Origin of the sequence: Brachybacterium squillarum M-6-3, from assembly GCF_000225825.1 — a bacterium.
In the GTDB taxonomy this organism is placed as follows: Bacteria; Actinomycetota; Actinomycetes; order Actinomycetales; family Dermabacteraceae; genus Brachybacterium; species Brachybacterium squillarum.
On sequence record NZ_AGBX01000003.1, the window covers coordinates 1 to 57,671 of the forward strand.

The following is a 57,671-nucleotide window of genomic DNA, read 5'->3' on the forward strand; positions in this document are numbered from 1 at the left end:
GGTCGAGGGCTCCGCCGCGGTCGAGGGCTCCGCCGAGGTCGAGGGCTCCGCCGAGGTCGAGGGCTCCGCCGAGGTCGAGGGCTCCGCCGAGGGCTCCGAGCCTACTGAATCGTGCTCTGAATCTGCGTCCGCTCCGCCGAGCGTGATCTCGACCTGGGCATCTACACCGCGTGACTCTTGGATGTCCTGCGTAGTGCCCTGGGTCTGCTCTGGCTCCTCGGTCCCGGCGAGGGCTGGGAGGCCGACGGTGGGGAGGGAGATGGCGAGGGCGGCGGTGCAGGCACACACGCGGGCACGCAGGCGCATAGGCGGCCACCCCCTCTCCGTGTGATTCCCGCGCGCGGGCGCGGGGCTTGGCGGCAGCACTCTCGGTGATCCGGCCGAGAAGCTTACCCGACGGACTCTTTACCTTCCCATTCATGGTGCGGGGGGTCGGGGGTGCCCGCAAGGGGGTGTGGAAACCGCCACGTCCGTGACGGCGTGCGGAGACGAGCGCTATCCGACGTGTTCCCGCTGGTCAGGGGACTCCGTCTGCGATACTGTCCGCGGACAGCGAAGCGGCGGGCGACCATGGGGTCGCCCGCCGCTGCGGGATCGGGGCGCCGGGGGCGTCCGCTTCGTCCGGCCCGGCCTCTCCTGTTATCCAGGATGCGGAACGAAACGTCTCAGTCTGCGAGCACTCCGTCGACCAGTTCCTTGGCCGCCTGCTGCACCTCGGCGAGGTGGTCCTCGCCGCGGAAGGACTCGGCATAGATCTTGTAGACGTCCTCCGTGCCGGAGGGGCGCGCCGCGAACCAGGAGGACTCGGTGGAGACCTTCAGGCCGCCGATCGCACCACCTGCGGGTGCCTCGGTGATCGCCGCGGTGATCGGCTCGCCGGCCAGCTCGGTGGCCGTCACCTGGTCGGCGCTCAGCGCCGCCAGCTTCGCCTTCTGATGGCGGTCCGCCGGGGCGTCGATGCGCGCGTAGGCGCTCTCGCCGAAGCGCTCCACCAGCTCCCCGTGGAGCTTGCTCGGCGAACGCCCCGTCACGGCCAGCATCTCGGAGGCCAGCAGCGCCAGGATGATGCCGTCCTTGTCGGTGGTCCAGACGCCACCGCCCTGGCGCAGGAACGAGGCGCCGGCGCTCTCCTCGCCGCCGAAGCCGACGGAGGAGTCGATCAGGCCCGGCACGAACCACTTGAAGCCCACCGGCACCTCGAACAGCTCCCGGCCCAGGTCCTTCACCACGTGATCGATCAGTGAGGAGGACACCACCGTCTTGCCGACCTTGGTGGAGGCCGGCCAGCCCGGACGGTGCGCGAACAGGTAGGTGATCGCGGCCGCGAGGTAGTGGTTGGGATTCATCAGCCCGGCGTCCGGGGTGACGATGCCATGGCGGTCCGAATCGGTGTCGTTGCCGGTGGCGATGTCGTACTCGGAGCGGCGCTCCAGCAGCGAGGCCATCGCCCAGGGGCTCGAGCAGTCCATCCGGATCTTGCCGTCGCGGTCCAGGGTCATGAAGGAGAACTGAGGGTCGACCTCAGGGTTGACCACCGTGAGGTCGAGGTCGTGCAGCTCCCCGATCATCGCCCAGTAGTCCACCGCGGCACCGCCCAGCGGATCCGCGCCGATCTTCACGCCGGCCTTGCGGATGGCCTCGATGTCCACCACGTCCGGCAGGTCGCGCACGTAGGTGTGCAGGTAGTCGTAGCGGCCCGCGTCCTGCAGCGCCTTCTGGCGACCGGTGCGGCGCACCCCCTGCAGGCCAGCGGCCAGCAGCTGGTTGGCGCGCTCCGCGATCCAGCCGGTGGCGTCCGAGCCGGCGGGGCCGCCGTGGGGCGGGTTGTACTTGAAGCCGCCGTCGCGGGGCGGGTTGTGGCTGGGGGTGACGACGATGCCGTCGGCCCGGCCCGGATCCTGCTCGGAGCGGCCCCGGTTGTGCACCAGGATCGCGTGGGAGACGGCCGGCGTGGGGGTGTAGCGGTCCGCCGAGTCGATCAGCACCGCCACGTCGTTGCCGGCCAGCACCTCGAGCGCGGTGTCGAAGGCGGGGCGGGAGAGGGCGTGGGTGTCGCGGCCGATGAACAGCGGGCCGTGGATGCCCTGCCCGTCGCGGTACTCGACGATGGCCTGGGTGGTCGCGGCGATGTGGTCCTCGTTGAACTTGGCATCCAGCGAGGAGCCGCGATGCCCCGAGGTGCCGAAGACGACCTGCTGGTCCGGATCATGGGGATCCGGGTGGAGGTCGTAGTAGGCGTCCAGGAGGGCGTCGACGTCGACGAGGTCCTCCGGAAGAGCCAGTTGTCCTGCGCGCGGGTGCATGCTCACCACTCCGTCCTCGGAATCGGGATCTTCCCGCCACTGTAGGCGCACAACCCCGGCGGCGCGCCGACGGAGGTCCATCCCTGAGACGGCCGGCCGCCGCCGGCCCGAACCGCGGCAGCGGAGGCCGGACGACCGCCGCCCCGGACGCGGGCGGCGTCCGGGGCGGCGGGGGAGGGGAGCGGTGGCGCGTCAGCGGCGCGAGCGCACCAGCTTCACGATCCCGACGATGACCAGGATCAGGCCGATCAGGCCCAGCACGATGCCGATCACGGGGCCGATGATCAGCGGCGCCGCGATGCCGAACAGGCTGTACGGGCCCAGGTAGCCGGGCGCCTCGGTGTCCGTGCAGGAGATGGTGATGGTGCCGCCGGTGGTGGAGACGACGCCGAGGGACTGCTCGTAGCTGGTGCCGTCGGGGAACTGCACGCTGCCGGAGGTGGGCACGGTGCTGACGCCGTCGCCCTCGGCGGTGCAGGTGGCCGAGGTGTCCTCGCTGGGCACGTAGACGATGACCATCTCGTTGGCCTCGAGCTGGATCTCCGCGGTGCCGCCCTCCATCGCGATCGGGCCCTCCATGGTGTCGCCCACCAGGGAGCTCATCGACCACACGATGCCGCCGATGAAGACGACGACGGAGACGACCAGCAGCACGATGCCGATCACCAGCGGCCACACGCCGCGACGCTTGCCCGGGGCGGCCGGGCCGCCGCCGTATCCGCCGGTCGGGGCGCCGTAGCCGGGCTGCGGGGAGGCGTAGCCGCCGTGGCCGGGCTGGGCGGGCACGTCCTGCGGGGCGTCGTAGCCCTGGTGGGACTGCGGGGCGGGGGAGCCGTAGGCGCCCTGGGGTGCGGGCGAGCCGTAGCCCTGCGGGGCGGGCTGGCCGTAGGCGCCCTGCTGCGGGGCGGGGGACCAGGACTGCTGGCCCTGCCCGGCGGCGGGGTCACCGGCCTGCGGGTCCGGGAGGCCGTAGCTGGGGCGTCGACGGGAGGCGCCGTCGCTCGGGTCGGCGTCGGTCATCGGGGCTCCTTCCGGGAGGGACAGGGCCAGGATATCCGTGCGCCCGGGCCGGGAACCCCCTCCTTCCGTCGGGGATCCGCTCAGACCAGATCCCGCAGGATGATCACCGCCACCAGGGCCATCACGGCCGTCGCCAGCGGCGTCAGCAGCCAGGTCAGGATCATCTGTCCGGCCACCGTCCAGCGCACGTGGCGGCGGCCGATCGCGGCCCCCGCCCCGACCACGGAGGCGCCGAGGGTGTGGGAGGTGGAGATCGGCATGTCGAAGCCCACCACCGCGAGGCCCAGCATCGCCGCGGCCGTCGACTCGGCGACCATGCCCTGCGCGGAGGACAGCGAGGTCAGCCGACGACCCAGGGTGCGGATGATGCGGTGCCCGCCGACCAGGGTGCCGGCCGCGACGGCCAGGGCCACCGGCAGCAGCATCACGGTGGCCGAGGCGGCGGGGATCCCCGCGGTGGCGCAGGCGATCACGACCAGGGCCAGCGGCAGCCGCGCATCGGACATGCCGTGCGCCGTGGCGACCGCGCCCGCGGAGACGGTCTGCGCGAAGCGGATCGGACCGATGCGCACCCGCTCCGAGCGGCCCAGGGCCAGCACCACGCGCATCACCGCGAAGCTCAGCACCGAGCCCAGCAGCGGCCCCAGCAGCGTCGCCCCCAGCAGCATCCCGATCACCACCGGCCACGCCTCATGGGCGCCGACGGCCAGGGAGGTGCCCATCGCGGCGCCGAAGAAGGCGTGCCAGGTCGAGGACGGCATCCCCAGCCACCAGGTGAGGATCTCCCAGGCCAGGGTCGCCAGGGTCATCACCACCAGCGCCCAGCCCAGCAGGTCCGCATCGCCCGCGGTGGCCTCCGCGACGTGGGTGAGTCCCAGCAGCCGCAGCGCCCAGTCGGCCGTGACCGTCACCGCCAGCAGCCCCAGCAGGGCCCCCAGCAGGTTCAGCAGCGCCGCCAGGCCGAGGGCCGCCCGCTCGCTGAGCGCCCGGGTGGAGATGGTGGTGGAGACCGCGTTGGAAGCGTCGTGGAAGCCGTTGACGTAGGCCAGGACCAGCGCGAGCAGCGCCACCAGCGCCAGCAGCAGCGGGGACACTCAGGCGTCCTTGACGCGCAGCAGATCCACGCGGCGCGCCGCCCGCTCCTGCAGGTCCACGGTGCGGGCGATGGAGGTGGTGACCTCCCGCAGCGGCACCAGGTCGGTGGCCGCGCCGCCCTGCTTGACCATCTCCGCCTGGGCCTGCCGGATCAGCCGGTCGCCCTGGCGCTTGATCTTCCGGGTCTGCGCGTACATCTCGTCGAGCTCCCGTACCCGGTCCAGCTTCCAGGTGGCCGTCACCATCACCTCGGCGGCCCGCTCCAGGCCCTTGGCGACCTCCAGCAGGGAGGTGGGCAGGCGGCCGACGCGGAACAGCACCAGCAGCTCGGCGGTGTTCTCCATCGCGTCCACCGCATCAGCCAGGGTGAGCGCGAGGTCGTACATCAGCTCGGCCTCGTAGGGCGTGATCAGGGAGTCCGAGAGCCGGTTGGCGATGCGGCGGCACTGCTCCTCGGCGCGGGTGGCGAGGTCGTGCAGTCGCGGTGCGAGCCGGGCCCGCTCCCGGTAGCCGTGGCCGAGCATCTTCGAGTGGACGTCGGCGGCCTGCACCTGCAGCTCCGCGAGTTCGGTGAACAGGGTGTTCATGGGGCGCTCGACGCGCCGGGGGAAGAGCTGCACCACGTCCCGACGCCTCCTCGCGCCCGGGGGCGCTGCGTTCGCCCGCGGCGCCCGACGGAGGGGCGCCCTGGAAGATTGATGCGCCGGACCGGGATGCGCCTGTCGGCGCGAAGGCCGCTCGAAGCGGCAAATGTTGGAGCCCGGGGCAACCGCGGCCCGACGCGGGAACCATTCTAGGCCACCGGGGCGGGACGATGCATCCTCGCGGACCGGATCACGGATGTGATCAGGCGCATCATTCCAGGTGGCCGGCCTCCGCGTGGCGCCCGGCCGCGACCAGCTCCTCGCCGGTGCGCAGCAGCCGGCTCGCCTGGGCGGTGAGCGTCGGATCGGGGTCGTCGTCGGCCAGGTGGGCGGTGCCGTGGGCGATGATCGTCGCCACCGAGCCGGCCCGGATCAGCGCCAGACCGAGGTCGCCGGTGAAGGCGCCGCGCAGGATGTCGTCCATCGTGCGGCGCACCTGGTCCACGTCCGGCGGCTCCGCGAAGCCCGCCAGGTACCGCAGCCCCGGCACGGTGCGGGCGCCGTCGCGGTAGCGCCGCACCACCTCGTCGCCGGAGCGCTGCACCCAGGTGTGCAGCACGTACAGCCGCCACAGGGCGCCGGGCAGGGAGGTCGCCGGGGAGGTCGACCACAGGGCCGCGAGGTCTCCGAGCCCCTCGGTCGTCGCCAGCGTAACCACCCGCTGCACCACCTCCGGGTCCGCGCTGTGGAACACCCCGTCCAGCAGCGCCGAGGCCGAGTCGTGCGCGAGATCGGTCGCGGTGGAGGGGTCCGGGGCGCCGGGGATCGCCTCGGCGGTGGCCGGGAACAGGGAGGCGGGGCGACGGAAGCGGGGGGTCTCGGAGGAGCCGGTGGCGGACATGACCTGCACGATACGACCCGCGGGGTGGTGAGTTCACCCCATCGCCCCCGGGGCCGGCGCCTCCCTAGCCTGCCGCCATGACCATCCCCCGGCAGTCCGGCGACGAGAACGGATCCCCGCGGCGCGCCCTGCCGGACTTCCGCCGCAGCGAGGCGACGGTGCAGCGGATGATCCGGGCGCTGGACGACCCCGAGGGGGCCTCCACGATGCGGCCCCGCCCCGAGGCGAGCCGCACCGTACTGCCCGCCCGGCGGGGGACGGAGACGGCGCTGCGGTCCGCAGGGGCCGCGCTCGCCCTCGGGCCCGCCGGTCTCCTGCTGCTGTTCGCGGCGGTTCTCCTGTGGCGGCTGGAGGACGGCCACTCGCCCGGCCTGGACCTGCTGATGGTGCTGGCCGGCATCGGGGGCATCGCCGCGCTGCTCGGGGTGGTGGGCCTGCGCCTGCTGCTGCTCGCGCTGGCCGCCGTCCGCTCGCGCCTCGAGCTCGGACAACAGCACCTCCTCGTGCAGGGGGCGCTGCGACGTCGACGCGTGGCCTGGCATGATGTGGCCGCGGTGGAGTCCCGGGTGTGGCACCCGGTGCACGGCCTCACCGCGGCGCTGCGGCTGCGCGACGGATCCCGCGTGATCCTGCCGGTGTTCGACCGCCCCTTCTGGGCGTCCGGCCGGCCCTCCTCGGAGGAGCTGCGCTCCCTGCGGCGACGGGTGCGGCGCCGCGCCGGACCCCGGCCCTGACGCTCCCGCGGGGCCGCCACCGGGATCGAGGAGGATCGACGTGGAAGCCCTGATGATGACGCTCGGCTCCGGCTGGGTGAGCGGCGTGCGCCCCTACTTCATGATCTTCCTGCTGGGGCTGACCGGGCGGGTGCTGGGCATCGAGCAGGTGCCCGCCGTGCTGCAGCGCACCGACGTGCTGGTGATCGCCGCGATCCTCCTGCTGGTGGACTTCGCGGCCGACAAGATCGCCTTCCTCGACTCCTTCTGGGACCAGCTGCACACGGTGATCCGCCCCGTCGCGGGCGGCGCCATCGGCTATCTGCTGGGCGGGGAGACCGACACCGGCACCGCGATCGTGATGGCCGTGATCGGCGCCGGGACCGCGCTGGGGGCCCACGCCGTCAAGGCCACCACCCGGGCCGCCGTGAACGTCTCCCCGGAGCCCGTCTCCAACGCCGTCGTCTCCGCGGGAGAGGACGTGGCGGTGCTGGGCATGGGCCTGCTCACCGTGCTGCTGCCGGCGCTGGCCGCGCTGCTCGCGTTGGTGCTGCTCGGCATCGGGGCGTTCCTCGTGGTCCGGGTGCACCGCACCTACCGGGGGCTGCGCGGCCGCCTCCGCGAGGCCCGCGCGGAAGCCCGCGCCGACCGGGGTCGGACCCTGCTCTGACCGGTCCGGGTCCGGCGGCTCAGGCGGTGACGGAGCTGGTGCCCGCCTCCCAGAGCGCGGCGACGGCGGGGCCCACCCGGTCGGGGGTGATGGGGGAGACCGCGAGCACGCCCTCGGCGTCCAGCGGCAGGTGCCCCGCCTGCCAGGAGCCGTCGGCCTCGACGTGGAACATCAGCGGGGTCTGCTCCTCGGGGGAGGTGACGTCGGTGCGTCGCAGCGAGACCGTGCGCTCGTGGCCCTCTTCCAGGAAGGCGGTGACCACGTCGGCGATCGAGGCGGGCACCTGCGCGGGATCCGGCAGGGCGGAGACCACGAAGGAGTCCAGCTCGTCCTGGGTGAGCATGAGGACGGCCTGGCCGGCCTTGACCACGAAGGCCATGCGCATCGCCTCGCCCTCGGTGAGCGCGAGGCCCAGCCAGCGGTCCGCACCGGTCAGCGCCGTCGCGATGACCTGGCACTCCTCACCGAGCAGCCACTGCCCGTCGGCCGAACGCTCCACCTTGCCGCGGGCCCGCAGACCCGAGGTGACCGCGGCGGTGACGAACTCCCGCGCCTCCTCGGGGGCGCTGCGCAGGCCCACCTGCTCGCGGGTGATGGTGCCCGCCTCGCTGGGCCGCAGGCCGAGCATGAAGTCCAGCTCGTAGGCGGTGTAGATGGTCGGATCGTCCTCGGCGCTGGCCCCGACGGTGCTCTGCGACATGTCCCGATGGTCCTCTCGATGGGTCACTCCGTGCTCGCCCGCCAGGATGTCAGAGACGCCTGGACGCGGGGACGGCGGGCGCGCGGCGTGGACGGGGCCCGGGTGGGGAGGACCACCGCCCCGCCCCCGTGAACCGTCGCGCCTCCGGTCGCGACCTGCGGCATCATGGCCTCACGGCTCCCGACCGCGGGGCCCGGACCGGAGGGAGGACCCGATGCCGACGAGCAGTCCCGTCGCCGCGCCCTCCTCGCCGAGCGCCGCCGAGGTGTACCGCGACCTGCTGCACCACGGGCCGCGTGCCCGCACCGACCTCGCCGCCGGACTGGGGCTCTCCGGCCCCACGATCACGCGCCTCACCCGGGAGATGCTCGACGGCGGCCTGCTGCGTGAGCTGCCGCCCGTGCCGCAGGCCAAGGGCCGCCCCCAGCAGCCGCTCGAGGTCGCCGAGGACCACGCCCGCTTCCTCGGCGTGAAGATCACCGCCGACTCCGTGCACGCCGCCGTCGTGACCGTGCGCGGGGAGCCCCTGGAGGAGCGCAGCGTCCCGCTGTCCCGCCCCGCCCCCGAGCTGGTGGAGGCCACCACCGCGGAGCTGTGCCGGGAGCTGCTGGCCGCCCATCCGCGGGTGGCGGGCGTCGGCGTCGGCATCGGCGCGCAGGTCGACGGCGCAGGCACCGTCGTCTCCTCCTCGATGCTGGGCTGGTCCCAGCCGGTCGCGCTCGGGCCTCGCCTGGAGGCGGCCCTCGGGGTGCCCGTCACCCTCGGCAACGACTTCCACGCCCTGCTGGAGGGGCTGGCCTGGTCCGGCCCCTCCCGCGGCCTGCGCTCCTTCGCCGTCGTCACCATCGGCGCCGGGGTGGGCGTCGGCAGCGTGCAGGACGGTCAGGTGCACCGGGGCCGCCGCCACCTGGCCGGCGTCACCGGCAGCCTGCCCACCATCACCCGGGACGGCCGCGGCCTCCCGCTGCGCGACCTCGCCAGCACCGCCCACGTGCTCGAGGCCGCCCGCGCCCGCGGCCTGGACCTCGACCCCGCCGGCGGCCTCGCCCCGCTGCTCGCCGCGGGGGCGGCGGGCGATGAGCGGGCGCTCGCCGTCGCCGCCGACGTCGCCCACGGCGTCGCCGTCGCCGGGGCCGGGCTGGTCGGTGTGCTGGACCCCGAGGCCCTCGTGCTGGGCGGGGAGGGCGTCGGGCTGCTGCGCCTGGACCCCGGCTTCGAGGACACCCTGCGCTCGCGCCTCTCCCGGGTGATGCGCGACGTGGACCTGCGCCTGCTGCCCGACGACTTCGACGACTGGGCCCGCGGTGCGGGCGTCCTGGCCGTCCGCCGTTTCATCGACGCTGCGGACGGCTGAGGCCGCCCCGCGAGCTCGTCGCGGGACGGTCTCCGATCGTCGCGGTCACCTCACTCGAACAGGGCGTTGACCTGCTCGTTGTACTCCGTGAAGGCGGAGGCGTCGGTCTGGCGCATCCACAGCCGGTCGATCACCGGCTGCAGGACCGAGGCGATCTGCGCCGCGTTCTCCACCAGCGGGTACAGGCCCGTCTCGCCCTGGTCCACCCGGTCGGTGAAGGGGGAGACCTCCAGGCCCTGCTCCTCGTAGGCGGCGACCGCGGCCTCGGTGCCCACCGGCGTGGAGGGGAACACCACGGCCCGACCGCCGATGATCTCCTGCGCATCCGGGGAGGCGAGGAAGGCCGCCAGCCGGGCCGCCTCCTCCGGGTGCTCGCTCTGCGCGGAGAGGGAGTCGCCCAGGCCGTTGAACATCGACATCGGGGTGCCGATGGGTCCGCGGGGCAGCGGGGCGATCCCGAGATCCACGCCCTCCAGGCTCGCGTAGGTGCCGATCATCCAGGAGCCCGCCACCGCGATCGCCGAGCTCCCGCCCTGCAGCTGGGTCTGGGCGGGGCTGGAGTCGCCGAACAGGCCGAAGGGCGGGAAGAAGCCCTTGTCGACCAGCCCGAAGTACCAGTCCAGGGTCTGCTGGAAGCGCTCGTCGTCGTAGCGGAAGCGGGTGCCCCAGGTGTCCTCCTCGGTGAAGAACCAGCCGGTGGACAGGGCGAAGGGGGACCAGGAGGTCTGGCCGGTGTAGTCGATGCCGGCGTCGGCCGCCATCCCGTACACGGCCACGTGCTCCGGGTCGAAGCCCTCCTCGTCGCCGCGCACCCCGTTCTCGTCGACGCTCAGGCGCGCCAGCACCCGCTCGAAGCTGCCGCCGTCCTCGGGGTTCCAGTCCAGGTCGGCCAGGTCCTCCGGGGTCAGCCCGGCCTCCTCGATCACCGTGCGGTCGTACATCAGGGCGATGGTGTCGAAGTCCTTGGGGACGCCGTAGAGCAGGCCGTCCTGCCCGGTCCACAGCTCCCGCAGGCCCTCCTGGAAGGTGCCCTCCTCCAGGGCCGCGACCTCCGGGTACTCCCCGAGCGGCGCGATCACGCCGAGCCGCAGGAACTCGGGGTAGCGGCCCAGGTGATCGGTGAACAGGTCCGGGCCGGCCTCGGCGACGAAGCTCGCGGTGAGCTTTGTCCAGTAGTCGTCCCAGCCCATCTGGGTGATCCGCACCCTGATGTCGGGGTTCTGTGCCATGAACAGGTCGATGGCTTCGGCGTAGCCCGGCAGCTGGTTGGCGTCCCACAGCCAATAGTCCAGCTCCACGGTGCCCTCGGCGGCGGCGCTGCCGCAGGAGGTGAGGGTGCCGGCCCCGGCGGCGGCCGCGAGGGCCGCGGCGGTGCCGGTCAGGACCCGACGTCGCGGTGGCCGCGGTGATCCCAGGGTGGATCGGGTCGGGGTGTCGGGGGTGTGTCGTCGTGTCATCGTCGGTGCCTCACTTGATCCCGCTGAAGCCGATGGAGTTCACGATCCGCTTCGCGAAGACCGCGAAGAGGATCAGCATGGGGGCGGCCGCGACCAGGGTGGCGGCCATCAGCCCCGCCCAGTCGGTGCCGGACTGCGGCGACTGCGCCCGGAACACCGCGAGCGCCACGGTGAGCACCCGGGAGGAGTCCGTGTAGGAGACCATCAGCGCCCAGAAGTACTCGTTCCAGGCGGTCATGTAGGTCAGCAGCGCCAGGGTCGCCATCGGGGCGCCCGCCATCGGCAGGATCAGGGTGAAGAACACCCGCACCTTGCTGGCGCCGTCGATGAGCGCGGCCTCCTCCACCTCGCGGGAGATGTTGTTGAAGAACTGCCGCAGGAAGAAGATCGCGAAGGGCGAGATGAACAGCGTCGGCAACATGATGCCGACCAGGGTGTCCACCAGGTGCAGGTTCTTGATCAGGATGAAGTTGGGCAGCAGCGTGAAGATCTGGGGGATCATCATCGCGCCCAGGAAGATCAGGAACACGGTGTCGCGGCCCTTCCAGCGCAGCCGGGAGAAGGCGTAGGCCGCCATCGCGCAGGAGAAGGTCTGCACCACGGTGATCGTGGTCGCCACGATCACCGAGTTCAGCAGGTAGCGCCAGAAGTTGATGGAGGCGCCGGAGCCGCCCTGGGCGACGGCCTCCTCGACCGACTGCAGGCCGAAGACCCGCTCGAAGCCGCCGGCGGAGAAGCCGACGGGCAGCAGGCTGGTGGGGTCGGTCGCGAGCGCCGTGTTCGAGCTCAGCGCGGTGCGCAGCATCCAGTAGAAGGGGAACAGCGTCACCACCAGGATCACGATCATCACGATCCAGGCGATCACGCGGCCGGGCGTCAGGCGGCGCCGGCGACGGGGCTCCGGGGGAGCGGGGGCGGTGGCGGCCGGGTCGGCCGCGGCGGTGGTCGTCGTCATCACGGGTCTCCTCCCTCAGTCCAGGTCCGACTGCCCGGCCCGGCTGAGCCAGTACTGGGCGAAGGTGATGACCATGAGGATCAGCAGCAGCGCCACCGACAGGGCCGAGGCGTAGCCGAACTCGTACTGCGCGAAGGCGTTCTCGTAGATGTACATCTGGAGGACCTTGGAGGCGTCGGCGGGGCCACCCTGGGTGGTCACCGAGACCGTGTCGAATACCTGGAAGCTGCCGATGATCGTCATGATCAGCACCAGTGCCAGGATCGGCCGCAGCAGCGGCAGGGTGATGCGGCGGAACATCGCCAGCTCCCCGGCACCCTCGGTGCGGGCCGCCTCGTAGAGCTGCTCGGGGATCGACTGCAGCCCCGCGAACAGCAGCAGCGCCGTGTAGCCCATGTGCCGCCACACGTTCACCAGCGCGATCGTCGGGATCACCCAGGACTCGTTGGCCCAGAAGGAGATCGGGTCCACGCCCAGCCCCTGCAGCGCCAGGTTCACGATGCCGAGCTGCGAGTCCAGCAGCCAGAGGAACACGATCGCGGCCACCACGTTCGAGACCAGGTACGGGGCCAGCACCAGCGAGCGCAGCCAGGTGGACTGGGTGAGCCGCTGCATCAGCACCGCGATCAGCAGCGCCGCCACCGTCTGCACGCCGATGTTGATCAGCACGTACACCACGGTCACCCGCAGCGAGGTCCAGAAGACCGGGTCCGCCAGCAGGGTGCGGTAGTTCTCCAGCCCCACCCACTGCGGCGGGGTGAGGATCGCGTACTCGGTGAAGGAGTAGTACAGCCCGGTCAGCAGCGGCCAGACCAGGAAGACGAGCAGGCCGATGCTCGCGGGCAGGATGAACAGCAGGGCCAGGCGGGTGTCGTCGCGGCGGCGTCGTCGTGGGGGCGCGGCCGCCGCGGGGCGGGGCGGGGCGGTGGTGGACATCGTCGTCCTCTCGTGTGGTTCCGTGATGGGGCGGGAGTCAGGGGGTGGGGGCGTCCCCCAGCGCGGTGACCTCGAGCAGCACGGCCGTCTCGGGCCACATCACGGGGGCGGTGACGCCGGCGTGCACGAGCACGGAGCCGGGCAGGTCGACGTGCTCCACGAGCGGCGCGGAGGGGATGCCGGGGTGCATGGCGTCGGTCGCGGGGTCGGCGTCGGCGCGGGCCCAGGCGGGCCAGGCCAGCCCCTGGGGGCGCTCACCGGGCTCGAGGATCCGCAGCCGGTAGCGGCGGGCCGGGTCGAGGCCGGGCAGGCGCAGCCGGCCGACGGGGGAGAGGTCCGTGGTGTCCACCGCGGTGACGGTGTAGAGGGCGTGGTCGCGGGCGGGGGAGAGCACGCCGGTGATCCACAGGGCGTCCTGGCCGCGGTCGGCGCGCACCAGGTCGCCGGTCAGCAGCAACGGGCGCAGCCGCTTGTAGAGGGTGATCCACTCGCGCAGCTCGGCGAGCTCCGCCGCGGAGGCACGGGCCAGGTCCCATTCGATGCCGAGATGGCCCAGCAGGGCGCTCGCGGCGCGGAAGCCCAGGCTGTGCAGGCGGCCGGTGGTGTGGGAGCCGCCGGAGGCGATATGGCTGCCCATCATCTCCAGCGGCACCAGCTGGCTGGTCCAGCGGTTCATCTGCGCCCGCTCCAGCGGGTCGATGCAGTCCGAGACCCAGATGCGGTCGGTGCGCTCCAGCACGCCGAGGTCGACGCGCGCGCCGCCGGAGGAGCAGGACTCGATCTCCAGGCCGGGGTGCGCGGCCTCCAGGGCGTCCAGCAGACGGTAGACGGCCTCGGTCTGCGCGTGGGTGGCGGCGGCGCCGGTGGCCTGGGTGGCGGCCTCGATGAGGTCCCGGTTGTGGTCCCACTTGAGGTAGGCGATGTCGTACTCGCGCAGCAGCGCGTCCATCTGGGTGAACACGTGGTCGAAGGCGCCGGGGATCGCGAGGTTCAGCACCTGCTGGTGGCGGGACTCGAGGGGCATCCGCTCGGGGGAGGGCGCCATGACCCAGTCGGGGTGGGCGCGGGCGAGGTCCGAGTCGGGGTTGATCATCTCCGGTTCGAACCAGAGGCCGAACTGCATCCTGCGGGCGGTGACGTGATCGATCAGCGGGCCGAGGCCGCGGGGCCACATCTCCTCGGAGACCACCCAGTCGCCCAGGCCCGAGGTGTCGTCGCGGCGGGAGCCGAACCAGCCGTCGTCCAGCACGAAGCGCTCCACGCCGAGGTCGGCGGCGCGGTCGGCGAGGTCGGTGAGGCGGTCGAGGTCGTGGTCGAAGTAGACGGCCTCCCAGACGTTCAGGGTGACGGGCCGTTCGGCGTCCACGGCGCGGCGGCCACTCCAGGTGGCGCGGTCGCGCAGGTGGGCGTGGAAGCGGTGGGCGATCGGGTCCAGGCCCGCCGCGGAGTGCGCGCCGTACACCCAGGGGGAGGCGTAGGCGGCGCCCGGGGCCAGGCGGCCCTCGCCGGGCAGCAGCAGCTCCCCGCCGCCGATCACCTGCACGCCGCTGGACAGGCGTTCGGCGAGGTGCAGGTGGTTGCCGGAGAAGGCGGTGTGCACGGCCCAGACCTCGCCGGTGTGGAAGTCGAAGCCCGCGGTGCCCAGGTGCAGCAGGTGGGCGGCGTCGGGGCCGGTGCGGCCGCGGCGGTTCTCCCGCAGGTGGGTCCCGGTGACCATGGCGTGCCGCTGCGGGGTGCGCTCCTTGGTCCAGCGGCCGGCGAAGTCGAGCACCTCGGTGGCATCCAGCGGCACCGGCAGCACGGTGACCAGGTCCTGCACCGTGTACGGCGTCGCGCCGGTGTTGGTGACGGTGGCGCGGCTGCGCAGCAGGCCGCTGGGCAGCAGCTCCAGGTCCAGGGCGACGGCCAGGCCGTTCGCGGGGTCCTCGAGGTGGCAGCGCAGCCGGGCGGGGCCGCTCGCGGTGAAGGCGGCGGTGACCGGCTCGACGTTCTCCTCGCCGGGGACGGCCAGGTCCAGCCCGGTGGTGGTCAGGCGCGGGGCGAAGCCGGAGCCGTCGTCGCGGGCGCCGGAGAGGCCGGGTCGGCCCAGCCAGCCGTCGGCGTTCTGGGGGAGGACGCCGACGCGCAGCGGCACGTCGGGGGCGTTGTGGGGGATGGCGGGGGTGGCGACGGCGGCGAGGGCCCGGGCTGTCGGCTCGTCGAGCGCGCCGAGGTCGCTGCCCCAGTGCAGGATCGCGGGGATCCGCCCACCGGTCACGTCGAGCAGCACGGAGACGCCCGCCGCGCGCAGGTGCACGCGCTGGGTGGGGCCGGTGGCCTCGGCGCGGGGATCGGCGGCCGGGAGGAGCGGGGAGGCAGCGGGCATGCGGGGGAGTCCTCGTCGTCTGGGGCGGTGCGGTGCGGGGCGGGGCGGGCCGGGTGGTGTGGGGGCGGGGTCGGCGGTGATCCGGGTGTCGGCGGGAGGGATCGTCGTCGGGGCATCGGTGACCCGTCCCGGCGTAGACGGTCAGCATCGCCCGTGGTTACTTACGCGCCGAAAGTAATACCGCTGGGCGGTCACGTCAAGGGGTACGCCCGGTGCGGGGATAGCCTGGGCCGGTCCCGCGCACGGCGCGCGGGTCCGCGGCGCCCCGTCGGGGGTGTCCGGCCGGTCGAAGGAGAGGCCCGATGTTCTTCACCCAGTCCTCGAAGCTGCGCGACGTCTGCTACGAGATCCGAGGACCGGTGCCCGCCGAGGCAGCCCGCATGGAGGCCGAGGGGCACAAGATCATCAAGCTGAACATCGGCAACCCCGCCCCCTTCGGCTTCGAGGCGCCCGACGAGATCCTCGTCGACATGATCCGCAGCCTGCCCACCGCGCAGGGCTACTCCGACTCCCGCGGCATCCCCGCCGCCCGCCGCGCGGTCGCGCAGTACTACCAGACCCTCGGCATGCCCGGCATGGAGCTGGACGACATCTACCTCGGCAACGGCGTCTCCGAGCTGATCCAGATGACCTGCCAGGCCCTCGTGGACGACGGCGACGAGGTGCTCGTGCCCTCCCCGGACTACCCGCTGTGGACCGCCTCGGTCGCGCTCGCCGGCGGCCGCGCCGTGCACTACCGCTGCGACGAGGAGCAGGACTGGCAGCCCGACGTCAGCGATATCGCCGACAAGGTCACCCCCCGCACCAAGGCCATCGTCGTCATCAACCCCAACAACCCCACCGGCGCGGTCTACCCCGAGCCGGTGCTGCGCGAGATCGTCGAGGTGGCCCGCAAGCACGGCCTGATGATCCTGGCCGACGAGATCTACGACAAGATCCTCTACGACGACGCCGTGCACACCCCCATCGCGCGCCTCGCCCCCGACCTGCTCTCCATCACCTTCAACGGGCTCTCCAAGGCCTACCGGGTGGCGGGCTTCCGGGCCGGCTGGATGGCGCTGTACGGTCCGAAGGAGGAGGCGGCCAGCTTCATCGAGGGTCTGGACGTGCTCTCGAACATGCGGCTGTGCCCGAACGTCCCCGCCCAGCACGTGGTGGCGACGGCGCTCGGCGGGTACCAGTCCGTGCACGAGCTGCTGCTGCCCGGCGGTCGCCTGCGCGAGCAGCGCGACGTGGCTTACGAGGGTCTCAGCGCGATCGACGGCGTGGACGTGGTCAAGGCCCAGGGTGCGCTGTACATGTTCCCGAAGGTCGACCGCGAGATGTACCGCATGGAGGACGACGAGCAGTTCGCCTACGACCTGCTGCGCTCGAAGAAGCTGCTGGTCACGCACGGCTCCGGCTTCAACTACCCGACCCCCGACCACTTCCGCCTGGTCACCCTGCCTGGCGTGGACCTGCTCGAGGACGCGGTCGACCGCATCGCCGACCATCTCGCCTCCATCCGCCGCTGACGGGCGGGGCCGGGCGCCTCGGGGCGCGCGGCCTCATCCGCGCCCGGCCTCGTGGGCGGTCTGCTTCGCCCGTGCGCGCCCGGCCGCCCGCCGCCCGTGCACCGCGCCCGGCCTCCTGGGTGGGACCCATCCGGGGCCGCCTTCTCGCGCTTTTGTGCGCTCATGAACCGTGCACGGTTCGTGAGCGCACAAAGGTCAAAAGGTCGGGGGCGCGGTGCGGAGCGTCGGCCGGATCGGTGGCGCCGGGGCCGCACACTATTCATCGCCTCACTTCCATTGGTGGAAGTGAGACGGTGAAAAGTTCGTCCGGGGCGTCCGGGGCGTCCGGGGCGTCCGGGGCGACCGAGGTGCCGGTGCCCGGTGCCCGGTGTGCGGTCCGGGTCAGAGGGCGAGGGCGAGGAGGCTCGTGATCACCGCGAGGAGGGGGAGGGTGCCCTGCTTGATCGCAGCGGAGCGGTGGGCGCGGGAGCTCAGCAGCAGCACGGTCGCGGCCGCGAGCATCGCGCCGGTGCCCGCGAGGATCAGGGTGAGGCCCACGGTGGTCGCGCCCAGCAGCGCCGCCACCGCGCCGGCCGCCGCCATGATGCCGAGGAACAGGTTGTAGAAGCCCTGGTTGAAGGCCATCTCCTTCGTCGCGGCGACCTCCTGGGCGGACTGCTCGCCGAAGATCGCCTGGGCGGCGGGGGAGCCCCACACCAGCGACTCGAGGCGGAAGATCACCGCGTGCAGCGCGGCGGCGGCGAGGGCGAGGACGGCGGCGAGGATCAGCACGGTGGGGCTCCAAGGGGATTGAGGGTGATGCTCTGGCGAGGTGCCGCGCGTGGCGGGTGCGGCGAGCACGCCGATGTGGCGGACGGATCAGGCGCGAGACTTTTGTGAAACGCTCACTCCACTATAGTCTGGTCGGGCACCGTCACCGACAGGCAAGGATGTGAGATGGGCAGGCTCCCCCGCTTCGAGACCGCCGCGGTGGTCTCCTCCGCCCGCGAGCTGTTCTGGCGCGAGGGCTACGAGGGCGCCTCCGTGTCCGCCCTGCAGCAGGCCACCGGCCTGAACTCCTCGAGCATCTACCACGCCTTCGGCTCCAAGCGCGGCCTGTTCGATGCCGCCATCGAGGACTACCTCGCGAGCGTCGTGCGTCCGGGCCTGGCCCGGCTGCGCGCCGAGCAGGTGGATCCCGAGGCGATCGTCGACTACCTCGCCACCGTGCGCGAGCTGGTGCTCGACCCCGCCGGGCACACCCTGCCCGACGGCTGCCTGCTGGTGAACACCGCCTGCTCCGGGATCGCCCGCGACCCCGAGGTGGCCGCCGTGGTCTCCGCCTACCGCTCCGAGCTCGCCGAGTCCTTCGGGCGCGGCATCGCGGCGCGGTTCCCGGAGGCCTCCGCGGCCGACCGCGAGCACCTCACCCGGACCTGCGTGGCCTCCCTGGTCGCCGCGCTGGCCCTCACCCGGGTGGACGGCGAGGCGGCGGCCGGGTTCCTGGAATCCGCGCTCGCCCTGCTCCGCCGCCCGCACCCCATCGCCTGACCATCCAACGGAAGGACACCACCATGAGCACGCTCTACTCCACCGAGGCCCTCGCCACCGGCGCCGGCCGCGACGGCCACGTCGAGGTCGCCGAGTCCGACCTCGCCTTCGACCTCGCCATCCCGGTCGCCATGGGCGGCTCCGGCAAGGGCGCCAACCCCGAGCAGCTCTTCGCTGCCGGCTACTCCGCCTGCTTCCACTCCGCGCTGCAGATGGTCGCCCGCCAGAAGAAGGTCTCCATCGAGGGCTCGAGCGTCGGCGCCCGCGTGTCCATCAACCCCACCGACGAGGGCGGCTTCTCCCTCGCCGTGGACCTCGAGGTGGTCATCCCCGAGCTGGACCACGACACCGCCCAGCAGCTGGCGGAGGCCGCCCACCAGGTGTGCCCCTATTCCAACGCCACCCGGGGCAACATTCCGGTGAACGTCTCCGTCTCCGACGACTGACCCCGGTCGGGGGCACCTGTCCACCCGGATCATCCAGGCGGCAGGCGACGTGCATCGTGCACGCCACCTGCCGCCTGCCTGTGTCGGATGGACGCCGTCGTGCCTCAACCGGGCTTCAGGGTGCGTTCGGGTGTCGGGGACCGGGCACCGGGTGCCGGACAGGCCGCGGCCCCGGCGGAACTGATCCGCCGGGGCCGCGCATCACGCGATGGCGCTCAGGGGCGCAGCAGCACCTTGCCGCCGCGGGCGTCGCCCAGGGTGGCGCGGACGGCCTCGGCGGCCTCCTCGAGGGGGTAGGTGGCCGCGACCGGGAGGGTGGCCTCGCCGCTGAGCAGGCGGGTGATGATCTCCCGCATCAGCTCGGCGCGGTGGGCGGGCTCCATCTCGGCGGAGACCCGGGCGCCCCAGAAGCCCTCGACGGTGAGGCCGCGGAAGATGATCGGGCCCGAGGGCAGCGCCATCGTGGAGGCGGCCATCGCGCCGAAGACGACCAGGCGGCCGCCGTCGCTGAGCAGGTTCAGCACCTGGGTGGCGGCCTCGCCGCCCACGGAGTCCAGGCCCACCCGCACGGTGCCCTCGCCGATCAGCTCCCGGGCGCGGTCCTCCCAGCCCTCGGTGTCGGTGGCGACCACGTCGGTGATGCCCTGGGCGGCCAGCTCCTCCACGCCGCTCTCGCGGCGGGCCAGGCCGATCACGCGCACCCCGCGGGCCACGGCGAACTGCGCCAGCAGGCGGCCCACGGCGCCGGTGGCGGCGTTCTGCACCAGCACGTCCCCGGCCTCGAGGTCCAGGAAGTCCAGCAGGGAGACGGCGCTGAAGGGCATCGCCACCAGCTGGGCGGCGGCCTCGTCCGGCAGGGCGTCGGGCAGCGGGACGGCCGCGGCGGCCGGGGCGGTGAAGCGCTCGGACCAGGCACCGGGGGCGGAGGCCACGGCCACGCGCTGGCCGACCTCGAGGCCCTCCACGCCCTCACCGAGCTCCTCGATGATCGCGACGGCCTCGCTGCCGGGGCGGGCCGGGAGCTCGGGCTCCACACCGTAGCTGCCGCGCATGGTCCACAGGTCGTGGTGGTGGATCGGGGCCAGCAGGGTGCGCAGCAGCAGTTCGCCGGCGGCGGGGCGGGGGTCCTCGACCTCGCGCACGGTGATGACCTCGGCCGGATCGCCGAAGGTGTCGTGGATGAGGGTGCGCATGGCGCCTCCTTCGATAGTGGAACAGTCACTCCACTATAAGGGGAGGGCGATCCCGCGGGGCGGCGGCCCCGGCGAATGTGCGCGAAGGAACGCGACGCGGGCGCCGTCCGGGATGGACGACGCCCGCGCGGCAGGAGGAGCGGATCAGACCTGGGCCGGCTCCGGCTCCGCGGTCTCGGCGGCGGCCATCGCCTCGCGGGAGACGCGCACCATCTCCTCGCGCTCGACGACCTTCACCCGGGCGCGGGGGCTGCCCTCCGCGTCCAGGGCGTCCTGGCCCAGCGCCACCTCGTGCGCGTCCAGGGCGGTCCAGCCGTCCCAGCTGGTGTACTCCACGCCGCGCTCGTCGAGCACGCGCAGGATCGCGTCGTTGTCCCGCTCCCGGGCGACCGGCAGGGTGCCCGCCTCGCGGTCCTCGAGCAGGCTGGAGATGGTCTCCAGGGCGTCGGACTTGGTGGCGCCGATCAGGCCGATCGGGCCGCGCTTGATCCAGCCGTTGGCGTACAGCCCGGGCAGCACGGTGCCGTCGGTGTCGACCACGCGGCCGGCCTCGTTGACGATCACGCCGCGCGTCGCGTCGTAGGGCAGGTCGGGCAGCTCGGAGCCGTGGTAGCCCACCGCGCGGTACACGGCGCCCAGCTCGTAGTCCACGAACTCGCCGGTGCCCTCGAGGGAGCCGTCCTCGGTCAGGCGGGTGCGCTCGAAGCGCATCCCGGTGACCGCGCCGTCCTCGCCGAGCACCTCGACGGGGCGGTGCCAGAAGTGCAGGTGCAGACGGCGCTTCACGGGGCCGCCGTGCGCGTCGGTGGGCTCGGCGCCCGAGGCCTCGCGCTCGCGCTGCTGCTCGACCCAGCCCTCGAAGGTGGTGACGATCTGGTCGGTGCGCTTGTCGGCGCGGATGGCCTCGCGCTCGGCCTCGCCGATCTGCTCCAGGTCGCGGGGGTCCACCACGATCTGCACACCCTGGGGGTGGGCCAGCTCGCGGGTCTCCAGCGGGGAGAACTTGGACTGCGCGGGGCCGCGGCGACCGAAGACGTGCACGTCGGTGGTCCTCGCGGCGGCGAGCCCCTGGTAGACGGCGTCGGGGATCTCTGTCTTCAGCAGCTCGTCGGCGCCCTTGGCAAGCACGCGCGAGACGTCCAGGGCCACGTTGCCGTTGCCGATGACGGCGAGCTGCTCGGCCTCCAGCGGCCACTCGCGGGGGTAATCGGGGTTGCCGTCGTACCAGGCCACGAAGTCGGCGGCGCCGAAAGAGCCCTCCAGCTCGATGCCGGGCACGTCGAGGTCGGCATCCTTGAGGGCACCGGTCGCGAAGATCGCGGCGTCGTAGTGGGTGCGCAGGTCCTCGAGGGTGAGGTCGGTGCCGAACTCCACGTCGCCCAGGAAGCGGATGTCGCCGCGGGAGAGGATGCGGTGCAGGGCGGTGATGATGCCCTTGATGCGCGGGTGGTCGGGGGCGACGCCGTAGCGGATCAGCCCGAAGGGCGCCGGGAAGCGGTCGAAGAGGTCGATCTCGACCTCGAGCTCCCCGTTCTTCACGGGCGCGGAGCGCAGCAGGGTCTCGGCGGCGTAGACGCCGGCCGGGCCCGCGCCGATCACGGCGAGCCGGAAGGGCTGAGGGGACTGGGGCTGCGGAGAGGTCATCTCACCTCGGTCTCACGGCGCCCGGGGTGGGGCGCCTGGTCGGGTGCGTCAGGCGGCGCATGGAATTCCGCTCCACTCTATACGCGATATTCAGCCACGCCCACGTCGTGTGAACGGGATCAACCCGAGTATGAACACGCAGGTGGGAGCGGCCCCACCGCCGCACTGACGGCCGGCTCGACGGGGTCAGGAGCGGTCGTCGGCGTCCTTGCGGTAGGCCACCCAGAAGTAGACGCCGACGAAGACGGCGCCGCCGACGATGTTGCCCAGCAGCACCGGCACCAGGTTGTCGGCCAGGATCGCGCCGACGGTGATGTCGAAGTCCGCGGGGGTGACGCCCGCGGTCGCGATCGCCTCGCCCGTCCAGAAGGTGCTGCCCGCGAACTCGTGGACCACCCAGCCCATCGGCAGCATGAACATGTTGGCCACCGAGTGCTCGAAGCCGGTGGCCACGAACAGGGCGATGGGTCCGACGACGGCGATCACCTTGTCGGTCATGGTGCGGCCGGAGGCGGCCACCCACACCGCCAGGCAGACGGCGAGGTTGGCGAGGATGCCGAGCACGAAGGCCTGGTGCCACTCGTAGCCGAGCTTGCCCTGGGTGATGTTGAGGACCACCAGGCCCCAGGCGGAGCCGTTGGTGGTGGGGGTGCCGGCGAGCATCACCAGGATCACGATGGTCAGGGCGCCCAGCAGGTTCCCCAGCAGCGAGATCCCCCAGTGCAGCAGCATCCGCCCGCTGCTCAGTCGCTTGGACAGCCACGGCATCGTGGTCAGGGTGGTGCCGGTGAACAGGTCCGAGCCGCTGATCACCACCAGGCCCAGGCCGACGGAGAAGACGACGCCCCCGAGGAGCTTGGAGATGCCCAGCGGGACCTCGGCCATGCCCTGCTGCGAGGTCACCATGAACACGAAGCCCAGTGCGATGAAGCCGCCGCCGGTGAGGGCGAGGACGAACATACGGCCGAGCGGCGAGGTGGCCTTGGCGAGCATCGCGTCCTCGAGCTCGCGGGCGAGCAGCGGCGGCTTGGGGATGCGGGTGTCCCCGCTGGGGGCGGCGGGGGCGAGGGCGGCGTGGCTCATGGGATCCCTTCCGGGCGGAGGTGAGGGCACCGGGCATTCCCGGCGTGCTCCCAGGGTAGGAGCATCGGCCGTGCCCCGGGCCGCGGAAGGTCCTGCTGGCCTGCACGGGGACCACGCCCGACCGTCCGGCCCCTCGGCCCGGGCCCCTCGGCTCGGTCCCCGACGGGATCAGGATCCGGTGCGATCAGGACCCGGCGGGATCAGGACCCGGCGGGGACCGGCACCACCCCGACCGCGACCTGCAGCGTGGAGCTGGCGCCGGGCGGGCCGATCACGATGCCCTTCAGCGGAGGCACGTCCGCGTAGTCGCGGCCCCAGGCGGTGGTCACGAAACGCTGGTCCACGAAGGTGCGGTTGGTGGGGTCGATGTCCACCCAGCCGGTGCCGGGCACCACCACGCTGAGCCAGGCGTGGGAGGCGGCCGAGCCGATCATCTCCCCGGCCGGCTCGGTGCCCAGCCGGCCCTCCGCGCTGGGCGCGGTGCGCAGGTAGCCGGAGACGTAGCGCGCCGCCAGGCCGGCGGCGCGGGCCACCGCGAGGCCCACGTGGGAGAAGTCCTGGCAGACGCCGTGGCGGGCGCTGAGCACCTCCTCCAGGGTGGAGGCGACGGTGGTGGCGGCCGGGTCGTAGGTGAAGTCGGTGTGGATCAGCCCGGTCAGCGCGGCCAGCGCCTCCCCGATGGGCCGGCCCGGTGTGAACACGGCGTCCACGATCTCCCGCGCCCCGGACACCGCCGGGATCCGCGGGGAGGGGTGCACGAAGTCCAGGCTGGAGGCGGGCATCAGCGGCCCCCAGTGCTCCGGGGTGCACTGCTCCCAGGGGCGCTGCATGGTCTCGGCCGGGTAGCGGCGGTCCTGCACGGTGACGTGCGCCCGGGAGTGCACGTCCAGCCGCTCGTGGGGCTCGTCCACCAGCAGATAGGTGGAGGAGTTGCCGTAGAAGTCGGTGTGCGCGGTCAGCCGGGCGGGGGCCGGATCGACCGTCACCTCGTGGGAGAGCACCCGCTGGAAGGGCGTGGCCCGCGGCTCCACGTGCGCACGGCCGTAGTTGCGGGTCACCGGCTTCGCGTAGCGGTACGAGGTCAGGTGGTGCACCCGGTAGTCCAGGCCGGCCGGCTCCACGCCCTCGACGCGGAGCGGCACGACGGGCAGCGGCGGCGGGGTCGCCGGGGTCCCCGGAGTCTCTGGTGACTCAGACATCGTCGACCCCCCAGGGGGAGGTGGCCTCGGAGGGCCGGAAGTAGCGGTTCTCCACCGCGGTGGCCAGCTCGCGCAGGGTCCGCATCGCCTCGGCGGCCTCCTCGATCAGCGGGGTGGGGGAGCCGACGCTGCGGTCCGCGGGGCGCAGCAGCTCCCGCGGCTCCCAGGAGCCCACGCGCACCCGCAGCGCCGCCAGGGGCGCGCGCAGCTCCACGGCGGGCGTCGGTTCCGGCAGACGGTCCAGGGACTCGGCCAGCTGCTCGAGCTGGAAGGCGATCGAACGGGGCAGCGTCGCGTCCCCCAGCAGCATCTCCACCAGCAGCTCCGCCTGGATGGAGGCGTGGTACGTGCGGCGGTAGGTGGCGCCGGACTCCGTGATCCCGGCGACGGCCCCCGCGATGCGGCTCTCCGCCTGGCGGGTGCGGCGACGCCCGAGGGCGGCCTGCAGCAGGGCCAGCAGGCCGAGGGCCCGCTCCAGCCGGCGGCCCGTCTGGGTGAGGTCCCAGCCCAGGTTGCGGGGCATCGAGTCGGAGACGGCGCCGGAGAGCGCGAGGCAGCCCTCCACCATGTCGGTCAGCCCCTGCTCCAGCGGCTGCTCGCCGTCCAGGCCGCGGATCCGCGAGCGCATCCGCGCGATCACCGGCCAGACGCTGTCCGAGACCAGGTCGCGCAGGCCGCGGGTGGTCCGGGCGAGGGAGGCGAAGGACTGGGCGAGCGAGCCGGGGCGGCCTAGGTCGGTCAGCAGGCTCGCGATCTCCGTGCGCACCGCCGTGGTGTCCTCGACGTCCACGCTGCGGAAGCCGGGATAGGTGGTGGTGACGTCGGTGACCGCGCCCAGCAGCACCCCGAGCGCCGTGCGGGAAGCGGGCCCGGACTCGGCGGCGAGGTCGTTGGTCGAGTCCAGGACCGTGCGCAGCAGCCGCGCGGTGGAGTCCACCCGCTCCAGGTAGCGGCCGAACCAGAACAGGTCCGAGGCGATCGAACGGGTCATCGCCGGGTAGGAGGAGATGGCCTCCACCTCCGCGGAGGGCGCCTCCAGCGGGCCGACGCCCCCGGAGGGGGCCGCGGCGGCCGGCGCGGAGCTCTCCGGCATCGTCACCCACACGTCCCGCAGCACCTCGGGGTGCTCGTCGTGACTGCGGGCCACGCCGCCGGGCAGCACCTCGAAGCCGTCCTCGGTGGCCATCACCAGCAGCTGCAGCCGCAGCGGGCGGGGCACCAGGGCATGCCCGCCGGCGGGGTCCAGGCCCGGCCAGGCGGCGGGCTCGGTCTGCGCGGGGTCGGCGGGGCGCAGCAGCAGGTCCTCGTGGAGCATCTGCCGGCACAGGTCCGGCAGCGCGGCCCCCAGCTCCGGGTTCTCCAGCAGACCGCTGCCCAGGGGGTTCAGGATCTCGACGTCGCCGCAGCGGGCGGCCTCGACCAGCCCCGTCACCCCGCCCAGCGGCGTGGGCCCCAGGTCCAGCGGGTCCAGCCGCGCCGAGGGCGCCAGGCGGATGATCGCGTCGACGGTCTCGCTCGGGTCCGGCTCCGCCCCCGGCAGGCGCAGGGTCACGGTGCCGGAGCCGGTGCGCAGGTCGGAGGGGGAGACGACGGGGGTGCCCAGCAGGTTCGCCAGCCAGTGCTGGTCGAAGGCCCGCAGCGGCTCGGCCCCGGCGTCGGTGATGACCACGGCGCGGCCGGCCCGGCCGTCGGCCCGGGTGCGCTGGTGCAGGGCGGAGCGGACCCGGTCGAAGAAGGGGTGCAGGCGCCGCAGCGGGGTCGAGCCGTACAGGCTCGGTGCGCCCCGGGACAGGGAGCGGCGCACCTCGAGGGCGAGGCCCGCGCCGCCGGGCACGTCCAGCTCGTCGGCCAGCACCCTCCACTCGCCGCCGACGGTGCGCTCGACGGTGCAGGTCAGGGCGAAGAGGTGGTGGTCCCCGCGGGCCGGGATGCCGGTGACGGGCCGCAGGTACGCCGGGTCGGCGAGCAGCGCGCTGCTCGGGGCCACGTCGGTGGAGAAGATCGTGCGGGGACCGTAGAGGTCCGCGTAGAGGGCGTCCAGCAGGCGGGCGCGCTGCACCAGCCCGGCCGAGAGCTGCTCCCATGCCTCGGCGTCGAGCACGACCGGCACCGGGTCCAGCAGCGGGGTGGCGCCGGAGACGTCCGCGGCGACCATGCCGCCCGCGGCGGCGGCGGCGCGTCGGCGACCGTCGGGCCCGAGCGCCTCGAGGGCGTCGACCAGCGTCGGGGGAGGGGCGATGCTCACCCCGTCATCGTAGGCATGACGAGGCCCCGGACGGATCGACGTCCGACCGGGGCCTCGGGGAGTCCGCGGCTCAGGAGCCGGAGACGACGGGGGCGCCTTCCGAGGGCTGGACCACCACGAAGCCCGGGCCGTGGAAGCCGAGCTGGAAGGACTCGCCCGAGCCGCGACCGATCAGCGAGCCCATCTTGAAGTCGCTCTTGATGTTCGGGGTGAGGTTCGCCGACCAGCACACCGCGGCCTGCGGGTCCACGTAGGTGGGCTGCTGCGAGCAGTCCAGCAGCATCGGCGGGCCGTCGGAGGTCACGGCGACCATGCCCGCGCCCTGGAGCAGCAGGTTGAACAGGCCGCCGGCCATGAAGCCGGAGCCGCCCAGGGAGCGGATGTCCCACTGGATGGAGGAGTCGAAGGCCAGCAGGTTCTTCGTGTTCAGGGTGAGGGCGTCGTTGCCCTCGAGCTGGATCAGGAAGATGTCCTCGGCCCGCTTGGCGAAGAACACCTCACCCTGGCCCTTCACCCGCATCAGGTTGCCGCCCTCGCCGGTGGCCATCTTCTTCAGCAGCTTCATGCCGCCGCCGGAGCCCTGGTAGGAGAAGTCCATCTGGCCCTGGTAGGCGACCATGGCTCCCTGGGCGGAGATGATCTCGGGGGACTGCGGCTGGAGGGCGCAGCGCAGCATCTTGGAGGACTGCAGGGTCCACCGGTCCGTGGTCTGTCGCTCCTGGTTCGAGGCGTCGAAGAGGTTCGAGCGCATGGTCGTCCACCTTTCCGCGCCCGGGATCGGGCGGACGCGCCCGGCGGCACCCACCGTGCCGCTGTGCGCATCGTCTCACGGTCGTGTCCGGCCGGCGGTGGGGGAGGACTCCCCATGCGGCCCCGTCACCAGCGATGACGCGCTCGCACGGGGGCCCGGCCTGGGGAGCGAGGAGCGGGTCAGGCGGAGGCGAGGCGGTAGTCGCCGGCCTCGTCGAGGGCGCCGGCCAGCTCCTCGCGGGCGAGCTCCCGCTCGGCCTCGACGTGCAGGGTGGAGGTGCCGCCCGCGACCAGGTCCACGCGGACCTCGGTGACGCCCGGCAGGGCCGAGACCTCCTCGGTGACGGCTCCGACGCAGTGGCCGCAGGTCAGGCCCTCGACGGCGACGGCGGTGGTGCTCATGCTGGTCCTCCCGGGAGGTTCGGTGGCGGCGGTCGGGCTCGATTCTATACCCCGCGGGGGTATGTGGCGAGGGTCGACGGTCCCCGGGATGTGCCGGTTCCGTGTGCGGGAGGGGAGGAGCGGGTGTGCGCGCCGGGGCGGCGACGGGGCTTTCCGTAGCATGGCGGGCATGGACTCCACCTCGCGCCCGCGCGTGCCCCGCGCCGACCCGCGGCTGGTCGCGCTCGCCCAGGACTCCGGCTACCGGATCGGGGAGCGGATCGGCGCCGGCGGCATGGGCATCGTCTACCGCGCCAGCGATGCCGACCACCAGGACGTCGCCATCAAGCTGCTGCGCCACGACATCGCCGACGACCCCCGCGCCCGCCAGCGTCTGGCCCGCGAGGTCGCCGCCCAGCGCAGCGTGCGCAACGAGAACATCGTGCGGATCCTCGACGCGGAGCTGGAGTCCTCCGAGGCCTTCGTGGTCACCGAGTTCGTCCCCGGCCCCACCCTCGAGGACGCCGTGATCGAGCGCGGCGGGCTGCACCCGGAGGCGGTGCGCGAGATCGGCACCACCCTGGGGGAGACCCTGCGGGTGATCCACGAGGCCGGGGTGATCCATCGCGACCTCAAGCCCTCCAACGTGCTGCTGCGCGGCGCCGAGGCTGCCGACCTGGACGGCTTCGACCCCGAGGGCAACCGGCTCGATCCCGTGATCATCGACTTCGGCATCGCGGTGGCCGCCGAGGAGTCCCGCCTGACCTCCACCGGCCTGGTGATGGGCACGGCCGCCTACCTCGACCCCGAGGTGGTGCGGACCAACTCGACCGCCGCCGCGGGCGACTGGTGGGCCTGGGCCGCCGTGCTGGCCTTCGCCGCCACCGGCCGCCCGCCCTTCGGCACCGGCCGCGCCGACCTCGTCTTCCTGCGCGCCGAGCGCGGCGAGATCGATGTCGAGGGCGTGCCGACCGAGCTGGACGCCTGGCTGCGCGACGCCCTGCAGGCCGATCCGGCCGCCCGCCCCGACCCCGAGGAGCTCATCGAGCGCCTGGCCGGGCTCGACCTGGAGCGCTACGACGACGCCGGGGAGACCCAGGCGCTCGACACCCAGGGCCGCACCGCCGCCTTCCCCGCCGGAGCCGCCGCGGGTGCCGCGGCCGGCGCCGTGGCCGGGGCGGCCGCCGCCGGGGCCACGACGCCCCTGGCCTCCGCTGCCGCGGCCACGGACGAGGACGACCTCGCCGCCACCCAGGCGATGGCCCCGATCCTCGACGAGGACGACGACGCCGGTCCGCCCACGGCGGCGATGGACCCGGTGGGCGAGGAGCGCCCCCGCGCCCTCGACGCCGAACGGGCCGCCGCCCCGGACCCCGACCGCACCCAGGCGCTGCCGCCGATCCGCGAGGACGAGGGCCGCACCCAAGCCCTCCCGCCGATCCGAGACGACGCCGACCGCACGCAGGCCCTGCCCGCCACCCCGGTACCGGACCCCACCGAGGCCCTGCCCGCCGTCGGCCCCGCCACCACCCCGATGCCCGTCGTGCGGGCGCCGATGCCGCAGCGCCAGCAGCCCACCGCGGGCCTGAGCGGGCCTCCGCCCCAGCAGCAGGGGTATCCCCCGCAGGGCTACCCCCAGCAGGGGCGCCCGCCGCAGGGATACGGTCCGCAGGGCTACGCCCCGCAGCAGCGTCCCGTGGCGCCGCCGCCCGGGCAGCAGATGACTCCCCACCCCGGCTACCCCGGTCAGCAGCCCGGCCAGGCCGGTCCCTGGCCTGCCGCGGCCGCCGCGCCGAAGCGCACCCTGCTGGTGTGGGCCGGCAACGTCCTGCTCATCGCCCTCGGCGCCCTCGCCCCCTACGTGGCGCTCACGGCGCTGCTGCTGCTCGGTGCGCTGGCCCGCACCTGGGAGCGCTCGCACCGGGCCGTGGAGAACCGCCGGTTCAAGGGGGCCACCGGCTCCGGCCCCCGCGTGCAGGTCGGCTTCGCCGCACCCTTCCGCTTCCTCTGGGGTCTGGTCGAGACGGCCCTGCAGGCGCTGCTGCCGCTGATCCTCGGCCTCGTGGTCGGCATCGCGGTGGACGCGATCGCCTGGCTGGGGCTGAACCAGGCCCTGCCCGACGGCGTCGCCTTCGGCACCGCGATGGCCGTGACCGTGCTGGTCACCTGGGTGGGCCTGGGCAGCCCCACCACCCGCCACGGGGCCCATCGGGTGATGGACGCCGCCGCTCCGGACCGCACCTGGACCGCCGTGCTCGGCGTGCTCCTGCTGCTGATGATCGGCGCCGTGATCGCCACCATCCTGGCCCGCCAGGGCATGGTCGACTACTTCCCCTTCGCCGGGGGCTTCCGGCTGGAGGACGTGGCCGTCTGGCGCCTCTGAGCGCACCCCGTTCCCCGGGTGCCGGACCGCGGGATGCGCCCGTGTGGCCCGGGACTCCCTGCCAGGGAGCGTCCACGCCCGCCCGGCTAGACTGCCCGCGGCCCACCGTCCACCCGTCGCCGCCCCCGGCGTGAGGAGCGTCCATGCCCCCCTCGAACTCCCCGCAGTCCGCGGCCGAGCGCCGCGAGGCGCAGCGCGAGGCCCTGCGCAAGCAGCGCCAGTCCGAGCTCCGTCGCCAGCGCGGCATCCGCAACGTCGTGATCGCCGTGGTCACCGTGCTCGCGCTGCTGATCGTCGCCGGCGGCGTGTACCTCATCTACCAGGCCACGCGACCCGCCGGCCCGGTCGCCGTGCCGGCGGGCATGAGCGAGGACGAGACCTCCCTCAGCGTGGGTGCCCCCGAGGACTCGGGCGCCCCGGTGGTCGAGATCCAGTTCGACTTCATGTGCCCCTACTGCGGGCAGTTCGACCAGATCAACACCGCGGACATGCAGACCCTCGCCGATGACGAGGCCGCCACCATCCGTCTGGTGCCCCGCAATTTCCTGGACACCGCCTCCACCACCGGCGACTACTCCACCCGCGCGGCCAACGCCCTGGTCTGCGTCTACGAGGACGACCCGGCCAACGCCCTGCCCTTCTCCACCCTGATGTTCGAGAACCAGCCCGCCGAGAACTCCGCGGGTCTGACCGACGAGGAGATCTGGGGCTACGCCCAGGAGGCCGGCGCCTCCGACTCCGTCGAGGAGTGCATGAGCGCGGGCACCTACGAGGACTGGGTCGACGACGTCGCCAACCCCTACGGCGAGGAGACCGGCGGCGGCACCCCCTACGTCACCATCGACGGTGAGGAGTTCGGCGACTGGACCACCGAGGGCGCGTTCTACGACGCGGTCCTCGCGGCCGGCGGCTCCAGCGCCTCCGATGCCGGCGGCGCGTCCGACGCGGGCGGCGCCTCCGACGATGGCGAGGGCTGAGCCCCGCCCCTCACCCACGGCGTATCCGAGCCTGCTCGGATACGCTCAGGGGGCCGGACGGTGATCCGACCGGCCCCGTCCGCTGGAGTGGCGCAACGGTAGCGCACCTGTCTTGTAAACAGGTGGTTGCGGGTTCGATTCCCGTCTCCAGCTCTCCTGTCTTGAGTCGCGCCTGGCCCGCCTGAGCCGATCGAACTCAACGAACACGAGCACATTCTGAGTGCCACGGTCGTCGGGCGTCGCTGGTACAGCCCACACTGCTTGTGGTTCGCAAGTGTGAAGCTCCGGGTGTGAGCGAGGCATAGTCGCTGCTCAGGGTGGCAAGTCGGCTCCGGTACCGGACTGGCCCTTTTGAGAATCTCCCAAAAGTGGCTATGCTTGTTGCATGGACGGAACACTCCCAGAGGACCCTGCATCGTCCACCGACTGAGAGAAGCAGGCCCGCCCCGATGCCACTGGCATCGGTGACGGGCCCACCGGTCGACTTACTGAGACTCCTCAGAAGGTCGACATAATGAGGATTGCCAGCCTCACAAGAGCCACGATCAGCCGCGGAACCCAGCCACGAGTGACCGCGGCGATCGTGGTCTTCTTGTTGCAAGGCGACCGTCGAGCCCGACGGCCATGACCTTCGAAGCCATTAGCCATACCCATCACCTCCTCTCGTTGTAGAGGCATCCGCCGACCACCGGAGTAGCCGGCGGAGCCTCGCGAATGCCTCCAAGTGGAGGTGGATCCCATCTTACCGAGCTGTCTGACTGATCGCCACGACACTCGAGCCAGCGCCAGCCGCTAAGTCGACACACGAAGTCGTGTTTGCTGCGGCAAAGGTATGGGGTTGCGGGGTCATAGCACACCTGCCCGAAGGGATACAAGCCTGCGGCCTGCGTGAAAAGTGGCACACCGTGGCGTGTCAGACTTGACAGATCTTCCTACGTCGTCAACTCGTAAATGTGATCTCGCAAACCCGCTGGTCAAGGCCGAGGTTCGCAAGGGCTAGCTGACCACCCCGGGCGGCTTTGTACTCCTGCAAGGGAGTAGGGGCGCGACGCTAGTGACTCGCGCGAATGCAACTTACTGGCGAACTGCACGCCGTGTAGTAAGCGTGATCCGCGGTGCGACGTGTTGGATGTGCTCGGGACTGATGCGCTGGTCGAGTACATCCAGCACATCGGCTCGGGGCTGTTCGCGATCCTGCCCGGGGTGGGGGAGGCCGACACCATGTTCGGCCAGGCCCTGTTCGGCGCCTGAGCGGGGCGGGCCCGCGGGCTCAGGCGCCCAGCTGCGCAGCACCCGCTTCGCCCCGCGGTCGAGGGTGTCGAAGAGGGCGTCCCGGCGGGCGTCGCCCTGCCCGACCCGGTAGCCCTGGGTCCAGGGGACGGTGCAGCGCTCCAGGGTGCGCGGCGGCTCCAGGCGCAGGGGCTGCCAGGGCCCGTCCTCGCCCTCCAGCACCCAGGTACCGCCCCCGGCCACGGCCCGATAGGTGCGGCGTCGCCCGGCATCGAGGTCCATGCCCCGACCGTAGCGCCCGGGATGCCCGAGTCTGGTCCGGTGACGGGTCAGAAGGTGTCGTAGGAGGAGCGGTTCACCATGAACCCGCGGCCCGTCATCACGTTCCAGCAGGTCATGCCGTCCGACTCGCTGGTGCAGGCCATGTCGCCGACCGCGCTGGTGGTGCCGTACTCCAGGGTGGTTCCGGTGCTGCCGTAGGAGCCGCCGCAGTCCACGGAGGGGTCTTCCCCGGCGACGGTGATCGCGAAGGTGTCCGCATCCGCGCAGTTCTCCTCGCCGTCGCCGTAGTCCCAGTCCACCACCGTGCAGGAGGCGGAGTCCTCCTCGAGGGAGCAGCGGATGTTGCCGGTGGGGGAGGCGAAGGATCCGACCTCGACCGCGTCGTCCGGGGCGGGGGAGACCGGGTCCTCGCTGGTGGTCTCCTCGGCGCTGGAGGACTCCTCCTCCGGAGTGGTCTCCTCCGCGCTCGTCGTGGATCCCGAGTCCGCGGTCGAGTCGCCGCCGGTGCGCAGGGTGTTGCCGATCAGCACGCCGGCGACCAGGAGGATCAGGGCCAGGATCGCGCAGCCGCCGCAGGCCAGGCCCGTGCGGCGGCGCTCGCGGCCCTGCTGGGAGGGCGGGGCGCCCCCCGCGGCGGTGCCCCCGGCCGCACCGGCGGCCGCGCCGGAGCCGACCAGGCCCCAGTCGTCCCCGCCGCCGGCGACGGGCGCGAAGCCCGGATCGGTCGCCGCCTCGTGCGGGTCCCGGGTCCCGGCCACCGGCACGGCCCCGCCGTTCACCTGCACGGGTGTGCCTCCGCCCTGCTGGCGGACGCGCACCAGGATCCAGTCCTTCGCGGCCTGCGGGCAGTTGGGGTGCTCGAGGATCGCCTGGTGCAGGTCCGGGCGGTGCTCGGTGAGCACCAGCAGACGCTGGGGCGAGGTGCGCGGGTCGCGCACCTCCTCGGCGGCCGAGGCGGGTGTGGTCACACCGGTCTCCCTTCGTGATCCGGGCGCTCCTCGCCCGACCCGGCCGAGCACACTACCCGGTGCCGCCCGGCCCCCGGCCACGAGGGCCTCCCGAATGTGCACAGGGCAGGCAAAGTCCCGAGCGCGGGTCCAGGGTTCGGGTGAAACATCCCTCGCGGCGGTCCCGGGCGGGCCGGGCTCAGCCCTCCGGCGCGATGACCGGCATCGCCGTGGTGTGGGTCATCGGCTCCCCGTCGGCCTGCAGCGGGCGCACCCGCAGCCAGTAGTAGCCGTGCGAGCCCAGGGTGATGGACAGGCTGCCGTCGTCCTGGATGGCCGGGAACTCGTGGCCGCCGAACAGGTCGCGCACCGTGCGGCGGGCCAGGCCGCCCAGGTCCAGGGTCGTCGTCACCGGGTGGGAGGCCAGGTTGAACACGCACAGGAGGGTCTCCGCGTGCGACTCCGCGTCCTCGCCGTACTCGGCGCCGTCGTAGGTGCGGGTGAAGGCCAGCACCCGGTCCGAGTCGGAGGGCACGTTGCGGTAGGAGCCCATGCCGAAGGCCTCGTGCTGCTTGCGCACCGCGAGCATCCAGCGCACGAAGTGCAGCAGGGAGCCGGAGTGCGCCATCTGCGCCTCCACGTTCGCCGTCGCGTAGTGGAACACCAGGTTCTGGATCACCGGCAGGAACAGCTTGCCGGGGTCGGTGATCTCCGAGAAGCCGGCGTTGCGGTCGGGGGTCCACTGCATCGGGGTGCGCACCGCGTCGCGGTCCTCGAGCCAGATGTTGTCGCCCATCCCGATCTCGTCCCCGTAGTACAGGAAGGGGGAGCCGGGCAGGGACAGCAGCATCGCGTGGATCAGCTCCAGCTCGGAGCGGGAGTTGTCCAGCAGCGGCGCCAGGCGGCGCCGGATACCGACGTTCGCGCGCATCCGCGAGTCCGGGGCGTACCAGCCGAGCATCGCGGAGCGGTCCTCCGGGGAGACCATCTCCAGGGTCAGCTCGTCGTGGTTGCGCAGGAAGGTGCCCCACTGGGCGCCCGCGGGGATCTCCGGGGTGTCCTCCATGATGTCCACGATGTGCTTCGCGGAGCCCTCGCGCAGCGCGTAGAACAGGCGCGGCATCACCGGGAAGTGGAAGCACATGTGGCACTCGGGGTCGTCCTCGGAGCCGAAGTACTCCACCACGTCGGCGGGCCACTGGTTGGCCTCGGCGATGATCACGCGGCCCGGCCAGTTCGCGTCCACGTACTCGCGCAGCTCGGCGAGGAACACGTGGGTCTGCGGCAGGTTCTCGCCGTCGGTGCCCTCCTCCTCGTAGAGGTAGGGGATCGCGTCGGCGCGGAAGCCGTCGATGCCCTTGTCCAGCCAGAACTTCACCACGTCGAACATCGCCTGCCGCACGGCCGGGTTCTCGAAGTTCAGGTCGGGCTGGTGGGAGAAGAAGCGGTGCCAGAAGAACTGGCGGCGCACCGGGTCGAAGGACCAGTTCGACTCCTCGGTGTCCACGAAGATGATGCGGGCGTCCTGGTACTTCTCGTCGGTGTCCGACCAGACGTAGAAGTCGCCGTAGGGCCCCTCCGGGTCGGAGCGGGACTCCAGGAACCAGGGGTGCTTGTCGGAGGTGTGGTTCATCGGCAGGTCGATGATCACGCGGATGCCGCGGCGATGCGCCTCGGAGACCAGCCGTTCGAAGTCGGTGATCGAGCCGAACTCGGGCAGCACCGCCTCGTAGTCGGAGATGTCGTAGCCGCCGTCCTTGAGCGGGGAGGCGAAGAAGGGCGGCAGCCACAGGCAGTCGATGCCCAGCCACTGCAGGTAGTCCAGCCGGTCGATCAGGCCGGAGAAGTCGCCGGTGCCGTCGCCGTTGCCGTCGGCGAAGGCGCGCACCAGCACCTCGTAGAACACGGCGCGGCGGTACCAGTGCGGGTCGTAGTCCACCCCGGGGCCCTGGGGGGAGAACTGGCTGGCGTTCAGGGGCATCGGATCCTCCACGTCGGATCGGCGGGGTGAGCGGGGCGCGGGGCGACCGCTGCGGCCGCCGGATTCGTCCCCACAGTAGTGCCCGCCCCCGACGGGCGAGGCGTCCTCCCCGATGCCGGACGCGGCGGGCACGGGTGGTCGGCGGGCTCCGGTGACCGGCGCGCTCAGGCCGCCGGCGGGATCCGCCAGTCGATCGGCGCGGCGCCCTGCTGCTCCAGCAGCGCGTTGGTGTGGGAGAAGGGCCGTGAGCCGAAGAAGCCGCGGGAGGCGGACAGGGGGCTGGGGTGGGGGCTCTCCACCCGCGGCACGTCGCCCAGCAGCGGCGCCAGGTTGCGGGCGTCGCGGCCCCAGAGGATCGCCACCAGAGGCCCGCCGCGCTCCACCAGCGCCCGGATGGCGCACTCGGTGACCTCCTCCCAGCCGCGGCCGCGGTGCGAGGCCGGCTCGCCGGGTGCGACGGTCAGCACCCGGTTCAGCAGCAGCACGCCCTGGTCCTGCCAGGCGGTGAGGTCCCCGTGGACGGCAGGCTCGATGCCGAGGTCCTGCTGCAGCTCCTTGTAGATGTTGCCCAGCGAGCGGGGGAGCGGCCGCACGTGCTGCTCCACCGCGAAGGACAGGCCGATCGGGTGCCCGGGGGTGGGGTAGGGGTCCTGGCCCACCACCAGCACCCGCACCTGCTCCATCGGCCGGGTGAAGGCCCGCAGCACGGCATTGCCCGCGGGCAGGTAGCCGCGACCGGCCTCCGTCTCCTGGCGCAGCATGTCGCCGAGGGCGTGGATGCGGGGCTCCACGGGGGCGAGGGCGCGGGCCCAGTCGGGGCTGATGATCTCGGCGAGGGGTGCGGACATGGAGCCAGTCTCCCAGGCGCCCGCACGGCCCCGCGCGGGCGCTCGGCGGTCGCCGTCGCGGCGCGCCTGGACGGCGGCCCCTGCGCCCGCCCGTAGGCTCGGACCATGCCGTCCCCCGTCGATCCCGCCCTGCCCGCGGACGCCCCCGCCGCGGCGCCGCTGAGCGACCGCGACCGACGGATCCTGGAGCTGGAGGGCCGCACCTTCCGCTACGTCGGCGCCAAGGAGCGGGCCATCCGCGAGGAGATCGGCCTGTCCCGCACCGCCTACTACGTGCGGCTCAACTCCCTGCTCGACGACCCCCGCGCGCTGCGCGCCGCCCCCGCCCTGGTGCACCGGCTGCGCGGCCGCCGCGAGGACGCCGGGACCACCGCCCACGACCCCGGACAGGTGGCCTGACCGGCGCTCCCGTCGCCCGCCGCGTGACCTCCCCGACGCCCCCGCCCGGGGCGTGTGCTCCCGCGCGTCGCCCCGTGGCCCTGGTGTAATGGACCCGTGGCAGACGATTCCCAGTACCCGTACCCGCCGGACCGGTTCGACGACGAGGCCGACGCGGCCTCCTTCCACGGCGCCCACCGCGCCGAGGAGCCGTTCTGGCGCCAGAACCTCGTCTACATCCTCATCATCGGGGCCGCCTTCCTGACCCTGCTCGTGCTGCTGTTCTTCATCAACGGCCTGGGCGGCGACGGTGAGGAGGGCACCACCGGGCCCGTCGCCTCCAGCGCCGAGGCCAGCGTCGGCGGAGACGGCGGCGAGGGCGCCGAGGAGGGTGGCGAGGAGACCACCGCCGAGGAGGAGCCCACCGCAGAGCCGGACCGCTCCACCCCCGTGCTGGTGATGAACGCCGCCAACATCAACGGCCTGGCCGGCACCTGGCAGGACACCCTCGAGGAGGACGGCTGGACCGAGGTCGGCGTCGGCACCGCCAACCAGCCCCAGGACGAGGCCGCCGTCTACTACCGTGACGAGGCCGACGCCGCCTCCGCGCAGGCCCTCGCCGAGGAGGTCGGCGCCGGGGAGGCCACCCAGAGCGACGAGTACGACAACCGCATCACCTTCATCGCCGTCTCCGAGCCCGGGGACTCCGAGGAGGGCGACGGCGAGGAGTGACCTCCGGGGCGCAGGCCCCTGCATCGCCATGACGGGACGCCGTCCGGGACCAGCTCCCGGGCGGCGTCGCCGTCTGTCCGGGGTCCCCGGGGCGGGCGCGCGACGGCGGCCGGACACGCCTGCGCCGGGAGCGGACGGGGGTTAGCACTCTCAGGGGTCGAGTGCTTATGATGATCTGGCACTCGGTGCTCGGGAGTGACAGCCCTGTCGCCCCCTCGCACCGGGCCAGAGACATTCCGGCCCCGTGAGGGATCCGGAGCCGTGGGACATGAACACGGCCCCGGGTGCCGTCCGTCGCGGGCACTGGGTCGGGTGGACATCACAGACACGGGAGAGATTCCAATCATGGCCAAGCTCATCTCTTACGACGAGGAGGCCCGGCGCGGCCTCGAGCGGGGTATGAACCAGCTCGCCGACGCCGTCAAGGTCACCCTCGGCCCCAAGGGGCGCAACGTCGTGCTCGAGAAGTCCTGGGGCGCCCCCACCATCACCAACGACGGCGTCTCCATCGCCAAGGAGATCGAACTCGACGATCCCTACGAGAAGATCGGCGCGGAGCTCGTCAAGGAGGTCGCCAAGAAGACCGACGACATCGCGGGCGACGGCACCACCACCGCCACCGTCCTCGCCCAGGCCCTGGTCAAGGAGGGCCTGCGCAACGTCGCCGCCGGGGCCAACCCGATCGCGCTCAAGCGCGGCATCGACAAGGCCGTCGGCTCCGTCTCCGAGACCCTGCTCTCGCAGGCCAAGGAGATCGAGACCAAGGAGCAGATCGCCAACACCGCCGCCATCTCCGCGGCCGACCCGGCCATCGGCGAGCTCATCGCCGAGGCCCTGGACAAGGTCGGCAAGGAGGGTGTGATCACGGTCGAGGAGTCCAACACGATGGGCCTCGAGCTGGAGCTCACCGAGGGTATGCGCTTCGACAAGGGCTACATCTCGCCCTACTTCGTCACCGACGCCGAGCGCCAGGAGACCGTGCTGGAGGACCCCTACATCCTCCTGGTCGGCTCCAAGATCTCCTCCGTCAAGGACCTGCTGCCGCTGCTGGAGAAGGTCATCCAGTCCGGCAAGCCCCTCGCCATCGTCTCCGAGGACGTCGAGGGCGAGGCCCTCGCGGTGCTCGTAGTCAATAAGCTGCGCGGCTCCTTCAAGTCCGTGGCCGTCAAGGCCCCCGGCTTCGGCGACCGCCGCAAGGCGATGCTCGAGGACATGGCCATCCTGACCGGCGGCCAGGTCATCTCCGAGGAGGTCGGCCTCAAGCTGGAGACCGCCGGGCTGGAGCAGCTCGGGCAGGCCCGCAAGGTCGTCGTCACCAAGGACGAGACCACCATCGTCGAGGGCGCCGGCGACGCCGACCGCATCGCGGCCCGCGTCAAGCAGATCCGCACCGAGATCGAGAACTCCGACTCGGACTACGACCGCGAGAAGCTGCAGGAGCGCCTGGCGAAGCTGGCCGGAGGCGTGGCCGTCATCAAGGCCGGTGCCGCCACCGAGGTGGAGCTCAAGGAGCGCAAGCACCGCATCGAGGACGCCGTGCGCAACGCGAAGGCAGCCGTCGAGGAGGGCGTCGTCGCCGGTGGCGGAGTGGCCCTGCTGCAGGCGGGCAACGACACCTTCGGCACCCTCTCCCTCGAGGGCGACGAGGCCACCGGTGCCTCCATCGTGAAGATCGCCATCGAGGCGCCGCTGAAGCAGATCGCCGTCAACGCCGGCCTCGAGGGCGGCGTCGTCGCGGAGAAGGTCAAGTCCCTCCCCGTCGGCCAGGGCCTCAACGCCGCGACCGGCGAGTACGAGGACCTGCTGGCCGCCGGCATCATCGACCCGGTGAAGGTGACCCGCAGCGCGCTGCAGAACGCCGCCTCCATCGCCGGCCTGTTCCTCACCACCGAGGCCGTCGTGGCCGACAAGCCGGAGCCCGCCGCGGCGCCGGCCGGTGGCGACGAGATGGGCGGCATGGGGGGCATGGGCGGCATGATGTGATCCAGCCTCACGGCTGACACCTGCCGCTCCCCGGAGCCGCACGGGCCCCGATCCTCTGGCGAGGGTCGGGGCCCGTTCGCGTGCCCGGGGTGGTGGGGTGCTGAGCTTCCGGGTGCGCTGCAAAGATCAGGCGCGTGGTGCGGGGTCACGTCCTCCAGCAGGGGGTAACCCCGCACTGAGTGCCCGATCTTTGCTGCCAACCGTGCCCCCCTGCCCCGTGCCCGCCCGGAACGACTGAAAAAGGGTCGTGGGTGTGCAGTGAGCGCCGTATGGCCGGTGACTGCACACCGGCATCCCTTTTCCAGTCGTGCCCGAGCGCGAGGTGAGTGCTGGGGGAGGCGCCTTGCGCTGAAAACCGGCTCCAGGTGCACCCTCACCGCTCAGGAGGCGGTGATGGTGCACCTCGAGCCAACTTTCAGCGCTCGGCTTTCGAGGTATGGACCCTGTTCACGAGGCGGAGGTCTGCAGCCGCTCGTACAGTCCCACGTCCATGAGCATCGCCTGCAGCTGGTCCCAGGGCATGCCCCGCAGGTGCTTGATCACTGCGCCGCTGGACTCTTCGACGTTCCACACGGCGTTCTCGACCACAGTCCTCATACCCGGGGCCGCCGCGAAGTCGATGCGGGAGTTGGAGTGGGCGATGGCCTGCATCGTGTCATCCGCGACGACCTCGGCCAGCAGGTTCTCGACGCCGCTGAGCTTGTAGTCGTCCGGGACGTCGAGGCCTCCGAGGTACCGGTTGACCTTGTCGATGATCTCGGTCTTCCTCTGTCGTTTGCGCTCACGCGCGGCGGCCAGGCCTGCTTCGGTCATGCCTTGGAGACCCTCGGGATCGGTCGTCCCGAGAGTGAGGTCGTCTTCGCGGATCTTCTCCAGCCGGTAGTGGGTGAGAACGATGTCGGAGACGTCGACCTCCTCCGGGGTCGTGTCCTCTTCGGTGAAGGATCGGAGACGTCGGGCGAGCAGGTCGGCGTAGGCGCTGAACTTCTCGTAGCGCGGGTTTCCGTAGTCGATCAACTGCGAGAAGAAGGCGTAGGCCTTGAGGTACTGGGTAAGGGTCGAGCGGTAGTCGATGAGGGTGTCGCGCTCGGCGTGATGGTCTCCCTCGATCGCCCGCTTCCATCGGTCGCCGAATCGGTCGACTGCTGGTGCCAGGTGCCTCCCCGGATCCGTGTGTTTGCCCCCCGGCCGCGTCCATGCCTCCCAGAAGAGGTCCACCTCCTGCCGCGTGTGGATTCCGACCTGCTCCAGCTTGGCGTGCATGTCCATCACCAGGTCCGGGTCGGACTCGGTGGTGATCTCTGCATCCTCGTAGTACTCGCGGAACGCGGCGAGGATCTCCTCGGGGTCGTTCACGAAGTCCAGCACGTAGGTGTCCGTCTTCCCCGGTGCCATGCGATTGAGCCGGGAGAGGGTCTGCACGGCGGCGATGCCCGATAGCTGTTTGTCGACATACATCCCCACCAGCAACGGCTCGTCGAAGCCCGTCTGGTACTTGTTGGCGACGATGAGCACGTGCTGGTCGGGCCCGGCGAAGACCTTGGCCAGGTCGCGTCCCTTGAGCTGCGGGTTCTCGCTGGTCTCGGTGACGGTCGGTGCGGTGCCGCCGGGCAGGGTGTCGATCTCGGGGTCCGGCACCTCGCCGGAGAAGGCGACAAGGGCGTGGAGGTCCAACTCCTCCTCGCGGCAGATGCGGCGGAATGATCGGGCGTACCGCACCGCAGCAGCCCGCGAGTCGGTGACCACCATGGCTTTGGCTCGGCCTCCGAGCTCCGGCTGCACCGTGGCGCGATAATGCCGGATGATCTCGCGGACCTTCTGGTCGATGTTGGTGGGGTGGAGGTTCACCGCCGTCAGGTACGCCTTGGTGCCCGTGCTGGCATCGACCTCGATGTCCTCACCCCCGGCCTTCAGCGAGATCCGGGCCGCCCGCTCGTAGGAGGTGTAGTTCTTCAGGACGTCGAGGATGAAACCCTCTTCGATCGCCTGCTTCATCGAATACAGGTCGAAGGGGACGTGCTTGCCGCCGGGTCCGCGGCGACCGAACTGCTCGAGCGTCTTGGCCTTGGGGGTGGCGGTGAAGGCGAAGAAGGAGATGCGATGGTCGGCATCGGCCTTGGCGGCCATCGCGACCAGGGCGTCCTGGTCGGCGCCGGGTTCGGCGTCCTCCTCGAGACCAGCGGCGGGATCGTTGAGGTAGACGACCTTGCGGACGGCGGCGGATGCCTCCCCGGACTGCGACGAGTGGGCCTCGTCGGCGATGACGGCGAAACGCTTGCCGACGATCGTGGAGTCCTCACCCTTCTCTGCCGCCTCCTTCATCGCCTGCAGGACGTAGGGGAACGTCTGGATGGTGACGCCGATGATTGGCACGCCCGCGTTCAGGGCTTCTCGCAACATCGTGGTCTTGGATCCCCCGGAGCCGTGGGTCACGGCCCGGAAGGTCCCGGTGGTGGTGACGAGCTGGTCGACGGCGTCCTGCAACTGGCGGTCGAGCACCTGTCGGTCGGCAATGACGATCACGCTGTCGAACACCTTGGCACCCTCGGGGGTGTGGAGGGTGGCCAGGCGATGCGCGGTCCAAGCGATGGAGTCGGTCTTCCCAGAGCCCGCGGAGTGCTGGATTAGATAGTGGTGACCGGCCCCCTCGGCGCGCGCGGCGGCGGTGAGGCGGGTGACGGCGCGCCACTGATGGAAGCGCGGGAAGCGGATGCGCCGCGTCTCGGTCACTTCGCCGGTCAGCGGGTCTTCGCGAGTTTCATGGCTGACGTAGATGAACTTGGAGAGGATCGCGAGCCAGGCGTCGCGGTCCAGCACGTCCTTCCAGAAGAACGACGTGCCGGTCTCCGGCGGGTTCCCGGCGCCGTTGTTGTGGCCGTGGTCGAAGGGGAGGAAAGTGGTGGCCGGTCCGTCGAGCTTGGTGGTCATCGCGATGTGGGTGTCGGTGACGACGAAGTGCACGAGGGCGCCGCGGAACTCGGTGAGTAGTGGCTCGCCCGCGGGAGAGCGGTCGGCACGGTACTGAGCGATGCCCTGGGCGAGACTCTGCGTGTACTCGGTCTTGAGCTCGATGGTCGCGACGGGAAGTCCGTTGCAGAACAGCACCAGGTCGATGCGGTCGGCCTTGTTCTTCGAGTACACCACCTCCTGCATGACCCGCAGACGGTTCTTTCCGTACCGGGCGGTGAGGTCCGGGTTCCGGTCGTCCGCCGGTGGCATCTGCAGTGTCTTGAACCCGTGGCGCAGGCCGGCGAGGTCGAAGCCCTTGCGCAGCACGTTCAGGGTGCCGCCGCCATGTGACTCGTCCATGGCGAGCACCTTCACGAGGCGGTCGAGGATGCGCGCTTCGGCCTTCTCCCGGGCCTCGCCGTTCAGGTCCGGGGCGACGATCTTCGCGTACTCCTTCGGCTGGGTGTCCCGCAGCCAGCCCAGCAGGTCCTCGGGGAAGAGGGCGCGTTCCTTGTCGAAGCCCGCGCTCGTCGGAGACCGGAGCCAGCCGTGGGCCTCGAGGTGGGAGGAGATCTGTTCTTGGAAGGCGAGCTCCTGGTGCAGGCCGGACGTGCTCATGTCAGCTCCTTGATGTCGTCCTCGAGCTGCTCTGCTGCGGGACGGTGCTTCGCGGTGACGTCGATTTGGCCGGTGACGGCCGCGGTGATGAGTGCGGCGCGGCGCTCTTTTGCGAGGGTGATGGTGCGGTTCAGGTCGGCCTGCAACGCCTCAGTCTGCGCACGGGATTCCTTGAGTCGACGGCCGATCTCCTTCTGCTCGGCATACGGAAGATGCGGGACCCTCAACTCGGCAAGCTTCTCAGCAGGCAGATGTGCGATGGTGGAACGCCCGGTCTCCAGTGTGAGAGCGCCGTTGTCGCGGAGTGAATTCAGGGCCTCGCCATATACTCGGGGAATAATGTTCGATGTTTGGCGCAATCGGAGAATAGTCTTCTGGAAGTATGTGTCTGGAATATGTTCTGTCAAGACGACGTTTGTGCCGATGGAGCCGCCCTCAACGACGAGGATGTCTCCTTCGAGTAGACTGTACCTGGTTCGCTCGACCGGGGTGAAGGGCATTTGTTTTATGTTCGTGAAGTCTATTCCGCCATCTGTGATGTTGCCTGCACGGACATACGGGAAGTACTCGCCATCCAGTTTATGCTTACTCTCGTCGAGCATCTTCCCGAGGGCGATGGTGAAGAAGTGTTTGAGGGGCGCGAGTTTTTGACCACTGCCGTCGGGACGGTTCCATAGTAGGTTGTCGCGCTGAGATCTCCAGCGCTCTTCTAGTGTCGTGTGGAGAGCCGTAAAATCTCCGATGAGCGCGTCAATCTCGGCGGTCTCGTGGTCGAGGTAGTCGGCGATCACCCTCTGTGTGCTGAGCGGCGGTATTTGAATCTGTTCGCTGCCAATATCTGTTCGGGTTATGCTCGGTAGAGCAGTGTCCGTCGAGTAGAACTCGAAGGGAAAGCGTAAAGACCAGTAGGCCAGGAAACGTGCATCCAGAATCTCGCTTTTCGGCTCGACGAAGTAGGCGGTGTCCGTTACCCAGAACTTCCCGCTCACGGGGATGGGTCGGTCGATTGTTCCCTTGCGCCCGAAGATCACTCCGTCCCCGTCGTAGAGATAGTCGGAGGCGTGAGCAAAAACTCCACCCGACCCGAAAACAGGGAAGTCGCCATCCGGGGCGGCAACTTCTGCGAAGTCTCTGCCGCTCCGTATGGACGTCGTTCGAGATAGTCGAGTGCTGCGCCAAGGCTGGAAGCTCACCCCTTCACCTCCGCCAGCCGCACCCGGATGCGTCCGAGCACCTCATCCAGGTCGCGGTCGATCTCTTCGAGGGGCCTCGGCGGGACGTACTCGTAAAAGTGCCGGGTGAAGGGGATCTCGGCCCCCTCCTTGGTTTTCGCATGCTCGATCCAGGCGTCGGGGACGAAGGGGATCACCTCGCGCTGTAGGTACTCCTCGACGTCCTCGTCCCAGGGCACGTTCTCGGTGTCGCGCAGGGACGCATCGGGCTCGGTCTTGCCGCCGGTGCCGGTGACCAGCTCGCCGTCCTCATCGTGCTCGGACAGTTCGTTGATCAGCACCTTCAGCGCGCCAGGCGTGAGCTTCACGGAGTGCTGCTCCAGGGTGGCCCGCAGGTCCTTCGTGAAGGCGGTGCGACTGGTGGAGACCACACCGCCCGCGTCCTCAGCAGCTTCGTCGAGCGCTCGGCGCAGGGCGGCCTGCTCCGGGTCCTTGAGCTTGGTGATCTGCCGGGCCGCCATCACCCGCTCGATCCGCTCGGGGGTGACCGCGTAGTTGCGGCGCATCGGTCGCTCCACCGTGATGGTCCGGTAGAAGAATTCCTCGGTGGAGAAGATCTTGGAGTGCTCCGCCTCCTCGAACCCGCCGTACAGCCGCGAGATCTCGAGGATGTTCTGCTCCGACAGGAATCGCCGCTTCGAGCCCACGGACTTGCGCATTTTCTCGAACATCGCCGTCGCGTCGATGAGCTGCACCTTCCCGCGCCGTTCCGGGGTCTTGTCCTTGGACAGGATCCACACGTAGGTGGCGATGCCGGTGTTGTAGAACATGTCGGTGGGGAGGCCGATGATCGCCTCCACGTAGTCGTTCTCCAGCACCCAGCGGCGGATGTTCGACTCTCCTGAGCCCGCACCGCCCGTGAACAGCGGAGATCCGTTGAGCACGATCGCCCCGCGCCCGGCGGAGTGGTTCTCCTCGTCGGGCTTCGGGTCCCGCAGTTTCGAGATCAGGTGCATGAGGAACAGCAGCGACCCGTCGGACACGCGCGGCAGTCCGGGACCGAACCGCCCTGCGAACCCGCGAACGGTGTGCTCGTCCTCCACCGTCTTCTTGAACTGCTTCCAGTCCACGCCGAACGGCGGGTTCGACAGCCCGTAATGGAACGACTGCCCCCGGAACGCGGGCTGCGTGAGTGTGTTGCCCAGCACGATGTTGTTGATCGGCTGTCCCTTCACCACCATGTCGGCCTTGCAGATTGCGAACGACGCCGGGTTGATCTCCTGGCCCAGCAAGCTCACCTGCGCCGACGGGTTGAAGAACCGGATCTTGTCGTCGGCGACCGAGAGCATGCCGCCGGTGCCCGCCGTCGGGTCGTACACGCTGCGCACCACATGGTCCTTGCCCAGGTCCCGGTCCCCGTCCAGCAGGATCGTTACCATCAGCTCGATGACCTCGCGCGGCGTGAAGTGCTCACCGGCGGTCTCGTTCGAGGCTTCCGCGAATTTGCGGATCAGCTCCTCGAAGATGTGGCCCATCTGCTCGTTGTCGACCGCCTGCGGATGCAGGTCCACCTTGGCGAAATGCTGGAGCACCTGCAGGAGCAGGTCGTTGCGGGCCAGGTCGATGATCGCGTCCTCGAACTTGTACCTCTCGAAGATGTCCCGCACGTTCTCCGAGAACGCGCCCACGTAGTCGCGCAGGTTCTCCTCGAGGTTGTCCGGGTCCCCTTGCAGCGATCGCAGATCGTGGCGCGAGGCATTGAAGAACGAGTACTCATGGCCGGCCTTCTTGCGCAACATCGCCGCCGGAGGCATCCGGTCACGGTCGAACCCCTCGAGCTCCCGGACCACCGCATCCTTCGTTGGCGCGAGCACCGCGTCCAGACGAGCGAGGACTGTGAACGGAAGGATCACGTCCCCGTACTGATGCTGCTTATACGTGCTGCGCAGGATGTCTGCAGCAGACCAGATGAACTGGGCGTGGTTGAAGGCAGTAGGCACGGAGATCAGGCTAGCTTCCTGCGGGGCCCGGGGAGACACGCTTTCGCGCCGGCCCCTGGGGAGCGCCCTTGCGGCGGAGCCTGGGACGTGGGTGTGCGGTGAGCGCTGCACAGCCCGTGGCTGCACATCGGCAGCCCTTCTTTAGTCATCCGGGGCGGGCGCGGGGAGCTGGGGCAACGCTGAAAACCGGCTCCGGGTGCACCATCACCGCTCAGGAGGCGGTGAAGGTGCGCTGGGGGCCGGCTTTCAGTGTTCGAGCTGGCAAAGGCGGCCGGGTCAGGCGGCGGGAAGGCCCCAGGCCTCGGCCAGCAGCTCCAGGCCGCGCAGGCGGTCGGCCGGATCGTAGTGGTAGGCGGTGAGGATCAGCTCGTCCGCGCCGGTGGCCTGGACGATCCGCTCCAGCTGCTCCACGACGGTGGCGGGGGAGCCCACGGCGCGGATGGAGAGGGTCTGGTCCACCTGGGCCAGCAGCTGATCCGGCACGGCGTTCTCCAGGTCGCGGGGCGGCTGGATCTTGCGGCGCTGCCCCGTGATGACCCCGAGGAACATCTGCTGCAGGGTCGAGAACTGCCGATCGGCCTCCGCGTCGGTCTCGGCGACCAGCAGGTTCACCGCGACCATGGTGTGCGGCCGCTCGATCTGCGCGGCGGGGGAGGAGGTGGTGAAGGCGTCGCGGTACACCTTCAGGGCCTGCAGGTACTGGAAGGGCGCGAAGTGGGAGGCCACGGCGAAGGGCATGCCGAGCTGCGCGGCCAGGCGCGCCCCGTTCGGGGTGGAGCCGAGGATCCACATCGGCACCTCGGTGCCGCGGGCCACGGCGGCGTCCACCGGCAGGTCGGTGGTGGGGTGCTCGCGGGACCAGTCGCGCATCTGCTCCACCGCGGCGATGAAGGCCTGCGGCTCGGCGGAGGTGCGGGCCAGCAGCCCGGCGGTGATCTGGTCGGTGCCGGGCGCCCGGCCCAGGCCCAGGTCGATCCGGTCGCCGTGGAACTGGGCGAGGGTGCCGAACTGCTCGATCACCGCGAGAGGCGCGTGGTTGGGCAGCATGATGCCGCCGGAGCCGACGCGGATCCGCTCGGTGAGCGAGGCGGCGCGGTCGATCAGCAGCGAGGTGGCCGAGGAGGCCAGAGCCTCGGTGTTGTGGTGCTCGGCGAACCAGTAGCGCTCGTAGCCGAGACGGTCGGCGGCCTGCGCCCCGGCCATGGAGGCATCGATCGCCTCCTTCGAGCTCTGGCCCTCCGAGATCGGGACCAGATCGAGCAGGGACAGCGGGACGTGCGGAGTGCTCATGCCTTGATGCTAATCAGTGCGGGCCGCACGGGGCGGGACCAGCGGTGAGAGGTTCCGGACCCTGCCTGCCGGAATAGGGGCGATGGGCACCCGCGGCGAGTCCGCGCTCAGCGCTTCGGCCAGGGGCCGTACCCGGCGGCCGCCTGCTGCTGGGCGTAGGCCTGCTGCTGCATCTGCAGCGCCATCGTCTGCAGGCGCGAGTTGTGGTTCGAGGCGGCCACGCAGCCCCAGACGATGCAGGCCGGCCAGATCACGAGGACCAGCGGCAGCACCACGATGATGCCGATCCCCATGGTGAGGACGGCGATCAGCGGGCCGAGGATCGCCGCCGCGACGCCGATGCCCAGCATCACCAGCGCCCCGGTGACGGTGGAGTAGAACATCCCGAAGGCACCGAAGAAGAACGTCAGCACGAAGGCGACGCCGACGCTCTTGGGGGCGGGCAGCACCATCACCGGCGGCGCCGCGTACACGGGAGGGGCGTACTGCTGCACGGGATAAGGCTGCGGGGCGTAGGGCTGCAGGGCGGCGGCCGGCGCCGGAGCGTAGCCGGGCGCCGGGGCGTAGGGGTCGTAGTCCCGACCCTCGCTGTGCTGGCTGACGATCTCCCCGGCCAGGGTGGGCGGCTGCTCGCCGGCGTACTCGCCCTGCTCGTGGCCGTACGGTGAGCTGCTCATGGGACCCCCTCGGTCCGGTCCGCCTCCCGTGGCGGGCCTCGGTGACCCCAGCGTAGGCATCACCCCCGACGGACGAGGCCTCGGTCCACGAAACCCGTCGCCCCGCGTGCCGCGGAGCGCTCACATCTGCCGCAGCTCCACGACCACCTGACCGGTTCCCGGGCAGGCGACGGCGGTGGAGACCATCATCCCGGTCGGCGTGAGGTTCGTGGTCGTGCCCTCCTCCTCGTCCGTGTCGAGCGGCGTCAGGGGGTCGATCGCCACCCAGTCCTCGTCGCAGTCGGTCATCGCCTCCTCGACGGGGGCGACGATCGCGGCCCGCACCTCCTCGGCCTCGACGGCGGTCGGGTTCTCCCCGGCGCGGGCCACCAGCTCCTCGGCCTGGGCGGGTTCGAGCTCGACCACGGCCTGGATCCAGTAGTCGTCCTGGGCAAGGATCCACTCGCGGGCGTGCGGGTCGGTGAAGCGGCCGTCGATCCAGGTCCCCGTCGAGGCATCGGCGAGGGCGGGCAGGTCGTCGTCGAGTTCGTCGAGCTCCGTGGAGGCGTCCTCCGGCAGGTAGTAGAGATCGGCCTGCTGGTCGCGGACCCATGTCGGCTCGTCCGGCTCCCGCTCCGCGGCGCAGGCCGCCAGCAGCAGCTGCGCGCAGGATCCCCACGAGCGCGGCCGGGACCCCGCGACGCCGGGGAGGCGCACTCGTCCGCAGCGCGTACCGCGCCGTGCGGCGGCTCGCGCCGACAGCCGATCCGACGGACCACCGAGGCGCGGGCCGGCGCGACCGCTCCATGCAGGATCCCCCCTCGTCCGCCTCCCCCGAGGCGGTCACCGTCAGCCTAGCGCTCGGCTCCGGGAGCGGGCTCCGGGGGACGGCTGGAGTCGTGGTCGTCGTCGTGGATCGGCACGTGCGCCTCGGGGATGTCCGCATAGCTCGCCGGGTCCGAGATCGGCTCCAGGTGCGTGAGCACCGTCAGGTCGGGCAGGGAGCCGCGCAGCTCGTCCTCCAGGGCATCGATGTAGTCGTGGCCCTGCTTCACGGTCCACTCGTCGGGCACCAGCACGTGCACGTTCATGTACTTCTCCTGCCCCGCCTCGCGGGTCTGCAGACCGTGGAAGGTGACCGTGCCGTCGGTGCGGCGGCGCAGGATCTCGGTGATGACCTCGTGGTCCTCATCGGACAGGGCCTTGTCCAGCAGCCCCTCGACGGCCTCGTGGATCAGGCCGATGCCGGTGACGATGATGTTCACCCCCACCGCGAAGGCGACCACGGCGTCCAGCCGCTCCCAGCCGGTGAGCACCACCAGACCCACCCCGATCAGCACGCCCGCGCTGGTGACGACGTCGGTGAGCAGATGGCGGCCGTCCGCGCGCAGGGTGATCGAGCGGTGCCGACGTCCGGCCCGGATCAGCACGATTGCCACGGCACCGTTGATCAGGGAGGCGACGACGCTGACGGCGAGGCCCCAGCCGACGTTCTCCAGGCCCTGCGGGTTCACGAAGCGCTCGACGGCGCTGACCAGGATCACGGCGGCGGCCACGAAGATCATCACGCCCTCGACGGCCGCGGAGAAGTACTCGGCCTTGGCCCGGCCGTAGAGGAAGCGGTCGGTGGCGGGGCGGGCCGCGACCCGCAGCGCGATGAGGGCGACGACGGCGGCCACCAGGTTCACGGTGGATTCGGCGGCGTCGGAGAGCAGGCCGACGGAGCCGGTGACGGCCCAGGCGCCGGTCTTCAGGGCGATGGTGGCGATGGCCGCGACGATCGACAGCCAGGCGAAGCGCGTCAGGTCGACCTTGGGCTCGGTGACCGCGCTCATCGGGCAGCCTCCGCCGGGTCGGCGGCGCGCGGCGGGTCGGGGGCGAGGGAGCCGTCGGGGGCGATGTGCTCGAAGATCTGCTCGACGACGGAGAGCACGTGCGGGTCCTCGACGGTGTAGTAGCTGTGGCGGCCCTCGCGGGCGGCGGCGACGATCCCGGCCAGCCGCAGCTTGCGCAGGTGCTGGCTGGTGGTGGGCAGGCTGAGTCCGACCCGGGCGGCGAGGGTGCCGACGTCGAAGCGGCCGGTGCTCATCAGCCACACCAGGTGCAGCCGGGCGGGGCTGGCCAGCATCGAGAAGGTGTCGGCGGCGGCCGCGAGCTGCGGCTCGGCGGGCTCGGGGCCGGGGCCCGGGGAGGGTCGGAGCGGGAGGTCGGGGATCACGACCCCACCTTCCCCCACACTTCGCCATTCACGCAAGTGACGAAGTGTGGGGGTGGACGCGATCCACCCCGTATCGTGAGCCCGTCCCCTGACACTGTCGTCCGGAGGTATCTCCCGTGTACAACCTCGCCGTGGTGCTGGAGGACAGCGCCCGCACCGCCCCCGATCGCCCCGCTCTCGTGCTCGGGGAGACCTCCCTGAGCTACGCCCAGGTCGATGCCGCCGCCAACCAGGTGGCGCACCTGCTGGTGAGCTGGGGCATCGAACCCGGAGACCGGGTCGCGCTGGCCTGCCCGAACCTGCCGCAGTTCCCGATCGTCTACTACGGCGCCCTGAAGGCGGGCGCCGTGGTGGTGCCGCTGAACGTGCTGAACCAGGCGCGCGAGGTCACCTACTTCCTCGACGACGCCGAGGCGAAGGCCTGCTTCGCCTTCGAGGGCAGCGAGGATCTGCCCATCGGGCGCCGCGTGGCCGAGGGAGCCGCCGCCGCGGCGAACCCGCCGCGCGTGGTGATCATGACCGCCGACCCCTCCGCGCCCAGCCCGATCGACGGCGCCCCCACCCTCACCGAGGCGCTGGCCGGGATGTCCCCGCGCTTCGAGACCGTGCAGCGTCGCGAGACGGACACCGCCGTCGTGCTCTACACCTCCGGCACCACCGGCCGGCCCAAGGGTGCGGAGCTGTCCCACTCCAACCAGATGATGAACGCGCTGGTCTGCAATCGCCTGTTCGGCTCGCAGCCGGGGGAGGACACCCACCTGGTGGCCCTGCCGCTGTTCCACACCTTCGGGGCGACGGTGAACCTCAACGCCGGCTTCTCCATGGGTGCCACCCTGGTGCTGCTGCCGCGCTTCGACCCCCAACAGGCCCTCGCCCTGCTGCGCCGTCACCGCGTCACCGTGTTCGCGGGGGTGCCGACGATGTGGTGGGGCCTGCTGCGCGGCCTCGCGGCGGAGGAGGGCGGCGCCGAGGACCTCGCCGAGCACCTGCGGCTGGGCGTCTCCGGCGGGGCGCCGCTGCCGGTGGAGATCCTGCGGGAGGTGCGCGAGGAGCTGAGCGTCTCGATCATGGAGGGCTACGGCCTCTCCGAGACCTCCCCGGTGGCCTGCTTCTCCCTCGCCGACCGGCCCCGCCCCGGCTCCATCGGCCTGCCCGTCTGGGGTGTCGAGGTGGATCTCATCGACCCCACCGATCCCGACTGGGGCCGCGTCGAGGGCACCGACGAGATCGGCGAGATCATCGTGCGCGGCCACAACATCATGACCGGTTACCTCGGCCGCCCCGAGGACACCGCCGCCGTGATGCGGGACGGCTGGTTCCGCACCGGCGACCTGGGGCGACGTGACGAGGAGGGCTTCTACTACGTCGTAGACCGCTCCAAGGACATGATCGTGCGCGGCGGCTTCAACGTGTACCCCCGGGAGGTGGAGGAGGTGCTGCTGACCCACGAGCAGATCTCCCTGGCCGCCGTGATCGGGGTGGCCGACGAGCGGATGGGCGAGGAGGTCGAGGCCCACGTGATCCTCACCGAGGGCGCCACGGCCACCGCCGAGGAGCTGCGGGAGTGGGCGCGCGGCCAGATGGCGGACTACAAGTACCCGCGCCGCATCGTCATCGCCGAGTCCCTGCCGATGACCTCCACCGGGAAGATCCTCAAGCGCGAGCTGCGCTGAGACCGGGCGGGCGACGCCGGCGGTCGGCCGCGGGGTGCGAGCCTTCGATGCGCTCGGGCCGTCCGCTGCAGCGGCGCAGCCAGGGTGCCCGCCGGGACGGCGCGAAGCTCAGTCGACGTAGCGGCTGGGCTCCGTCGCGGTCGGCAGGCCCGCGGCGCGGTAGGCGCGGAAGCCGCCGACCAGGTCGGTGGCCCGGAGCAGTCCCAGCTCGCGGAGGTCCCGGGCGGCGAGCGTGGAGTGGTAGCCCTCGTTGCACACCACGATCACCTCGTCCTCCGGCTCCGGGGCACCGGCCATCCGCCAGGCGCCGCGGGGGTCCAGCCGCCAGTCCAGTACCAGGCGCTCGACGACCACGGCGCCGGGGATATGCCCCTCGACGTCGCGGGTGACGGCCGAGCGCACATCGATCACGTGCGCCCCGCGGGCCTGGGCGGCCGCGAGGTCCCCGGGCTCCACCCGGTCGGTGCCCTCCCGGGCGGCGGCGACGATGTCCTCGACGGGGCGGCCCGGGAGCGGGCCCGCGGGGGTGCCGGGGGTCGCGTCCGCACTCAACTCACCCGCGCTCATCCCCGTGCTCATCTCATCCGTGCCCATCTCGCCCGTGCCCATCGATCCAGTATCGGCCCGCCTCACACATGTGTGCGCTCACGAGCCATGGGTGGTTCGTGAGCGCACAAAAGTCGCTGAGGATGGTGCGAGCGGGGAGTGGTCAGCGGCCGCGACCGGCGGAGAAGGCCGCCAGGCCGCCCCCGGAGCGGCCCTCGCCGCTCGAGGTGGAGTAGACGCCTGAGCTGCCGGAGCCGCGGTTGCCGCCACGGGCGCCGGAGCGACCCTGGCCGCCGGAACGGCCCTGCTCGCCGCCACGGCCGGAGCGCCCCTGGCCGCCGGAGCGCCCCGAACCGCCGCGCCCCTGACCGCCGGAACGGCCCTGCTCGCCGCCGCGGCCGGAGCGATCCTGGCCGCCGCGGGCCTCGCCGGAGCCCTGGCCGTCCCGGCCCCGGCCGGAGCCGCCCGAGCGTCCGCGACCGCCGCCGGAGCGACCGCCCCGGCCGCCCTGGCCGTTCTGACCGCGACCGCCCTGACCGCGACCGCCGCCGGAGCGGCCGCCCTGGGCCTGGCCCTCCGCGGAGGGGGCCTCGACGGCGACCTCGGAGATCTGCCGCTCACCGGGGGCGAGCTGGGTCAGCACCGGGCTGTCGACGGTGACGTGCTGGTGGCGGGTGGGGCGGATGTTCGCCTTCCGCATCAGGTCCAGCACGTCCTTCTTCTGGTCCGGGGTCTGCACGGTGATCACGGTGCCGCTCTCCCCGGCGCGGGCGGTGCGGCCCGAGCGGTGCAGGTACGCCTTGTGCTCCACGGGCGGGTCGGCGTGGACCACCAGGCCCACCTCGTCCACGTGGATGCCGCGGGCCGCGATGTCGGTGCACACCAGGGTGGAGGCGGTGCCGTCGCTGAAGGCCTCGAGGTTGCGGGTGCGGGCGTTCTGGGACAGGTTGCCGTGCAGCTCCACGGCGCTCACGCCCTGGTTGCGCAGCTTGCGGGCCAGGTTCTTCGCGCCGTACTTGGTGCGGGTGAACATGATGGTGCGCCCGGGGGCGGCGGCGAGGTCGCGCAGCACGTCGAAGCGGTCGCCGCTGTCGACCTCGAGCACGTGGTGCTCCATGGTGCCGACGGGGCTGGTGGCCGGGTCGGCCGAGTGGGTGACGGGCTTGGTCAGGTAGCGGTCCACCACCGTCTGCACGCCGCCGTCGAGGGTCGCGGAGAACAGCATCCGCTGGCCGCCCTTGGGGGTGGCGTCGAGGATGCGGCGCAGCATCGGCAGGAAACCCATGTCGGCCATGTGGTCGGCCTCGTCGACCACGGTGATCTCGATGGCGGAGAGGTCGGCGTGCTTCTGGCCCATCAGGTCCAGCAGTCGGCCGGGGCAGGCGATGAGCACGTCGACGCCGCCGGCGAGGGCCTGCACCTGCGGGTTCTGGCCGACGCCGCCGAAGACGACGGTGCTGCGCAGGCCGGTGGCGCGCACCAGCGGCTGCAGGGACTCGTCGATCTGGGTGGCGAGCTCGCGGGTGGGGGCGAGCACCAGGCTGCGGGGCCGGCGGGCCTGGCGGCGGCGCGGGTTCTCCAGCAGGCGCGCCACCAGCGGCAGCAGGAAGGCGTAGGTCTTCCCGGAGCCGGTGCGGCCGCGGCCCAGCACGTCGGTGCCCGCCAGCGAGTCCGGCAGGGTGGCGGCCTGGATGGGGGTGGGGGTGGTGATGCCCTGCGGGGCGAGCGCCTCGATGAGGGACGCGGGCACGCCGAGGCGCGCGAAATCGGGGGTGGTCACGGGGGATCCGTTCGTCGTGCGGGTCCCGCCCGGAGCGCTCGGGGCCGATCCGTGGGAGCGGGATCGACCGGCGCGGACCCCAACGGGTGGGGCCTGTGCCGCGGCGGGGTGACGGCACGCGGGGTCGACGTTACCGCCGCGTGATCAGCGCGTCCGCGATCCGGGGCACGGATGTGACAAAGCCCTGGCCCGGGCCCCCGGTCCGCCCGGGCGGACCGGGGGCCCGTCGGCGCACCGGTCCGACCGTCGTCCGGGATGCCCGAACGCACGGGCCGGAACCGCCCGACGTGCTCGCCCGAACCCCCGGCCCCGCATCGCCGGCATCTGCTTTGCTCACGTTGAAAATCGGCGCGGGGTGGGGTTGACTGGATCCGGCAGGGTGGCCCGTCGCACGCGGCGGCACCCCGGCCGGCGGCCCCCGCGGCGGCCGAGCCCGATCACCGCCGATCCGCGTCACTGCCGACCCCAGGAGCCCGCCCGTGAGCACACCGACCCCCGCCGACCCCGCCCCCGTCGCACCCTCCGGCGGTGAGGGGATGCCCGCGGAGCTGGCCGCGCTGATCGCCCGCGCCGACCACCTGGCCGGACTGCTCGACCCCGCGGTGCCGGACCCCTCCCTGCCGCGCCCCGAGCATCCGCGCCCCCAGTTCCACCGCCCCACCTGGATGAACCTCAACGGCACCTGGCAGTTCGAGATCGACCGCGGCGACACCGGGCGCGAGCGCGGCCTGCTGGAGCGCGAGCTGACGGACACCATCACCGTGCCCTTCGCCCCCGAGTCCGCCGCCTCCGGTGTGGGGGAGCAGGACTTCCTCGAGGCCGTCTGGTACCGCCGCACCCTCACCGTGCCCGCCGCCTGGGAGGGCCTGCGGCCGATCCTGCACCTCGGCGCCGTCGATCACGACGCCACCGTCTGGGTCAACGGCATGGAGGTCGCCCGCCACCGCGGCGGATTCACCCCGATCCGCGCCGACCTCTCCGCGGTCCCCGGCGTCGGCCCCGGTGCGGAGGTGACCGTGGTGGTGCGGGCCCGCGACCCCCGCGAGGGCGCCCAGGCCCGCGGCAAGCAGGCCGTCTGGTTCCGCCCCACCCACTGCCTCTACCCCCGCACCACCGGCATCTGGCAGACCGTCTGGCTGGAGGGCGTGCCCGAGGCCGAGATCCGTTCGCTGCACGTGGTCCCCTCCCTCGCGGCCGGCTCCTTCGCGATCGACGTGCCGCTGGCCCGCAGCGTCCCCGGCGCGACGCTCGAGGTGGTGGCCGGGGTGCCCGGCGGCGCCGAGGTGGCGCGGGCGTCCGTGCGCGCCGACCTCGACCTCGCCCCGCATCTGGAGCTCGTGATCCCCGCCGAGCACCTCCGCACCTGGGACGTCGGCGCCCCCGAGCTGTACACCCTCGCGGTGCGGCTGCGCGATGCGGAGGGCGCCGTGCTCGACGCCGTCGACTCCTACGCCGGCCTGCGCTCCACTTCCCTGGACGGCCACGAGTTCCGCCTCAACGGGCGCAGGGTCTTCCAGCGCCTGGTGCTGGACCAGGGCTACTGGGAGGACTCCCTGATGACCGCCCCGACGGACGCCGCGATGACCGAGGACATCCGGCTGGCGCTCGCGGCCGGCTTCACCGGGGCGCGGCTGCACCAGAAGGTCTTCGAGGAGCGGATGCTGTTCTGGGCCGACCTGCACGGCTACCTCACCTGGGGCGAGTTCGGGGACTGGGGCGTCTCCGGCCGCGGCCCGCTGGGGGAGAACCAGCAGCCCACCGCTTCCTTCGTCGCCCAATGGCTGGAGGCCCTGGCGCGGGACCGCAACCACCCCTCGATCATCGGCTGGTGCCCGCTGAACGAGACCCATCAGGTGCTGCACGACCGCCTCACCGTGCTCGACGACGTCACCCGGGCGATGTACGACGCGACCAAGCTCGCCGATCCCAGTCGCCCCGTGCTGGACGCCTCCGGCTACTCCCACCGGGTGCGCGGCGCCGACGTCTACGACTCCCACTCCTACGAGCAGGACCCGGAGACCTTCCGCGCCGAGCAGGCGGGCCTGGCCGAGGGCGAGCCCTTCGTGAACCGCCGCGCGCTGGAGCCGGAGGAGATGCCCTTCGCCGACGGTGCCTTCTCCCTGCCCTACGCCGGCCAGCCCTTCTTCGTCTCCGAGTACGGCGGCATCTGGTGGAACGAGGCCGAGGCCCGCGCCGCGGCGGACGCCGAGGCCGGCAGCGACCTCGCCGCCTCCTGGGGCTACGGCCAGCGGGTGGCGGGCGAGGAGGAGCTGTACGAGCGCTTCGAGGGCCTCACCCGGGTGCTGCTGGAGGATCCGCGCATGTTCGGCTACTGCTACACCCAGCTCACCGACGTGTTCCAGGAGAAGAACGGCGTGGTGGACTTCGCCCGCGGTCGCAAGCTCGATCTGTCCCGGCTGCGCGCCGTCCAGCAGTGCCCCGCCGCCTACGAGCAGGACTGACCGCGGCCCGCGAAAAGCCCGTGCCGGCGGTGGGGCCGCCTGCATAGGGTGCCGCCATGAGCCGTGATGCCACCCTCCCGCCGCTGGTCCCGCTCCGCCGAGAGGATCTGCCCGCCCTGGTCGCGCTGATGCAGGCGATCGAGGAGCACGAGGCCTTCGAGTACCCGGTGCAGGAGGCCGACGTCCGCGAGCTGCTCTCCCTGGCCGGCCTCGACCTCGCTCACGACACCCTCGCCGCCTGGGAGGGCGACCGCCTGCTGGCCTTCGGGGTGGTGGAGGTGCGCTCCGCCCGCGACGACCGGGGGCGCGCCCGCTGCACCCTGATCGGCGGCGTCCACCCGCAGGCCCGGCGGCGCGGCCTCGGCACCGCCCTGCTGGAGGCGGGGGAGCGGATCGCCGCCCGCACCGCGGCCGAGCGGCTCCCCGACACCCCCGCGATCATGCGGATCGACGGCGGCTTCGACCCCTGCGACGCGAGCGACCCCGAGACCGGCACCGCCCCGCCCGCCCCCGGCGGCACCGACATCCGCCCGCTGCTGGACGCGCGCGGCTACCGCCGGGTCCGCAGCTTCCTGGAGATGGTGCGCCCCCTGCCCTGCGGGACGCTCGAGCACGCAGTCCCGGAGGGCGTCACCCTGCGCTCCCCGGACCCCGAGCACGAGGAGCCGGTGCGCCGGGCCCACAACGCCGCCTTCGCCGACCACTGGGGCTCCGCGCCCACCGATGCCGCTCGCTGGCACGACCTGTGGACCTCCCACGCGGCCCGGCCCGACCTGGCCGCCATCGCCCTCGACGACGCCGGGGAGGTGCTCGCGTACACGTACACCACCGCGGACGCCCCGGGCGAGCTGCACGTGCAGCTCGTCGGCACCCGGCCCGAGGGACGCGGCCGCGGCCTCGCCCGGGCGGTGCTCGCCCGCTCCCTGACCGGAGCGGCGGCCGACGGCTTCACCCGCGCGAAGCTCGAGGTGGACGCGGAATCCCTCACCGGCGCCACCCGGCTCTACGACGGGCTCGGCTTCACCCGGTACCGCGTCTCCGCCCTCTACGAGAAGCCGCTGCGCTGGCCCGGGGCGGCTCGCGACCCCTGACGCACACCCCGCCAGCTGTCCATGGTGAATATGAACAGTAAGAGCGGCACGGGGAGTCGCCCGCCGTCACGCCGGGCGGGACGGCTCAGCCCCCGGTGACCCAGCCGCCGACCAGGCTCACCGCGGCCGCCAGCAGCACGGTGCCGAACAGGAAGGAGATCAGGGCGTGCCGCAGCACGATGCGGCGGATGCGGCGCTCGCCGACGGTGCAGTCGGTGACCCCGTAGGTCATGCCGATGGCGGCGCTGAAGTACAGGAAGTCCGTGTAGTCGGGGGTCTCCGACATCGAGAAGTCGATGCCGTGCTCGGAGCGGAAGTGCTCGTGGGCGTAGTGCTGGGCGTAGGTCTGCACCACGCAGGCTCAGGCGGCGAAGACCCCCAGCACCGTGATGCCGGCGCCGAGGGAGTCCACGGCGTGGCCGCCGGCGCCGAGGTGC

The 57,671-nt window shown here is 72.1% G+C and carries 48 protein-coding genes and 1 tRNA gene (1 of these 49 running past the window's edge); 16 read left to right on the plus strand and 33 right to left on the minus strand.

The window, feature by feature from the left end:
* Positions 1–665: 665 nt before the first annotated feature.
* The 5 genes from pgm to OM98_RS06215 all read right to left on the minus strand — a co-directional run bounded on the left by pgm (position 666) and on the right by OM98_RS06215 (position 5,903).
* Positions 666–2,303, minus strand: a complete 1,638-nt coding sequence (pgm, locus tag OM98_RS06195; RefSeq protein ID WP_010533733.1) for a phosphoglucomutase (alpha-D-glucose-1,6-bisphosphate-dependent) — start codon at positions 2,301–2,303, stop codon at positions 666–668.
* A 192-nt stretch (positions 2,304–2,495) separates the two neighbouring features.
* A complete protein-coding gene (locus OM98_RS06200; protein ID WP_010533734.1) occupies positions 2,496–3,323 on the minus strand; it encodes a hypothetical protein in 828 nt (275 codons plus the stop codon).
* A gap of 80 nt (positions 3,324–3,403) precedes the next feature.
* The gene (locus tag OM98_RS06205; protein WP_010533735.1) at positions 3,404–4,417 is read right to left on the minus strand and encodes an inorganic phosphate transporter; all 1,014 of its coding nucleotides are present in this window, start codon (positions 4,415–4,417) and stop codon (positions 3,404–3,406) included.
* Complete coding sequence (locus OM98_RS06210; protein ID WP_010533736.1) at positions 4,418–5,041, minus strand: DUF47 domain-containing protein; 624 nt, start codon at positions 5,039–5,041, stop codon at positions 4,418–4,420.
* A gap of 232 nt (positions 5,042–5,273) precedes the next feature.
* Positions 5,274–5,903: a hypothetical protein gene (locus OM98_RS06215; RefSeq protein WP_033195058.1), complete on the minus strand. Its 630-nt coding sequence runs from the start codon at positions 5,901–5,903 to the stop codon at positions 5,274–5,276.
* A 77-nt stretch (positions 5,904–5,980) separates the two neighbouring features.
* Here OM98_RS06215 and OM98_RS06220 point away from each other — a divergent pair, with 77 nt between their 5' ends.
* Both OM98_RS06220 and OM98_RS06225 read left to right on the plus strand, forming a co-directional pair.
* Positions 5,981–6,637: a PH domain-containing protein gene (locus OM98_RS06220; protein ID WP_010533738.1), complete on the plus strand. Its 657-nt coding sequence runs from the start codon at positions 5,981–5,983 to the stop codon at positions 6,635–6,637.
* Between the two features lie 40 nt (positions 6,638–6,677).
* On the plus strand, positions 6,678–7,286 hold the full coding sequence (locus tag OM98_RS06225) for a DUF4126 domain-containing protein (protein ID WP_010533739.1): 609 nt from the start codon (positions 6,678–6,680) through the stop codon (positions 7,284–7,286).
* A gap of 19 nt (positions 7,287–7,305) precedes the next feature.
* On the opposite strand, the gene OM98_RS06230 is transcribed toward OM98_RS06225, so the two are convergent.
* Positions 7,306–7,986: a hypothetical protein gene (locus tag OM98_RS06230; protein ID WP_010533740.1), complete on the minus strand. Its 681-nt coding sequence runs from the start codon at positions 7,984–7,986 to the stop codon at positions 7,306–7,308.
* Between the two features lie 214 nt (positions 7,987–8,200).
* Between OM98_RS06230 and OM98_RS06235 the strand changes: the two genes are divergently transcribed.
* Positions 8,201–9,340 (plus strand): ROK family protein, encoded by a 1,140-nt coding sequence (locus OM98_RS06235; protein ID WP_010533741.1) that lies wholly within the window; start codon positions 8,201–8,203, stop codon positions 9,338–9,340.
* 50 nt (positions 9,341–9,390) lie between these two features.
* Here the strand turns inward: OM98_RS06235 and OM98_RS06240 are convergent, their stop codons facing one another.
* From OM98_RS06240 to OM98_RS06255, 4 genes are read right to left on the minus strand one after another with little or no spacing between them, the layout of a single operon-like run.
* On the minus strand, positions 9,391–10,797 hold the full coding sequence (locus OM98_RS06240) for an ABC transporter substrate-binding protein (protein ID WP_010533742.1): 1,407 nt from the start codon (positions 10,795–10,797) through the stop codon (positions 9,391–9,393).
* A 10-nt stretch (positions 10,798–10,807) separates the two neighbouring features.
* Positions 10,808–11,752: a carbohydrate ABC transporter permease gene (locus OM98_RS06245; RefSeq protein WP_010533743.1), complete on the minus strand. Its 945-nt coding sequence runs from the start codon at positions 11,750–11,752 to the stop codon at positions 10,808–10,810.
* A gap of 15 nt (positions 11,753–11,767) precedes the next feature.
* Positions 11,768–12,688: a carbohydrate ABC transporter permease gene (locus tag OM98_RS06250; protein ID WP_010533744.1), complete on the minus strand. Its 921-nt coding sequence runs from the start codon at positions 12,686–12,688 to the stop codon at positions 11,768–11,770.
* A gap of 37 nt (positions 12,689–12,725) precedes the next feature.
* Positions 12,726–15,053 (minus strand): alpha-galactosidase, encoded by a 2,328-nt coding sequence (locus OM98_RS06255; RefSeq protein WP_010533745.1) that lies wholly within the window; start codon positions 15,051–15,053, stop codon positions 12,726–12,728.
* A 302-nt stretch (positions 15,054–15,355) separates the two neighbouring features.
* Between OM98_RS06255 and OM98_RS06260 the strand changes: the two genes are divergently transcribed.
* Positions 15,356–16,567 (plus strand): pyridoxal phosphate-dependent aminotransferase, encoded by a 1,212-nt coding sequence (locus OM98_RS06260; RefSeq protein ID WP_010533746.1) that lies wholly within the window; start codon positions 15,356–15,358, stop codon positions 16,565–16,567.
* Between the two features lie 381 nt (positions 16,568–16,948).
* Here OM98_RS06260 and OM98_RS06265 read toward each other — a convergent pair whose 3' ends face one another.
* Entirely contained in the window at positions 16,949–17,338 is a 390-nt protein-coding gene (locus OM98_RS06265; RefSeq protein ID WP_010533747.1) for a DUF1304 domain-containing protein, read from the minus strand.
* Positions 17,339–17,503: 165 nt separating this feature from the next.
* Between OM98_RS06265 and OM98_RS06270 the strand changes: the two genes are divergently transcribed.
* Together OM98_RS06270 and OM98_RS06275 are read left to right on the plus strand one after the other, a co-directional pair.
* A complete protein-coding gene (locus OM98_RS06270) occupies positions 17,504–18,097 on the plus strand; it encodes a TetR/AcrR family transcriptional regulator (protein WP_010533748.1) in 594 nt (197 codons plus the stop codon).
* Between the two features lie 23 nt (positions 18,098–18,120).
* Complete coding sequence (locus tag OM98_RS06275) at positions 18,121–18,543, plus strand: organic hydroperoxide resistance protein (RefSeq protein WP_010533749.1); 423 nt, start codon at positions 18,121–18,123, stop codon at positions 18,541–18,543.
* Positions 18,544–18,758: 215 nt separating this feature from the next.
* Here OM98_RS06275 and OM98_RS06280 read toward each other — a convergent pair whose 3' ends face one another.
* The 7 genes from OM98_RS06280 to OM98_RS06310 form a co-directional block, all read right to left on the minus strand.
* On the minus strand, positions 18,759–19,736 hold the full coding sequence (locus tag OM98_RS06280) for a zinc-binding dehydrogenase (protein WP_010533750.1): 978 nt from the start codon (positions 19,734–19,736) through the stop codon (positions 18,759–18,761).
* A 144-nt stretch (positions 19,737–19,880) separates the two neighbouring features.
* Entirely contained in the window at positions 19,881–21,380 is a 1,500-nt protein-coding gene (locus tag OM98_RS06285; RefSeq protein WP_010533751.1) for an FAD-dependent oxidoreductase, read from the minus strand.
* A 186-nt stretch (positions 21,381–21,566) separates the two neighbouring features.
* Positions 21,567–22,463: a formate transporter FocA gene (locus OM98_RS06290; protein ID WP_010533752.1), complete on the minus strand. Its 897-nt coding sequence runs from the start codon at positions 22,461–22,463 to the stop codon at positions 21,567–21,569.
* Positions 22,464–22,663: 200 nt separating this feature from the next.
* Positions 22,664–23,662: a transglutaminase family protein gene (locus OM98_RS06295; protein WP_050812645.1), complete on the minus strand. Its 999-nt coding sequence runs from the start codon at positions 23,660–23,662 to the stop codon at positions 22,664–22,666.
* A complete protein-coding gene (locus OM98_RS06300; RefSeq protein WP_010533754.1) occupies positions 23,655–25,907 on the minus strand; it encodes a circularly permuted type 2 ATP-grasp protein in 2,253 nt (750 codons plus the stop codon). The genes OM98_RS06295 and OM98_RS06300 overlap by 8 nt, the downstream gene beginning before the upstream one ends.
* A gap of 70 nt (positions 25,908–25,977) precedes the next feature.
* Positions 25,978–26,658 (minus strand): AIM24 family protein, encoded by a 681-nt coding sequence (locus tag OM98_RS06305; RefSeq protein WP_010533755.1) that lies wholly within the window; start codon positions 26,656–26,658, stop codon positions 25,978–25,980.
* Positions 26,659–26,837: 179 nt separating this feature from the next.
* The gene (locus OM98_RS06310) at positions 26,838–27,059 is read right to left on the minus strand and encodes a heavy-metal-associated domain-containing protein (protein WP_010533756.1); all 222 of its coding nucleotides are present in this window, start codon (positions 27,057–27,059) and stop codon (positions 26,838–26,840) included.
* Between the two features lie 169 nt (positions 27,060–27,228).
* On the opposite strand from OM98_RS06310, the gene OM98_RS06315 reads away from it, so the two are divergent.
* The 4 genes from OM98_RS06315 (at position 27,229) to OM98_RS15995 (ending at position 31,649) form a co-directional block, all read left to right on the plus strand.
* Positions 27,229–29,421, plus strand: a complete 2,193-nt coding sequence (locus OM98_RS06315) for a serine/threonine-protein kinase (RefSeq protein WP_010533757.1) — start codon at positions 27,229–27,231, stop codon at positions 29,419–29,421.
* A gap of 143 nt (positions 29,422–29,564) precedes the next feature.
* Positions 29,565–30,398 carry a DsbA family protein gene (locus tag OM98_RS06320; protein ID WP_010533758.1) on the plus strand — a complete coding sequence of 278 codons (834 nt, stop codon included), beginning with the start codon at positions 29,565–29,567 and terminating at the stop codon, positions 30,396–30,398.
* Between the two features lie 81 nt (positions 30,399–30,479).
* Positions 30,480–30,551: transfer RNA gene (locus tag OM98_RS06325), tRNA-Thr, on the plus strand.
* Positions 30,552–31,529: 978 nt separating this feature from the next.
* Positions 31,530–31,649, plus strand: coding sequence for a Dyp-type peroxidase (locus tag OM98_RS15995; RefSeq protein ID WP_217491413.1), 120 nt, complete (start codon positions 31,530–31,532; stop codon positions 31,647–31,649).
* A 308-nt stretch (positions 31,650–31,957) separates the two neighbouring features.
* Here the strand turns inward: OM98_RS15995 and OM98_RS06330 are convergent, their stop codons facing one another.
* The 3 genes from OM98_RS06330 to OM98_RS06340 form a co-directional block, all read right to left on the minus strand.
* Positions 31,958–32,878, minus strand: coding sequence for a variant leucine-rich repeat-containing protein (locus tag OM98_RS06330; protein WP_010533760.1), 921 nt, complete (start codon positions 32,876–32,878; stop codon positions 31,958–31,960).
* Positions 32,879–33,056: 178 nt separating this feature from the next.
* Positions 33,057–34,838 carry a maltose alpha-D-glucosyltransferase gene (gene treS, locus OM98_RS06335; protein WP_010533761.1) on the minus strand — a complete coding sequence of 594 codons (1,782 nt, stop codon included), beginning with the start codon at positions 34,836–34,838 and terminating at the stop codon, positions 33,057–33,059.
* 164 nt (positions 34,839–35,002) lie between these two features.
* Positions 35,003–35,686, minus strand: a complete 684-nt coding sequence (locus OM98_RS06340) for a uracil-DNA glycosylase (protein WP_010533762.1) — start codon at positions 35,684–35,686, stop codon at positions 35,003–35,005.
* Between the two features lie 105 nt (positions 35,687–35,791).
* On the opposite strand from OM98_RS06340, the gene OM98_RS06345 reads away from it, so the two are divergent.
* From OM98_RS06345 to groL, 3 genes are all read left to right on the plus strand, one after another.
* On the plus strand, positions 35,792–36,085 hold the full coding sequence (locus OM98_RS06345; RefSeq protein ID WP_010533763.1) for a DUF3263 domain-containing protein: 294 nt from the start codon (positions 35,792–35,794) through the stop codon (positions 36,083–36,085).
* Between the two features lie 96 nt (positions 36,086–36,181).
* Positions 36,182–36,796, plus strand: coding sequence for a LytR C-terminal domain-containing protein (locus tag OM98_RS06350; protein WP_010533764.1), 615 nt, complete (start codon positions 36,182–36,184; stop codon positions 36,794–36,796).
* Between the two features lie 345 nt (positions 36,797–37,141).
* On the plus strand, positions 37,142–38,779 hold the full coding sequence (groL, locus tag OM98_RS06355) for a chaperonin GroEL (protein WP_010533765.1): 1,638 nt from the start codon (positions 37,142–37,144) through the stop codon (positions 38,777–38,779).
* A gap of 447 nt (positions 38,780–39,226) precedes the next feature.
* Here groL and OM98_RS06360 read toward each other — a convergent pair whose 3' ends face one another.
* The 8 genes from OM98_RS06360 to OM98_RS06395 form a co-directional block, all read right to left on the minus strand.
* Positions 39,227–42,346: a type I restriction endonuclease subunit R gene (locus OM98_RS06360; protein WP_010533766.1), complete on the minus strand. Its 3,120-nt coding sequence runs from the start codon at positions 42,344–42,346 to the stop codon at positions 39,227–39,229.
* A complete protein-coding gene (locus tag OM98_RS06365) occupies positions 42,343–43,539 on the minus strand; it encodes a restriction endonuclease subunit S (RefSeq protein ID WP_083837726.1) in 1,197 nt (398 codons plus the stop codon). The genes OM98_RS06360 and OM98_RS06365 overlap by 4 nt, the downstream gene beginning before the upstream one ends.
* A complete protein-coding gene (locus OM98_RS06370; protein WP_245528744.1) occupies positions 43,536–45,557 on the minus strand; it encodes a type I restriction-modification system subunit M in 2,022 nt (673 codons plus the stop codon). Before OM98_RS06370 ends, OM98_RS06365 begins: the two co-directional genes overlap by 4 nt.
* A 237-nt stretch (positions 45,558–45,794) precedes the next feature.
* Positions 45,795–46,808 carry an LLM class flavin-dependent oxidoreductase gene (locus OM98_RS06375; RefSeq protein WP_010533769.1) on the minus strand — a complete coding sequence of 338 codons (1,014 nt, stop codon included), beginning with the start codon at positions 46,806–46,808 and terminating at the stop codon, positions 45,795–45,797.
* Between the two features lie 107 nt (positions 46,809–46,915).
* Positions 46,916–47,485 (minus strand): hypothetical protein, encoded by a 570-nt coding sequence (locus tag OM98_RS14820; RefSeq protein WP_010533770.1) that lies wholly within the window; start codon positions 47,483–47,485, stop codon positions 46,916–46,918.
* 120 nt (positions 47,486–47,605) lie between these two features.
* The gene (locus OM98_RS06385) at positions 47,606–48,181 is read right to left on the minus strand and encodes a hypothetical protein (protein ID WP_010533771.1); all 576 of its coding nucleotides are present in this window, start codon (positions 48,179–48,181) and stop codon (positions 47,606–47,608) included.
* A 137-nt stretch (positions 48,182–48,318) separates the two neighbouring features.
* Complete coding sequence (locus OM98_RS06390) at positions 48,319–49,299, minus strand: cation diffusion facilitator family transporter (protein ID WP_010533772.1); 981 nt, start codon at positions 49,297–49,299, stop codon at positions 48,319–48,321.
* Positions 49,296–49,682 (minus strand): ArsR/SmtB family transcription factor, encoded by a 387-nt coding sequence (locus tag OM98_RS06395; RefSeq protein WP_010533773.1) that lies wholly within the window; start codon positions 49,680–49,682, stop codon positions 49,296–49,298. The genes OM98_RS06390 and OM98_RS06395 overlap by 4 nt, the downstream gene beginning before the upstream one ends.
* Before the next feature lie 116 nt (positions 49,683–49,798).
* Between OM98_RS06395 and OM98_RS06400 the strand changes: the two genes are divergently transcribed.
* Positions 49,799–51,355: a long-chain-fatty-acid--CoA ligase gene (locus OM98_RS06400; protein ID WP_010533774.1), complete on the plus strand. Its 1,557-nt coding sequence runs from the start codon at positions 49,799–49,801 to the stop codon at positions 51,353–51,355.
* A gap of 108 nt (positions 51,356–51,463) precedes the next feature.
* Here the strand turns inward: OM98_RS06400 and OM98_RS06405 are convergent, their stop codons facing one another.
* Together OM98_RS06405 and OM98_RS06410 are read right to left on the minus strand one after the other, a co-directional pair.
* A complete protein-coding gene (locus tag OM98_RS06405; RefSeq protein WP_139017634.1) occupies positions 51,464–51,922 on the minus strand; it encodes a rhodanese-like domain-containing protein in 459 nt (152 codons plus the stop codon).
* A 142-nt stretch (positions 51,923–52,064) separates the two neighbouring features.
* A complete protein-coding gene (locus OM98_RS06410) occupies positions 52,065–53,681 on the minus strand; it encodes a DEAD/DEAH box helicase (protein WP_010533776.1) in 1,617 nt (538 codons plus the stop codon).
* 479 nt (positions 53,682–54,160) lie between these two features.
* On the opposite strand from OM98_RS06410, the gene OM98_RS06415 reads away from it, so the two are divergent.
* Together OM98_RS06415 and OM98_RS06420 are read left to right on the plus strand one after the other, a co-directional pair.
* On the plus strand, positions 54,161–56,143 hold the full coding sequence (locus OM98_RS06415) for a glycoside hydrolase family 2 protein (RefSeq protein ID WP_010533777.1): 1,983 nt from the start codon (positions 54,161–54,163) through the stop codon (positions 56,141–56,143).
* 56 nt (positions 56,144–56,199) lie between these two features.
* On the plus strand, positions 56,200–57,234 hold the full coding sequence (locus OM98_RS06420) for a GNAT family N-acetyltransferase (RefSeq protein WP_010533778.1): 1,035 nt from the start codon (positions 56,200–56,202) through the stop codon (positions 57,232–57,234).
* An 85-nt stretch (positions 57,235–57,319) separates the two neighbouring features.
* Here OM98_RS06420 and OM98_RS14825 read toward each other — a convergent pair whose 3' ends face one another.
* Both OM98_RS14825 and OM98_RS14830 read right to left on the minus strand, forming a co-directional pair.
* Positions 57,320–57,586: a DUF1345 domain-containing protein gene (locus tag OM98_RS14825; RefSeq protein WP_175285959.1), complete on the minus strand. Its 267-nt coding sequence runs from the start codon at positions 57,584–57,586 to the stop codon at positions 57,320–57,322.
* A gap of 9 nt (positions 57,587–57,595) precedes the next feature.
* A protein-coding gene (locus OM98_RS14830) for a hypothetical protein (RefSeq protein ID WP_050812647.1) crosses the window boundary here: on the minus strand, positions 57,596–57,671 show its end. It continues 284 nt past the right edge of the window; the window shows 76 of its 360 coding nt (coding positions 285–360); the start codon falls outside the window, past its right edge — the gene reads right to left on this strand; it ends in the stop codon at positions 57,596–57,598.

Coding starts and splice junctions, on each gene's coding strand:
- treS (WP_010533761.1), bottom strand. CDS start 34,838: ATGCCCCTGAACGCCAGCCAGTTCTCCCCCCAGGGCCCCGGGGTGGAC.
- OM98_RS06240 (WP_010533742.1), bottom strand. CDS start 10,797: ATGACACGACGACACACCCCCGACACCCCGACCCGATCCACCCTGGGA.
- OM98_RS06270 (WP_010533748.1), top strand. CDS start 17,504: ATGGGCAGGCTCCCCCGCTTCGAGACCGCCGCGGTGGTCTCCTCCGCC.
- OM98_RS06275 (WP_010533749.1), top strand. CDS start 18,121: ATGAGCACGCTCTACTCCACCGAGGCCCTCGCCACCGGCGCCGGCCGC.
- OM98_RS06230 (WP_010533740.1), bottom strand. CDS start 7,986: ATGTCGCAGAGCACCGTCGGGGCCAGCGCCGAGGACGATCCGACCATC.
- OM98_RS06310 (WP_010533756.1), bottom strand. CDS start 27,059: ATGAGCACCACCGCCGTCGCCGTCGAGGGCCTGACCTGCGGCCACTGC.
- OM98_RS06285 (WP_010533751.1), bottom strand. CDS start 21,380: ATGACCTCTCCGCAGCCCCAGTCCCCTCAGCCCTTCCGGCTCGCCGTG.
- OM98_RS06405 (WP_139017634.1), bottom strand. CDS start 51,922: ATGAGCGCGGGTGAGTTGAGTGCGGACGCGACCCCCGGCACCCCCGCG.
- OM98_RS06260 (WP_010533746.1), top strand. CDS start 15,356: ATGTTCTTCACCCAGTCCTCGAAGCTGCGCGACGTCTGCTACGAGATC.
- OM98_RS06295 (WP_050812645.1), bottom strand. CDS start 23,662: ATGTCTGAGTCACCAGAGACTCCGGGGACCCCGGCGACCCCGCCGCCG.
- OM98_RS06200 (WP_010533734.1), bottom strand. CDS start 3,323: ATGACCGACGCCGACCCGAGCGACGGCGCCTCCCGTCGACGCCCCAGC.
- OM98_RS06305 (WP_010533755.1), bottom strand. CDS start 26,658: ATGCGCTCGAACCTCTTCGACGCCTCGAACCAGGAGCGACAGACCACG.
- OM98_RS06420 (WP_010533778.1), top strand. CDS start 56,200: ATGAGCCGTGATGCCACCCTCCCGCCGCTGGTCCCGCTCCGCCGAGAG.
- OM98_RS06290 (WP_010533752.1), bottom strand. CDS start 22,463: ATGAGCCACGCCGCCCTCGCCCCCGCCGCCCCCAGCGGGGACACCCGC.
- OM98_RS06340 (WP_010533762.1), bottom strand. CDS start 35,686: ATGTCCGCACCCCTCGCCGAGATCATCAGCCCCGACTGGGCCCGCGCC.
- OM98_RS06250 (WP_010533744.1), bottom strand. CDS start 12,688: ATGTCCACCACCGCCCCGCCCCGCCCCGCGGCGGCCGCGCCCCCACGA.
- OM98_RS06245 (WP_010533743.1), bottom strand. CDS start 11,752: ATGACGACGACCACCGCCGCGGCCGACCCGGCCGCCACCGCCCCCGCT.
- pgm (WP_010533733.1), bottom strand. CDS start 2,303: ATGCACCCGCGCGCAGGACAACTGGCTCTTCCGGAGGACCTCGTCGAC.
- OM98_RS06235 (WP_010533741.1), top strand. CDS start 8,201: ATGCCGACGAGCAGTCCCGTCGCCGCGCCCTCCTCGCCGAGCGCCGCC.
- groL (WP_010533765.1), top strand. CDS start 37,142: ATGGCCAAGCTCATCTCTTACGACGAGGAGGCCCGGCGCGGCCTCGAG.
- OM98_RS06320 (WP_010533758.1), top strand. CDS start 29,565: ATGCCCCCCTCGAACTCCCCGCAGTCCGCGGCCGAGCGCCGCGAGGCG.
- OM98_RS06255 (WP_010533745.1), bottom strand. CDS start 15,053: ATGCCCGCTGCCTCCCCGCTCCTCCCGGCCGCCGATCCCCGCGCCGAG.
- OM98_RS06315 (WP_010533757.1), top strand. CDS start 27,229: ATGGACTCCACCTCGCGCCCGCGCGTGCCCCGCGCCGACCCGCGGCTG.
- OM98_RS14820 (WP_010533770.1), bottom strand. CDS start 47,485: ATGAGCAGCTCACCGTACGGCCACGAGCAGGGCGAGTACGCCGGCGAG.
- OM98_RS06375 (WP_010533769.1), bottom strand. CDS start 46,808: ATGAGCACTCCGCACGTCCCGCTGTCCCTGCTCGATCTGGTCCCGATC.
- OM98_RS06390 (WP_010533772.1), bottom strand. CDS start 49,299: ATGAGCGCGGTCACCGAGCCCAAGGTCGACCTGACGCGCTTCGCCTGG.
- OM98_RS06345 (WP_010533763.1), top strand. CDS start 35,792: ATGCCGTCCCCCGTCGATCCCGCCCTGCCCGCGGACGCCCCCGCCGCG.
- OM98_RS06280 (WP_010533750.1), bottom strand. CDS start 19,736: ATGCGCACCCTCATCCACGACACCTTCGGCGATCCGGCCGAGGTCATC.
- OM98_RS06360 (WP_010533766.1), bottom strand. CDS start 42,346: ATGAGCACGTCCGGCCTGCACCAGGAGCTCGCCTTCCAAGAACAGATC.
- OM98_RS06220 (WP_010533738.1), top strand. CDS start 5,981: ATGACCATCCCCCGGCAGTCCGGCGACGAGAACGGATCCCCGCGGCGC.
- OM98_RS06215 (WP_033195058.1), bottom strand. CDS start 5,903: ATGTCCGCCACCGGCTCCTCCGAGACCCCCCGCTTCCGTCGCCCCGCC.